A 57671-nucleotide genomic window follows, 5' to 3' on the forward strand; every position below is an offset into this window, starting at 1 on the left:
CGGTCTGCCTTCCGGTTCCCGGGAGGCGGGGGCTCATTCCGGTCATCGGTACAGGAGATCTGACTTTTTATTCCCTGCTGACTATAGTTTCCCTGCAATCCGTCAATAGAGCAGGACCGCTCTTTGCAGTCTTGCCTGTCCTGGCAGGTCAGCTGCTGAATATGGTAATTATTGCGGCCCTGAAGAATAGAGCGGGCTTCAAAGGGTTTCCTGCTACCTTAATGCCGGGCTTGCTGTTCATTGCTGTACTTCTTCCGAACATTTAAACTTAATAAGCAGCACCCAGCCCCTGCGGCCATGCCGTGGGGGCTTTCTCTGTTCTTGCTGAAAGGCTCCCATTGTTATCCCGCGACTGACTCGAAATACAGTGAAATCCACAGCGCAGAATTGTATTGACGCCTGAGCAACTAACATGTTAATATTTTCCCGAGACAAACTAACATGTCAGTTAGGCTATATAGCATGTTAGCATGTTATTCATATATTCCTATTTCAGGAGGTTATTTTGTGGATGTGGCTAATGTTGTAATCGGTTTCATTATGGTCTTATCATTTTTTGGATTGGTGTGGTACTGCGTTAAGGGGTATAACCTCATGGTGGGCTTCTTCGTCATGTCGGTCCTGTGGACATCAATTGCCCTGATCGGCAATTCCATTCATCCAACCTCCGTTATGGAGGGTAAGACATTTATTGACGTCCTGACGAACGTCTTCCAGACGGGTCCGGAGAACTACGGTAAAGCGATTCTGGTTAATATCTTCTTCGGCGCCTTCTTCGGCAGAGTCTTGATTGACACAGGGATTGCTGCAACGCTGATCCGTAAGGTGGTAGAGCTTGGCGGAGACAAACCAAGAATTACGATGTCGCTCTTATGTATTGTTACTGCGGTAATCTTCACCTCTATGACGGGTATCGGTCCGGTAATCTCCATCGCCGTAATCGTCTTGCCGATCATGCTGTCACTGGGAATACCTTCACCGATTGCCTTGTTCTCCTTCATGGGCTCAATTATGGCGGGTATCTTCGGGAACATTGTTAACTTCAAGCAGTATCAGGCTATTTTTGCTACAGCCAATGAAAGTTATGCCAGCTACGACTACAATACATACTTCAAATTCGGCATGATTGCGATGGCTGTCTCCCTGATTGTTGTTCTGGTGGTATCTAACCTGTCCATGAACAAGAAGGTTTCCCGTGCCTGGGCAGCCACTCCGGATGCCGGAGCTACGGTTGATGCCCCTGCAATCTCCTGGATTTCCATCATTCTGCCGGTAATCGGTGTAGTGGTGTTCAAACTCCCGATTATCTTCGGATTTATCGTTGCCGGTCTGTTCGCTTTACTGACTTGCGGCAAGTTAAAGGGTGGATTTGCAAGCGTTTGCAGAATGCTGTCGAAGCAATTCGCAGACGGGGCTATCGATGTGGCGCCGATGATCGGATTCTTGCTCACACTGTCCATGTTCAATAATGCTGCAACCTATGCTTCTCCTTACTTCAAAACCTTGCTTGATGGTGCAATGCCTCAGACGGCGTTATTGCTCTGTATCGTATTCGCCATCCTGACACCGCTTGGCTTCTTCCGCGGCCCGATGAACCTGGTCGGTTCCGGATCGGCCATTCTGGCAGTAGTTGTGGCTACCGCAGCTTGGCCTGTACAGTTTCTGTATCCTTTGTTCGCCATCACTACAGTAGCTCCGCAGCATTTGGACGTTACCCAATCCTGGGTAGCCTGGGGCTTCGGATATACGAAGGTTCCGGCCAAGGAATATATGAAGATGTCCATTCCTACAGGCTGGATTATCGGGATTATTCTGTGCGCGATTGTATTCTTCATGTACGGAAATTTGGTGTAGCACCGCTTATGTCCAAATGAACCGGCTGCTGCGTCCCTGTCAGCCAGGAGCCGGTTATTAGCCTTCAGTACAATTTAATGAAGAGAAACGGAGAAATCATATGGGTAAAATGGTTAGAATGGGGATCGACGTCGGTGGAACACATACAAAAGCAGTTGCCATCGACAATGAAACACATGAAATTATCGGGAAATCGTCCGTCAAGACTACGCATGATCATGAGAGAGGTGTAGCCGCCGGTGTTGTGAAATGTTTTCAGAATTGTCTGAAAGAAAATAACATCAAGCCGGAAGATGTAGTCTTCGTTGCACACAGCACGACGCAGGCAACCAATGCGCTGATTGAAGGTGATATCGCACAGGTTGGCATCATTGGCATGGCTAAGGGCGGCCTTGAAGGCTGGCTGGCCAAACGTCAGACCAAACTGCAGAACATCGATCTGGGCAACAGCAAAGAGATCAAAATCTACAATAGCTTCATTAACATTAAGAAAATGTCCGAAGCCTCCGTGCTACAGGTCATCGATGATCTTAAGCGTCAGGGAGCACAGGTGATTGTGCCTTCCATGGCTTTTGGCGTAGATAATGGCAGACCTGAAGAGCTCGTCTATATAGAAGCTGAGAAAAAAGGCATTCCGACCACCATGGCATCCGATATCACCAAATTGTACGGGCTCACCCGCAGAACGAGAACAGCAGCAATCAATGCAAGCATTCTGCCCAAGATGCTGGACACCGCCAATTCAACTGAACAGTCCGTAAGGGAAGCCGGCGTCCATGTACCTCTGATGATCATGAGAGGCGACGGCGGGGTTATGGAAATCAGCGAAATGAAGAAACGTCCTGTGCTTACGATGTTATCGGGTCCGGCTGCCTCAGTCATGGGGTCTTTGATGTATCTGAGAGCCTCTAACGGTGTGTATTTCGAGGTGGGCGGAACCACAACCAATATTGGGGTTATCAAAAATGGCCGTCCGGCCATTGACTATTCAATCGTCGGCGGTCACCCTACCTATGTCAATTCACTGGATGTGCGCGTACTCGGTGTTGCTGGCGGCTCCATGATCCGGGCGAACAAAAGCGGAGTAGTGGATGTCGGGCCCAGATCGGCACATATCGGCGGCCTGGATTATTCGGTCTTTACCGATCCGGACAAGATTAAGGGCGCCAAGGTGGAATTTTTCTCGCCCAAACCGGGTGATCCGGCAGATTATGTAGCCATCCGTCTGGAGAACGGGGAGCGTGTGACGATCACGAATTCCTGTGCTGCGAACGTGCTGGGCCTTGTGAAGCCGGAGCATTTCTCCTACGGGAATGTGGAAGCCGCCAGACGGGCGATGCAGGCCTTAGCCGATTATTGCGGAACCACGGCCGAAGATATTGCGAAGCAGATTATGGAAAAAGCGTATGCGAAGATCGAACCGATCATTCTGTCGCTGGCCGAGAAATACAAACTGGAGAAAGACCAGATCTCCCTGGTGGGAGTTGGCGGGGGAGCCGCTTCGCTGATCGTCTATTTCTCAGAGAAAATGGGCCTGAAATACAGTATTCCTGAGAATGCTGAGGTGATCTCGTCCATTGGTGTTGCCCTGTCGATGGTTCGGGACGTTGTTGAGCGGATCATTCCGTCACCTTCCAAAGAAGTGATTGCCGCACTCAAAATGGAAGCAATGAACAAAGCGATTCAGAGTGGAGCCACTCCGGAAAGCATCGAGATCCATATCGATATTGATCCGCAGACGTCAAAGGTTACCGCGATTGCTACGGGTTCCACGGAGGTGAAGACGACCGAGCTGCTGAAGGAATGTGATGAAGCGGAGCTCCGCGAGCTGGCCGCGAAGGATATGCGTATTTCCATCGACCGGACACAACTGCTTGAGAAAACGAGGTATGTCAGCATTTTCGGCGAAAAGGTTGACAAGGCCGGTGAAGCGGGTGCAGTGCGCATCTTAGACACCAAAGGGTTCATTAAGGTGCAACGAGGCCGGGCGATGGCCCTCAAGACAACTGCCGGAGATTACCTGAATGCCGTCAAAAAGCTCTGGGAGGCTATGGCTGTCTACCAGACTGAACTGATTGCCCGGCCGGACTTCTATCTGTGTATCGGTGCCCGGGTGATGGACTTTACCGCCTCCGATTTCGAACAGCTGGAGCTGCTTATGGATATCGAAATTTCCACGTTTGAGCCGGATACGGAGGTTATCGTTGTCGCTGCCAATGTCAAGCAGAGCTAACGCTAATCTATTGAGGCCATTCATAGCGATATTAATGAAGGAATGAAGAATGGGGGCAGCATGCAGGTGCAGATGAAGCTGGGTGTAATGATGCGTGATTTGCTGCAGGTAGAGGATGAGGCTTGGGGGCTGTACGCTTTTTCCAGGGACATTCTGAACCGGCGCATTCTGCCTGAAAACAAGACAGAGATGATTGAGAGAGCTACAGCCTGCGGCAAAGCATACGCACAGCGCATCATCCTTGAATATGGAACCCGTGATGTCCGCGTGATCGCGGACAAATTGAAGCTAAAGCTAGAATTTCAAAGTGCGCTTATGACAGGGAAACGTGTGCTTTTTGCCTGCTATACCCCACCGTACACCATCGAAATTATGGAAGAGCCCGTGCGCAGGGCGGTGGAGCTGGTCCGGGAGGAGGAGCCGGGGCTAGTTGAACTTTTTCAGCAAGCTGGTATAATGAATACTATCCTTGGCCACGAAATTTTTCATTTTGTAGAAGACCAGTTTGCACATGAAATCTACACCCGGACTGAGAAGATTCTGCTATGGAACCTGCTTGGGTTCAAGAATTATTCTACAATACGCACCTTGAGTGAAGTGGGAGCCATGGCCTTTACACAGGAACTGAATAGACTCAGCTACGCGCCGTTTATTCTGGATGTTCTGTTGTATTACAGCTATGATGCTGCCAGTGCGGAGAAAATATATCGTGATGTACTAGGAGTGAGTTCAGGAAGGTGTAGGGAACCCGTTGAAGATTATTAATAACAGTAATTCACTAAATGATGTAACTTACAATAAAATAAGAGAAGACATCATGAATATGACGTTGGAGCCGGGAATGGATGTCAGTGTGCAGAAGCTCTCTGAACGCTATGGCGTAAGCCGGACACCGGTACGGGAAGCAGTAGTCCGCCTTCAACAGTCTGGACTGGTGGAAATATATCCTCAGCGCAAAACAGTAGTCTCCAAAATTGATCTGCAGCGGGTCCGCGAGGAATGGTTCATCCGCACATCGCTTGAATCTGCCGTGATTGATGAATTCATCCGCAAATGCAGTGAGCTTGTAGCAGATACGATGCAGGAACTGATTAACAAACAGAAGAAATATATGGATAAGAAATATTTCCGGGAATTTTATTTCAAGGACAATCGTTTTCACCAGCTGATCTTTCAGACGGCGGGCGAAGAGCTATCCTGGTTTACAATTGAAGAGGTTGCCTCGCATTATAACAGGATCCGTCTGCTGTACGGCAAGATGGAGGGCGTGCAGCCATCCGATATTGATAAACATGTGAAGATGGTAGCGGCCACCCGCAAGCGTGATGTGGAGGGAATGCGCAAGATTGTGATGGAGCATTCTAATACATTGCTGGACCGGGTACAGGTGATGTCCAAGCAATATCCGCAATTTTTCTGAAATATGGTAAGCATATGCTTAAGGCGTATCCTTGAAGCTGCTCCGTTTGGAGTATGACTTCCGGTATACGCCTTTTGTTGCGGTGCAATACCTACAGCTTCTTAAGCCGCCGGTAATACAGCCAGGTTCTTCCTGCGAACGAGCCGAAGAGAAGGATACAGAGGAACATAAGTGAAGTATTCCATGCCCGGGAAGCGGTGACTCCGTCTTGCAGCATGTCGTCAATAAATGCCGTCACATTCAGGCTGTAGAGCAGAATCATCGGAAGAAACAATGCTGTATAGCTGATGGCAATTTTACGGGCATGCTTCAAGCGGTGATACGGGTCACTGTAGATTTCCGGTTGTTCAGCACGCTTCAGCTCCTCCCGGCTCCAGAGGGTCCATTTCTGCAGAGAAGAGGATGAGCTATAGACCTTATCCCAGCCTGCCTGCCGGTGCAGCTCGAAATACTCTTCATCGCCAATGACCTGATAGTCGGCGTGATACTTCATGATACGTGGACTGCCTTGGCTGAAATGGAACAGGGTGCCTCCCGGGCCGACTTTATACAGATTCCATCCCAGCCGTTCCTTATCCTCCAGCCATTCCTCCAGCCGGTCAGGAGCGTACATCCAGCCTAACTTCAACCGCTTCATTGTAACGCCCGCCGGCCTCTGCGGCTCGTGAGTCTTCTTGAAGTCCTCATAATCCGAGATTAACACCTTGCTGGCCGCCCGGAGCTTAATAATAGAATAGATGGCAAGTACGAGCAGGATCACAGCCAAGGCTGCTGCGGCCCAGGTAACTGCCCACATAGGGCTTTGCTGTACCTGAAGTGGAGCATCCTGGGTCAAGGAGAAGCCTAGAGCAATCAGCGGAATCATTGCAATGAGCAGCATATAAAGAAGTATTCCCATAAAAATATATGAGATTTTGTGGTTTCGCCTCAAGACATCCTTGCGGGAAGGGTAGGCCTTAATCTGTGACGGCTGCTGATCATTCTCGTAGACGGTCCACTTGCCTTGCTGCAGGCGCTTGCTCCAGCCTTCAGCAGCAAGATAGGAAGACATGTAAGGCTGGGAGGATGGAGCATAACCGATCTGATAAGTAAGCTGAACCGGCTCAGACTGCCGGAACGTAAACTGTCGCAGCAGCAGATTCCACTCCGCCAGCATCCATCCCCGGCTAGCCATATCGGCCAGCCAGGCTTCTGATTTGGGCAGGTCGTAGCTCCAGAGGGGCCTAAAAACCCTTTTCATACAAATTCCTCCTCACTGGTAATGGCATTACGGTGAAGTTCCTTTAATCTGCTGATTTCTGCGCGCATTACTGCTTTCCCCAGATCTGATACCTCGTACACCGTTTTTCTCTCTTCATCGGCGAATACAACGATCAGTCCATCTTTGTTCATCTTCGTCAAAGTTCCATATACCGTACCGGAACCCAGTCTAAGCCGGCCCTCAGACAGCTCATCCACATGCTTGATGATTCCATATCCGTGGCGTGGGATGGTTAAGGACAACAGAATATAGAAGGCCGTCTCTGTCATCGGCACGTACTTTTTCAGCACTTTATCCATTGTGGACAACACGATCACCTGCTTCGCCAGTTCATTGTGCATAACTCATGGCCTTTAATATAATATGTCTTGCCGTGACTATGTCATAACGTGACTATATCACGATGCGACATAAGTTACAAGGCTAGCGGCAATTAATGTGCCGTCAGAGCCAGCGGTTGACATACAGGCTGCCAGATCTCAGGAACCAGCTGCGGCTCCGAACAATAGACCGTCTGCAAATACCGGCTGAGCGGTGATATTTGTCCTTCGACCAGCACTTCCTTGATTTCCGAAGGTTTGGTGGGTATCGCCGGCCCGGCTGTTGACATGAACTCAGCAATGGGCAGCAGCATCCCGCAGCTTTTGCGGTAGGACATCCGGTGCGGGAATCTGGGCGAGCTGCCAGAATCATATTTGGACAGCTTGATCCGATCAAACTGTCCGGCGAGCAGCTCGCAGGCGTCGAATTTCAGGATGGCAAAAACTTCGCCGGGCTCTCTGCGGGAGTACATCGCCGCCATGGCCAGGCAATCCCGCCAGGTCGGCCACAAGAAGACATGGCGGTCAAGGCAGAGACGTAATTCCTCAGGGGTTGTGTCCGGGTCCATTGCTTCAGGTGTGATGCGCAGATGGGAATTCAGGATAACCGGCTGCCCGGCGTATTGTACCTGGAGGGCTGTAGTCCGGCGTACTCCGGCTGCATGCGCTGGACATAATACGGATGAGGCGTACAATGCGTCAAGTGTAGCCATTGCGGGCAAATTCTTGGCGCGGGTGAAGTGGTATAACGAAGTGCGGAGCGGGCTTTTGGTAATGGCAGCAATCAGTGAATGTTTCATAGTGTTATTTTATCCTTTGCGGGAAATGAATATTTTTTTATTTTAGAAAGGAAATGCTGAAAGGGAAAGGATGAGAAAGATGAAAGTTGAAGCACTCGAACAGAGCAGAGTGGAGGCGTTAGCTTCAGGGCAACGAGACGCCCGCCACACCAGCGATGGTGAAGCAGATGATCAGTGGAGCCGACTATATCGAAGGCGGTTTACAGATACTGTACCATAACGGAAAAGCTGTGGAAATTGTAAAAAAGACCGCATGGAACCCACGCAGCCACGGTCTTGAAATATATAAGGGTTTATGAAATTAGGCTTCCCGATTTATTGGAAGGACAACAATAGTTTTGAATGTTTCTCTTGCCGTTACAGTAAGATGACCTCCATATCTTTCAGTGATCTGCCGGATATTGAGCAGGCCTACTCCATGTAGCTCATTATTCTTCTTTATTCTCCTTTTGTTGTTCGGCGTGTATGAATTTTCGGAATAAATGGTTAGCATTTGATACTGTGTGAAGATTCGAATTAATATAAACCGTTCTGCTGGTGTAGGAAGAAGTTGAGCCGCTTCGACTGCATTATCCAAGATATTACCGATTACTATGCACAGGTCAAAAGGATCTATCTTGTCCAGATTCTCTATACTTATATGATGCGTTATTCGTATATTTCTCTCATTAGAAATATTTATTGCATTATTTAGCAAAGAATCAATGACCAGGTTACCTGAAGCTATCGCGAAATAAGAATTCCTCATCGCTTGCATAGTTTGGCTAATATGGCCAAGTGCCTTTTCCCTTTCCCCTGCTTGAATGCAGGCACGGATATATATAAAGTGCTTATTCGTATCATGGATAATTTGTTTAGTCATTTGAAATGAGTTTGAGACTTTCTGATAGCTGGCATTTTGATAATCAGTCTGTTTATGTAATCTTTGCAGCTCATCTTTCATCTGGAAGTTTTCAATTAATTCATCAAATAAATAGATAATAGTAACATTGATTAATAGGACAGCAATTGCTGAATAAATATACATGTTATTTTCTTGTGCATAGAAGAAAAGCGTATTTAAAATAAAAAGACTAACGATATTGATGATGATCAGTACAAGATAGTACCAGGTGTTCAGCTTGTAGTCCCTTTGTCTTTTAAATAATTTGATAAATACAATGAACAAGAAAAAAATAAGTGAGGATAGCAATAAAATGAGTAACCGTGTTTGTTCTTTGCTTAAGTCTACAGCATCGGATGTGAGATGAAATTGCAAAATGAGTCCATATGACAATGTTTCCGCTATGAAACCCAGAATGACGTATACAATTGAAAAAATCAATTTCGATTCTACCCGGGCAGGGTAGCACTTAGAGATGATAAATGCACTACACATTGATAATAAACCTGTTATGACCACAGGAAAAAAAGAGATTGAAGATGAATAAATGATAATTCCGCTCAGCAGATAATGGAAAGTAATTTGCAGTTTATTTTGTTGAGAAGAACCGAGCAAAGCAAAAAAATAGCGATTTAGTAGAACAAGCTGTATGAGAGTCGTTCCTAGAAAAAATAGCAGGGTTATTTTCATGGAATATATTTTCCTGCCATATATTGTGTATAGGAATCTTTGATTTGCTTACTGTGAGCTCTGCTTATAGGTAATTCCTGATCGTTGCTCAGCACAACGGAATGAACAGTAAACTTTCGGATATAATCCATATTTACAATAATTGATCTATAAATGCGCAGGAAGGGCGCGCCTAATTTCACGGAATAGGATGATATAGTTCCTGTAACAGAAAAATTTCCATCTGTAGTGATAATATTCAACTTATTCTGTGCCAAAGAATGCTTTACTTTCAAAATAGATATAACTTCTGACAATGGTATAATATTCTCTCCTTGCTCCTCTTTCAAAATGATTGAATATTTTACGGCAGAATTTAGATGGTCATAGAGCCGTCTCATTTTTGATTCAAAAGTACTATACACCAGTGGTTTTAGTAAATACTGGAATGTAAATACTTCAAAGCTTTCCATGACATATTCCGGGTAGCTGCTTAAAAATAGGATGGCGACTTCTTTATTAGGGAAGGAACGGATTTGTTTTGCCGTTTCCAGGCCGTTTATACCTGACATTTCAATGTCAAGAAAGAGAAAATGTAAATGAGGAGGCTTTTTGCTTTGATAATGTTCCAGCAGTTCTTCTCCTGAAGAAAAATAAGTTAAACTGAATTTACAATTAAAATCCCTCTCAAAATGTGTGAAAAACTGACTTAATTCTTCGTAAACTTCGCTTTCATCGTCACATATTCCACCGTACAGCATTAGTTCTTCTCTCCCATTCATTCCATATATTTAAAGTATAGCAAATTTGGCCTATAGATCAACACAAGGCTAGTTCTAAAAATTAATACATAAAAATGCATTTCGCATAGAATTTAATGCGGTTCGCATATAAGGTGTTCCTTTGAAGGAATAATTATCCTATATTATTTACAAGGGGATGGAAAAAAATGATAGAGATGTTATTAAATATTGCGGGTGAGAGGATGGTCCATCATAAAGTAATCATGCAGAAGGAGCTGGCGATAATCCGTTACGGATTACAGGCCATGATCGAATCCATGCTTATTTTCAGTACGATGATAATTTTATCTGTTATTTTGGGGAGTTTTGTAGAAGCTCTAGCCTGGGTAGGGACGGTCTTCTTAATAAGAAGTATGAGGGGCGGAAGACATGCGGGAACATTTTTACAATGCTATTTCATATCTGTAGGTACCTTTTTATTATGTATGCTAGCCATACATTTCTTTCAACATCAACTTATTCTATACAGGATCATTTGGGGAGCCGCGTTACTGCTGATACTCTGGTCTCTAATATCTTCAATTCCAAGGTCAAAACAGAAGAAAATACAACTAATAGGTACTTTAATTAATAGTCTTCTGATTTTCGCATATGGCTTATTAATTTTCCTGCAAAATACTAATCCATTCTTGTTGGCAAGCCTGCTGGGCTTAACGGTTTCGCAATTATCCGGTTTTGTGGAGATCAAAGCCTGCTGCAAACAGCAAGTGGCAAATGAGCCAGGCTAATGCGTAAGATTCCGGGACGATTAATGAAAATAAAGTACATATTGTTTATGTTTGTGAAATTAATAACGTTGTATAGATAACTATACAAAAATATATTATGGGAGGTTGTAACATGGATGTGTCTCGTCCGGTTTATAGTTCTGAAGAACAGCAAAGCGAGGTTCCCGGAATTCATAGTTTGCTAGAGGACAAGGAGGGGAATATATGAATACTTCAGGAGATTCTATGATACCCTCTAAGCTTCAAGGCAATGTTCTCATTACCGGCGTCACAGGTTTTATTGGGAGACACGTGTTATACGAGTTTCTGAAAGTGGCTATGGAAACTTCATGGAGAAATAAAATATATATTCTATTACGGGGAAAAAAGGGTCTCTCGGCAGCCGCAAGAGTTGAGCATTTATTGACTCATGAGTATCTTCCCGAGTATCTCAAAAAGTATGGCTACCAGGAATTAGCGGAAAATATCACCGCCATTGATGGCAATTTAGAAGATTCTGATCTTGGGCAGCAGTTGTATTCGCTAATCCCCAGAGACGAGCAGTTGTTCGTTATACATAATGCAGGATCTGTTAATCTTTTTAATACTGCTGCGGCTGAACAAGAGGTCCATCATACTAATTGGCTGGGAACAATAAATCTAATTCATGCCATAGAACAGTTTAACAGTAAATTGGTGTATATGAGCACTGCATTTTCGTGTGGCATTGTGGATGGAGTAATCGGAGATAACTTCACTTTTTATCAAGATAATAGTTACAGAAATCATTATGAGAAATGCAAAAATCTGACCGAAAAATTCATTCAGAGCTATTGCACCGAAAAAAATATCAAGTATCAGATTTTGAGGCCAAGCGTGGTCTGCGGAAGACTTATTGATGCACCGCTGTATTACATCTCCAAGTTTGATGTGTTTTACGGCTGGACAAAGTTCTTTTGGAATTTACAAAATCAGGGTAGCACAGAAAGTGTAAGAATTCACATTTCCCCCGACTCAAAGGTCAACATAGTGCCTGTGGATTTTGTAGCCAAATCAGTTCTGGCATTTTTTCAGCAGGATATCCCTTACGTTAATATTGTTTATCCAGAATCTATTAATAACCGCTATTTGCATAGCTCATTGCTGCGCTCTTTACACTTTAATCACTATGAGTTCATTGACGAGGCCCCGACTAACCTGAACAAGAGTGAGAAGCTATATTACAGGTCTATTAACAAGGTGTACACTCCTTACTTAAATCAGTGCAGTAATGAATATGACAGCCAACTAATAGGCAGTATTATGGGCAGTAAGTTTATGCCGAAAATTGATTTGCATTCATTGGCTGATTTTTCAATTTGTAATCATTTTGATGAAGAACTAGTCAACTAAAATAATGTGAGAACCCGCGTTACCAAAATCAAGCAATCTTAGGGAGAGAACCTGATCATGAATTTAGCCCAAATGAAAAGAATTCCTTGGAAAGTAATCAGTGTATTGGCTGTTGCTTTTGTCGTGCTGAGAGTGAATACGTTATGCTGGTGGATTGCACATGAGCCAGAAATGCCGGAGGAGATTAAAGAAAAATATTACAATTAGTCAATTATAAAAATCTGGGAGTGGAGATCGGATAATGATAAACGGGACAAAAAACAAATTAGCATTTGTGGCAGTTATTTTTGGTTTTTTCATGGCATTACTGGATACGACGATCATTAACATCACCCTTCCCGAGATGATGAGTTACTACAATACTACGCTGAAAAACATAACTTGGGTAATCAACGGGTATAATTTGGCATTTGCTGTTTTTATCATTACAGCTTCAAGATTGGCCGACCAGTTTGGCCGTAAGAGGATATTTGGGATCGGTATCTTTTTCTTTACACTGATGTCATTTCTATGTGCTATCTCATCATCCTCTGAGATGCTTATCTTGTTTCGCGTGCTTCAAGGCTTATTCGGCGGAATTATTCTGCCGGTATCCATACCGCTTGCACTGGACTTGGCTCCGGAAGACAAGCAGGGGAAGGTGCTGGGCATTTGGTCCGTAGTATCGGGGCTGGCAGCAGCCAGCGGACCGACGCTTGGAGGATTCTTATCCGATCAGTTCAACTGGCAGTCGATATTCTTGATCAACGTACCAATCGGCATTGTCGCTCTCTTCTTAGTGATCTTTTGCATCAAAGAATCCTATGATCCTACTGCGGGCAAACAACTCGACTTTCTGGGGATGTCTGCATTGTCCGTCTCGCTGTTCTCTATCACCTATGCGCTTATTCAGGCCAACGACGAAGGTTGGACATCTCCGCTTATCTTGAGCTTGTTTTTAGCCTTTTTGATCTTTATGGCTTTATTTGTCTGGGTTGAGCTTACAACAAAGAAGCCAATGATCCCCCTGTCACTCCTCAGGAATGTCACCTTTAACGCCGCCTCCTTAACGCTGCTTATATTAGGCGCGGGCATCATGACAATATCGCTGCTTATTTCTTTTTTCATGACTCGGTTGATGGGGCTCAGCGAGCTTGAGGCTGGTGTGACTCTATCTGTTATGCCGTTGGCCTCGGCCCTCTTCTCGGTAATTACCAGTCTGCTGCTCAAAAGGGTAGGGGAACGCTGGCTTATCATTGCCGGCATGGCTTGCATCGCACTGTCGATGTTCCTTATGAATGACCTGACTGCAGGGTCTGACCGGCTTGATGTAATATACAGACTGGCTATCGCAGGTGCGGGTATGGGGTTTGCGCTGGCGCCTACAATGAATTCGGCCATCGGCAATGTCCCTAAAGATAAGGTTGGTATTACGTCGGGAATTATGAATATGACGCGCTCTATCGGGGCAGTGCTTGGTGTAGCTATCATTGTCACTATTTTGAATACGACGACTGGTAGTGAAATTGCGGCTGCAAAGTCCGATATTATCGACATTATCCATTCGGATAAAGTCTTCAGCGCCGCCGCTCAAGAGGAATTGATTAGTGCTGTGAATGAGATCGAGGTATCCAGCAGTAGCGAAGTTCCCCAGATGGAGAGCGTTATCGGCTTGATGCAGGAGAGAGGGGCCAAATTGCTGGCTGGTGTGGCTCCGGACAAATTGGAGATGACCAAAGCCGTTCTTCAGGCTCAGCAAGACGAGGTGAAGAAACTGTGGCCTGAGCGAATTCAGCCTGAGCTATATTCCGGATTGGTCTCTTCGTTCAGTGATACATTCAAATACGGCAGTGCCTGTCTGCTGCTGGGCATCTTATTTTCCTTCTTCATAGGAACGGGGCAAAGGCAGGAACAGGGGACCGAAATAGCAATGGACAATACAGAAATGTGATAAAAGGTGGGAGAAGCCAATGAACAGTATCTTTGAGATGATAAGGCAGTCAGCGTCAAGATGGCCGGATAAAGAGATATTGATAGAACTTCCTATGGACGAAACAGGGGAACGTGGAATTACTTATTCCGGATTGATTACGCGAGCCGAAGGCGTTGCTGCGCTTCTTCGCAAGCAGGGATGCCAGCCGAAGAGCAGAGTACTTCTCCTATTCAACTCGAACATTGAATTTACGGTTGCATTTCTTGGCTGCATTTTCGGAGGAGTTATAGCGGTTCCCATGTATTTGACCAAAGGCGCGTCGTTTGTGGAGGAACTCAAGGCTTTCTCCGCGGATTGTCTGACAAACCTTCTGTTGACCACATCCGAGATGCAGCCCATGCTCCAGGCGCGCTTGCCGGGTTATAGCATATATACGACTGACGGTCTGTCAGAAGAGGCTGAGTACATACCAGCCGATCTATCCCCTCTCTCCGAGGCATTCATTCTGTATACATCCGGTTCTACTGGCAGGCCTAAGGGAGTCGTTCATACACATCAAAGCTTCAGCAGTCATGTGATGTCCGTTCAGGACCGTCTCCGGCTGCAGGATACAGACAGTTCAGTGTGTGTCAGCCCGTTGCAGCATATTATGGGGATGCTGAATGTATTCATTTCATTAACTTTTGGTCTTCAGGTTGTTTTTCTGCCCATGCTCCGAGTCTTACAATCGCCTCTTGAATGGGTAACGGAGCTATCCCGGCGCAGAGCGACCATATTTCTTGGTCCTGATTTTGTATACAAATTGGCGGCTGGCGCTTATACGCAGGAACAGGCGGAAGGATTAGATTTGAGCCATCTACGAATTTCTCTCAGCGGCTCGGAGCGGGTTCTTCCCTCCACAGTGGATAGCTTCACCCGCATTTTCAGCAGGCATGGCTTTGCGGCTACTAGTCTGATCATAGGATACGGAATGACCGAGGCGGGCATTATCTCAATCAGCGCATTGAATGAACAGCCGATTGGGCTTGAATCACTTCCAGGTATATATAGTTGTGGTCAGGTCGTTGCAGGGTATCATGCCGTAATTGTGGACAGCAGCAGCGGGCGGGAGTGTGGATCGGGCGAGACCGGCGAGGTATGGGTGAAGGGACCCGGACTGGCGGATAGATACTGGAACAATTCTGATCAAACAAAGCTGGATTTCGGTTTGTATTTGCCCGAAGGAGAGGGGCCATTCTTCAGGACAGGGGACTTGGCCTGCAAGATCGACGGCAATCTCTTTCTGACCGGAAGACTGAAGGAAATAATAATCATCAAAGGGCAGAATTTCTACCCGGATGATATTGAGGCGGGGGTTCGCCGCCAGGCAACGGCAATAGGGCAGTGTGCGGCTTTTTCGGTTGATGCTAGTGAGGGTGAACGCCTGATTGTAATAGTGGAAACCGCACTACAGGACAAGGGGGAGTTATCCCGGCTGTCCGAACGGACAGTCGCGGATATTCAAGTACGCAACGGAATTCGGATTGCGGAGCTGCTCTATGTATCTCCTCAATCGCTTCCGCTTACCCGCACCGGCAAGCTCCAAAGAAGTCAATGCAGAGTGCTCTATGTTGAAAAAAAACTAAACCCTGTATACATCTATGAGCATCTGACCGACATGACGGGGGAGAGTAAATCCCGCTCCCCATTTACAACCGGTTTGACGAATGAGCTAACAGTGAATGAGCTCCGGAATACTGTACTTGCTGATTTGACTGCAGCTTTCAAGAGGTTACTTCCCGGTGAGACTGAATCGATCGACATCGGAATGCCGATCCATCTGCTCGGTACCGATTCCATTACAGCCATTGAGTTACATCACCTGGTCGAGGAGAAATATGGGGTACAGCTTCCGATCACCTATTATCTGGAGGGCAATACTATAGAGACTATTGCCGGCAGAATAATCGAAGAGAGCAGGGCATCTGCCGTTATGGAGGCAAGCCCGACGATAGAAGAACTGGATCAGGACACGATGGACATGGAGACGGTTTACAACCGTCTGGACAGTTATTCAGAGGAAGAGCTTAACCGGATTCTTGATGCCTTGCAGCGGTAATCTATGGCACATTAAGGAGGAAGAAATGGAACAGACCCTCGAAAGAACACAGAAACTCCAGCTTGCTGAAGCTATATTGAGAGATAAACTGGGTCTAACCGGAGACTCTATTCCTGTCTCCAAAGGGCAGGAAGGATTGTTTTTACAATATCGCCTCTCTCCAGACTCTTGTGCGTACCACTTAAACTTTTGTTCACTGATTGATAATCAGATCCGGATCGACCTTTTGCGGGAATCTTTCCGCATTTTGCGGGACAAGCACCCTATCTTACGCACCGGATATCGAGAGAATACCGGAGGCCCCTACAAAGTTGTCCAGCAGGTGATGAACGGGGAAGAATTCTGGATGGTGCATGAGGTATTTGATCTGGAGGAAGAAACGATTGACCAACTGGTTCACGAGCGATCCAAACATCCCTTTGATTTGGAGAACGGCAAAGTAATGAGAGTTGATTTTTTTGAAAAGGCGGAGGGACAGGGCAGGCTGCTGGTATCCATACACCACATAGCGATGGATTATTGGAGCCAGGGTGTTTTGTTGAACGAGCTCGGGTTGATCTTTACAAGTCTGGTTGAGCATGGAAAGGCAGCTCCAGGCACTTCCGGCGTGTTGTACAGTGAGTTTGCCAAATGGCAAGGGAGATTGCTAGCATCCAAGGAAGGCCGCCATTCCTTGGATTACTGGAAAGAAACATTGAACGGTTTACTGCCCTGCATGGATCTTCCAACGGACTATCCAAGAGGAGATCATACAGATTACAGAGGCCAATCCTGCTCCTTCGAGCTGAGTCCAAAGATGGTAGATGGAATCAGAAGACTAGCGGGGGCGCATGAAGCTACAGTTTATGTAATTATGCTTGCTTTCTATTACATGCTTCTCCAGAAATATTCGGGGCAAAAGGATATCATCATCGGATCGCCGACAACCGGCAGAAGCAGTGCCAGGTTCAAAGATACGATAGGGTATTTAGTCAATATGCTTCCGCTCCGGATTGACGCTGACAGCAGCCTCTCTTTTCCGGAATTGGTTGCTTATGTGAAGCAAGTTTCTATGGAGGGTCTGACCCATGGAGATATTCCCTTCTTTAATATTGTCCGGGAGCTGCAGGGTCAACGTAACGGCAACCGGACGCCTGTCTTCCAGGTTTCCTTGACGTACGAGAAGCCGACATCCTCGAACCGGTCGGGGCGCTTTCTTTATGCGGAAGAGAGACCGAGTATTCAATTAGGGAGTCTAGTCCTGCATCCCGTTCCTGTGCCAGTACAAGCTTCCCAGTATGAGCTTTCCCTGTACCTGGAGGAAGTCGAAGGCTCGCTGTCAGGGCAGTTTCACTACCAGTCTGCATTGTTCAAGGAAGAGACCGTTCAGCGCATGGCTCTTCATTATGTTCAGCTCATCTCGGAGGTGCTGGATAAACCGGAACTGGAGATAGGTGCCTATCCCATAATTACTAAGGAAGAACGGGAGAAAATCCTGAACGTCTGGAACTATCCTGCCGCGAAGTCTACGGAAGAAGAAACATTGCATAGCCGGATTCACAAGATGGCGGAGCAATTTCCGGCAAGAACAGCGGTAGTGTGCGGGCAGGAGGAGATTACCTACAGTGAGTTAAATCTGAAATCTTCCATTCTGGCTGCTTGTTTACAGGCGAAGGGTGTCGGACCCGAAGTGAAGGTGCCCTTGATGGTGCAGCCCTCGCTCGATATGATCGTGGCCATTCTGGCTGTTCTTAAAGCAGGAGGGACTTACGTCCCCATTCATCATCAAGCCCCTCCGGAACGGATTGCCGAGATCATACAGGATATTCAACCTGTTGTTATGATCACCGAGCGGGGGTTAGCTACCCATATTCTAGCTGGCGAGACGGACATATTGTATGCAGATGGAGATTGGAATGTGCCGGAACCGGCGGAGATGCCAGAGTCTAACCATGATGTAACTGCTGATAACACTGCTTATATTATTTATACGTCCGGCTCGACCGGAAAGCCGAAGGGCGTTATGGTCAGCCACCGGAATGCCGTCCGCTTGTTTACTTCAACCCAACAGAGGTACAACTTTGACGAACGGGATACTTGGACACTCTTCCATTCATTCAGCTTTGACTTCTCGGTTTGGGAAATTTTCGGGGCTTTATTGTACGGAGGCAAGCTTGTTGTTGTTCCTTACTACGTCACCAGAGAGCCCCATGCTTTTTACAGACTGTTGAGCTCGGAAGGCGTTACGGTGCTGAATCAGACCCCGTCTGCATTCAAGCAGCTGATGAATGTGGACCAGAGCCTGCATCAAGAATTTCCATTGGCATTGAGGTATGTCATTTTTGGAGGAGAAGCGCTTGATCTCCAGAGTCTGAGACCTTGGTTTGAGCGTCATGGGGACAAAGAACCAGCATTGGTCAACATGTACGGAATTACCGAAACCACAGTCCATGTTACGTACAGACCCGTCGTTATGGCTGATACCGAATTCGCCACCGGAAGTTATATAGGAGAACCAATTCCCGATTTGCAGATTTATCTGCTTGATGATTATCGGAATTTGGTTCCGCCTGGTGTTCACGGGGAAATCTATGTCGGAGGCGCAGGGGTATCCAAGGGATACTTCAATCGCCCTGAACTGACCGCGGAGAGATTTATTAATGATTTCATAGGCGGGATATCTGGCAATCGCCTGTATCGTTCAGGTGATATGGGAAGATATCTGCCGAACGGAGATATCGAATATTTGGGAAGACAGGACTCACAGGTCAAAATTAGAGGCTTCCGGATTGAACTCGGGGAAATCCGGTCCAGAATCCTCGCTTTTAACGGAATCAAGGATGCTGTAATTCTGGTAGACGGCAGCCGCGATGAAGACAAAAAAATTGTGGCTTATGTGATTTGGCAGGGTCAAGAGCTATTGGATTCCGGGACGCTTCGGAAGTTTCTGAAGGGCAAATTGCCAGATTATATGATTCCATCCGCTTTTCTAGCTGTTGAAGAGATTCCACTGAACGCAAATGGAAAAATAGACCGCACGGCCCTTCCACCCGTTGTCTACGGGATCTTGGAGTCAAACAGTACTGCTGTCCCTGAGACCGAGCTGCAACGGAAGCTTGCCTGCTTGTGGGAAGAAGTTCTGTCATTGGATCAGGTGGGAATAGACCAGGCGTTTTTTGATATGGGCGGGAATTCTATTCTTGTAGTGGAATTGCATAATCGCATTAAAGATCAATTATGTGCAGATATCAGCATAGCAGACCTCTTCCAATATTCTACCGTAGCGGAGCAGGCTGGGCATATCGAGAGCATGCAGTCAAGGCACAAGGATGACCAGACGTTGCACTCGACTGCTGGCATAATTGACAAACAGCAGTTAAGAAAACATGCGATGAATCGGAGAACCAAACCGTAGAGGGGAGTGTTACTAACTTTGGATAAGGATACGAGCTACGATATTGCGATTATAGGAATGTCCTGCCGGGTACCCGATGCGGGGAATTTGGATGAATTCTGGGACAACCTGAAGCAAGGCAGAGAAAGCATACAGTTCTTCTCCACCGAGGAAATGGCCCGGGAGGGGGAAGTATCATTTACTAAAAGCAACTATGTAAATGCTGGCGGAATTCTGGAGGAGATTGAGGAATTCGACAACACCTTTTTTGACATGTCCTCATCGGAGGCCGACATTTCAGACCCTCAGCACCTTATATTCCTGGAAGCTGTCTGGAATGCCCTTGAGGACTCCGGGAATATCCCGGGGAGGTATCCGGGGATCATCGGGATGTTCGGGAGCTCCAGCACTAATACATACTTGTACCGCAACCTGCTGCCGAATCGCGATCTTATGGATACGCTGGGTATTCACCCGTTGCTGATTGGGAACGAAAAGGACTTTCTTTCCACTCGGGTATCATACAAGCTGGGCTTAACGGGCCCCAGCATGACTGTTCAGACTGCATGCTCAAGTTCTTTGGTTGCTGTGCATATGGCAATTCAAAGCTTGCTGAATGGAGAATGTACTATGGCGGCGGCTGGCGGCGTTACGGTCAGATCGTCACAACGGGTAGGGTATGAGTTCAGCGAAGGCGGAATTTTGTCACCCGATGGGATATGCCGGGCATTTGATGAAAATGCGAACGGCACGGTAACTGGAAACGGAGTCGGGGTTGTGATTCTGAAGCGCTATGAGGATGCAGTCCGAGAAGGGGATTCTATCTATGCCGTTATCAAATCCAGCGCGGTGAGAAACGATGGATTACATAAAGTCGGGTTTACAGCTCCGGGAGTTGAGGGCCAAATCCAGACGATCCGGGATGCGATTAATTTATCCGGTGTCCGTCCAGAGGATATCAGCTATGTGGAAGCTCATGGAACTGGCACACGGCTTGGAGACCCGGTGGAACTGTCTGCTCTTTGTCAGGTGTATGCAGAATATACTGATCGAAAAGCCTTTTGCGCTTTGGGGTCCGTCAAATCTTCAATAGGACACCTGGACGTGGCTGCAGGCGTTGTCGGCTTAATTAAAGTGGCTATGATGCTGCGTAACAGGAAAATGGTGCCGACCGTAAATTTTTTATCCCCTAATCTGGAATTAAACCTGGAGAAAAGCCCGTTCTATATTAACACGGAGTGTGAGGAATGGGAGAGCGAGGGAAACCGGTTTGCGGGCGTCAGTTCCTTCGGACTCGGGGGGACTAACTGCCATATCATTCTGGAGGAGTATGTGCCGGAGCGTATGAAGGGAAAGGAGCGGCCGCTGTATCTGGTGCCGTTGTCGGCCAAAACAGAAACCTCATTGATCAGCTACACGGACAAACTGCTAAACCAGCTGAAAAAAAACGGCTATCCATTGGCTGATGTTGCGTATACACTTGCCACTGGACGAAAGCTCTTTAAATACCGCCGGGCAATTGTCTGCGGAAATTTGGAGGAGCTGAAGACTAAGCTCGGCTCTACTACGGAGATAAAGAAGTCCCCATCCCGGACACATCCTTTGACGTTGCTTGTTTCCGATATGGAAGCTGGGATGTTGGACAAGCTGTATTCTCAACTATCTGCTTGCGGAGGTTCCTTTGCCAGCAGCCAGTTGGCCAGCTCGGAAATTCTGAGCAGGCATGGGCTGACTTGCAGCGACTTGCTGGATTGCGCCGCTGGAAGGATCTGCACGGAGCGGCCAGCCTGGCTAACCAAACAGGCTGCCGGGAGAACGGCCTCTTATATCTGCAACCTGTCGCTTCTCTCTGGAATTATTACCGAGTTTGGATTGATGCCGAATACTTACGCTTACACAGGCGATGGACACTATGCGATCAAGGTACTACTTGGCCAGATCAGAGTGGAGGATGTGCTGGACATCCTGCTGGAGGACCCGGCATCATCCGGACGCGGCACAGACGCTGATATTAAATCCACAGCTGAGTTATATGACGGCAACCGTAGAGCTGGACATCTCTTCCATATCGGCTGTATGGAGTTAAATAAGGAAGCCGCAGATCAGGTGCATCAGATCGCCGGAATCCAGGAGGATGTGTCGGAGTATTCGCTGTTCCAAAGCATCATGGAGACGGTTGGAGCGTTATGGTGCAGCGGTATAGCTATAGATTGGGAGAAGTATTATGAAGGACTTGAGGCTAAAAGAGTGTCCCTAGCCACATACAGCTTCGAACGGACGCGTCACTGGATCGAAGCCAAGCCACAAACCGAGCCTCAAACCGAGCCTGGTATCACAGTATCTAATGAGGCAGGCGGCAGATCGCCGGAGGAGGTCACCTCCAGACTTGTGGAAATTTGGCGCCGGCATCTCCCTGTGGAACAAATAAATATGGATACTGACTTTTTTATGGCCGGTGGGGATTCATTCCGGGCTATTCAGATTCAATCTCAAATAAGTCAGGAATTCGGAGTTCAGCTGTCATTGTCCAGATTCATAGCAGAGCCTACTCTTGGAACTCAGGTCCAACAATTGCTGTCCAAGCTTGGAGGAGAGGAAGTTCACCATGCGAGAACCGATGAGCCGGATGAGCGTGTGGTGAGGCTTAGAAGTGGTGATGATGCCCAGTCTCCGGTCTTTCTGATCCATCCTGCGGGAGGAACGGTGATGGTGTACAAGGCGCTGGTTCAGGAATTAAACTGCAACCGTAATATATTCGCGATCCAGGTGGGGATGCCCGCAGAGCGGGCGGGTGAGAAGAAGGAATGCATTGAGGAGACAGCGGCCGAATATATTAAGTTAATTAAGCGCCTATACCCTCAGGGGCCGTATCTTCTAGGGGGGCACTCTTACGGAGGGAATGTTGCCTTTGAAATGTCGCTTCAATTGCAGCGGACCGGGGATTTGGTAGCGGAGCTGCTGTTGTTCGACAGCCATCCGCCTAAAGCTTATTTTAATAACAAGGTCATGACCGATGAGAAATTCCTCGAGGCATTCCCTATTATTGCTTCCTTGTACTTTCCAAACGATAACATTCGAGAGGATGCGGGGGCTCCGTCTGTTCGCGTAATCACGCAGCCCCGGGAGGATATTGCGGGTATTGTCGGCTATTTGAAGAAATATTCAACTCAGTTGAGCCTGCTGCCCGATGAGGAGATCATGCATTTCTTCCAGGTATGGGTCAGTAACCACAACGCATTGAGAACTCATAATCCGCTGGAAATGTATAACGGGCGGCTGCATTTCTTCCAGGCACAGCAGCCTCAGCCCAGAGAAATACTTGAGATATTGAACATTAATTTACAACACGGAATGGATCTGGCCGAATGGGGAAGACTGTCTGCAGATTTCTGCGTATACCCCATTCCCGGCACGCATTATTCAATGCTGAACGAGCCTAATGTCCGAATCATGGCAAGAAGTTTAGAGGGGATTGTGTAAGAGTATATTGTTTGCAAAGGTGGCTTAGCGATGAACAAGCTTGCACTTCTGTTTCCAGGGCAAGGTTCACAGTACATTGGGATGGGAAAAGAATGGATCGGCACTTGCCGGGAAGCTGCTACAGTCTATGAAGAAGCCAGTGACTGGTCTGGAGTAGACGTGAAAAAATTATGCACGGAAGAAACGGCTGCACTGGACGGCAGCCGCAACACCCAGCTTGCAGTACTGGCGAACAGTGTTGCCATGTTCAAAGTCTACGAGGAGAGGGTAGGGATTCAACCGGCCATTTCTGCCGGACACAGTCTGGGAGAGTATTCCGCTTTGACCTGCGCGGGTGCACTCGAATTCTCTGATGCAGTCAGGCTGATTGCCAGACGAGGGCAATTTATGGAGGAAGCCTGCGCAGAGGTGGAGGGAGGAATGGCTGCCGTCACAGGCGTTAGTCCTCTTATGGTTGAAGAGTTATGCGCCTTGGTTTCCGAGCCCGGTCAATTCGTTCAACCGTCTAACTACAATACCGATCAGCAAACTGTAATCTCGGGGCATAAGAAGAAGCTGGAGGAGGCTTTAGACGTTCTGGACAGACGTGGAATCCACTATAAGCGGCTCCCGGTAAGCTTGCCCGCTCACAGCCGGATATTGCTGCCAGCCAGAGACCGACTGGCGGAAGAGATGCGCTCTCTTACTATCCGCATGCCCAAGTGGGAGGTTGTTTCCAACCTCAAGGCGAGTCCTTATTGCTCGGTGGAAGAAATCAGACATTCCTTACCTGATCAGATTGTATCCCCAGTTTTATGGTCCAGCACCATGCGGTTCCTGCAAAGCAGCGGAATTACGGTTGCCGTTGAAATTGGGCCAAAGACGGTTCTGCGTAATTTGCTTCGTCAATCGGCACCCGGTATCAGAAGCTTAGCTTTCGATGTAGCGGAGGATCGCAAGCTGCTGCTCCAATATATGAGCAGTGAATTGTACCGGCAGAACGATGCTCATTTTATTTCACTTTGTATGGGGATCGCTGTATCTGTGAGGAACAGAAATTACAATCAGGAGGAATATGAAGAAGGTGTGATAATACCATATAGAGAAATGAGTAAGATGAAAAGGACGTATGAAGCACGCGGTTATTCACCGGACGTTGCGGACAGAGATAAGGTCTTGGAATATCTGGTCCAGATTCTTGAGACGAAGAAGTATCCCCACGAGCAAATCCGGCGGAGGATTGGGACCTTGACCGCAGAAAGGAGAATGTAATGAACCAGCTGATTAGTGACACCGCTATTTTATGGCTGCTCCCGATCATATTTATGATTCATGATTTTGAAGAGATCATTCCTACTCCCGGATGGGTTCAGAGAAACAAGGAGCAGATATACAATAAGATTCCCGGCTTCGCCAAATCCAGAGTGGAAAAAATGTCCTCCCTTACGGGGTCTCAATTCTCAGCGGCGGTGGGAGTGCTGTTTGTCCTATTTTCGGCCGCAGCATTCCTAGCTTATGAGTATCATTTTTATCTTCTTTACATGGTGCTGAGCCTTGGATTGTTCCTGCACTCCTTCTTTCACATAGGGGTATCGCTGTTTTTGAGGAGATGGACGCCGGGCGTTGCAACAAGCGTGCTTCTACTTCTTCCATACGGTGTTCTAAGTATTGATTACTTCATTCGCAATGATCTGTTTGTGTTCCCGGATATTTTGTATTTCAGCCTGATTGTAATCCTCTTATTTATGCCATTTCTTCAATTTCTTCATTTCATTGGAAGAAAGCTGGCGAGATCATAACATCAATAGCCTGCCCGCAGCGTTTCTCGACAACTCAAGTTCATTCGCTTGCCTGCTAGTGCTTCTGCAAGTCCAGTTTCTCGCTTAGCGGAAGCTTATTCGCCGGGCTAGACGTACAGCCGTTCCTTCCTAATTAGAGAATCTCTAATCCGGGAGGAACGGCTGTTTAGTCTGCGTACATTGAACATGCAGAATGAATGTGTAAACTATATTGCTTCCTATTTATTGCTTTTTGGCAGGAGATGAACAGTCTTTGTAGAATTTTTGGTCAACACACTCTATTCCTACGAACTGGCCTTGCAGATCATGAGTAAGAAGGGACGGATTTATGAAAACACTGGTGATTGTGGATGATGAGCCGTCGGTGGTGAACGGGCTGCGGACCTATGTGGACTGGGCGGCACAGGGGATTGAGCTGGTTGGAACCGCAGACGACGGGGACACAGGACTGGCGCTAATCCGGGAGCTGAAGCCGGATATCGTGCTGACGGATGTCCAGATGCCGTCAATGGACGGCATCCGCATGGCAGCTGAGGTCCGGGCGCTGCTGCCGGAGGCCAAGATCGTCTTCATCAGCGGCCACAATGATGCCGGATACCTTAAGTCCGCGCTGCAGATGCATGCGGCGGATTATATTTTTAAGCCGGTCAGCCGCAAGGAGCTGTCTGTGGTGATGGGCAAGGTGACTGCAGCGCTGGATGCGGAGAGGCAGGAGCGCAAGCGGATCAAGGAGATGCAGGTGAAGCTGACGCAGAGCATGCCGCTGCTGCGCGAGAAGTTCCTGCTGTCCGTTATCAGCGATGGTGTTCATACCGCGCATATTCAGGACAAGCTGGAATTTCTGGGCTTGCAGCAGCTCGCGGCGGACAGCTACATCCTCATGGTCATTCTGCTCGATGATGTGCCGCAGGTGCTGGACACCCGCAGCGAGCAGGACAGACAGCTGCTGTCCTATACGGTGCTGAATATCATCCAGGAGCTGATTGACAAGCAGATGCGCGGCGTGACCTTCGAGAAGGAGCCGGGAGAGTACGTCGGGATTCTGCTGGCCGGACAATTGCAGCCGCAGGAGTTCAGCGAATCTCCCGAGAATGACCTGCTGGTGCTGGCAGAATCAATCCGCAGCAATCTGCGGCAATGGCTGAAGCTTAGTGTAACCATCGGTGTCGGCGAGGGGGTTGAGCACTTGCCGGAGATCCCGTCCTCTTACAAACAGGCGAGGGATGCAGCTGACCAGAAGTGGTATCTGGGCAAAAACCGTATTCTGACTATGGACAATATCGTGTCCGGAGAGCGCGGCGAGAATCTGCGTTACCGGTACGAGCCGGAGTGGGGGGAGCGGGTGTGGTCTGCCCTGAAATCCGGAGACCGCGGACGTCTGCAGACGGAGATTGGTGACATCTTCAGTCTGCTCGGGCAGAACCGGGGACAAGGGGCGCGGTATGCGCAGAATGTCAGTCTGCATCTGATTCTGCAGTCCGGCCAGGTGCTGCTGGAGCTTGGCGGAATGACGGAGGAATGGGAAAAACGCGAGACGGCTGCCTGGAAACAGGTTGCGCGCCAGGAGACGATGCAGGATCTGCTGGGATATACAGAAGCCTATTTGCTTGAGGTCTGTGATTTCGTAGGGATGAAGCGCAGCGGTAAGACAAGCGAAGTGATAGAACGGGTCCGTCAGCTGATTGGAGAACGGTATCCGGAGAATCTGGCAGTGGCGGATATTGCGGCAGGCGTCTATCTCAGTCCGACCTATGTCCGGCTGCTGTTCAAGCAGGAAACGGGGGAAACGCTGTTCGAATATCTGACCAAGGTCAGAATCGAGCAGGCGAAGAAGCTGCTTAGAGACCCGCAGAACAAATTCTACGAAATCTGTTATGCCGTCGGCTACAGCGATCCCAGCCATTTCAGCAAGCTGTTCAAGAAAATCACCGGAATTACCCCCAGCGCCTACAGGGAGCAGAGTCTATGAGCAGGGGTAATCCTATGAGGATCAGGCCGTACAGGAATGTAAGCATGCCATATAAGGAGGCTGTGCAGTGAAAAAGGGCTGGAGCTATTTGACCGGACTGGGCCAGGGCATTCTTGCGGCGAGAAAGTGGCTGATTGCCTATGTGATACTCATTCTGCTGCCGGTATCAGTCATGCTGGCTTCCTTCTATCAGCGGTCCAGTGACATCCTGGAGCAAGAAGTCACCCGTACGATGCAGCTGACCCTTAAGCAGGCAGGGATGAATCTGACCTATAAGCTGGATCATATCCGTGACAGCAGCAATTCAGTTTTCATGAACCAGGTGCTCTACAGTAATCTGCAGCAGAAGGACAGCATCACCGATGAGCTTAACCAGCTTAAGGAGCTGCGCAATTTAGCCGAAACCGCCCAGGAGAATGAGGATATTTTCCGGCTGCGGTTTTTTGTTGATCCTTCCCGGATGTACGGAGGGGACCGGGTGAATCTGTATCCGCTATCTGATATAGAGCATTATCCGTGGTACAGGCAGGTGCTGGAGGCCGGGGGCGGTATGGTCTGGACCGGGGTGTATGAGGAGAGTTATATCGATTTCGGTGACAAAAAGATTTTCTCTGTCGCAAGGATGCTGCGCAATCCCAAGGCATATGAAGAGACCATCGGCATACTGGTGATGGATATATCCCAGGATCTGATTGCAGAAGTTATGTCAGAGCTTCATTTCTCGGACAGCTACGCCCCTTATCTTCTGGATAGTGAGGGCCGGCTGATCTACAGCACCGGAGAGAACGGTTCGCAGGAAGTCAGCATGCTGCCGGAAGAACTGCTGGATACGATTAAGCAATCGGAGGAGGGAATCGTTAAGCGGACCCTTGGGCGTGAAGAGGTTAATGTGGTCTATACCACGATCGGGACTTCAGGGTGGAAAATGATCTCCCAAGTCTCTGAATCAGAGATTTCGCATAGGGCAACAGCAATGAACCAGTTCACCAGCATTGCCACGCTGGCGGGGATCACGGTCATGTTCCTCGTACTCGTGTTTGTGCTGCTGATGTTTCTCGTGCAGAACATGCAGCGCAGAGTGCAGATGATACTGCGGATGATCCGCAAGGAGGGCATCGGCTGGCTGGAGGACAGAAGGACGATGCCAGGCGGGGATTTCCGGCTGCTGGAACGCAGTGTGGACCACCTGATTCACAAGGTCAACCTCCTGATGGAGGAATCCTATCAGGCGAAGATGCAGGAGCGGGAGGCGCAGCTGAGAACCCTGCAGGCCCAGATTAATCCGCATTTTCTCTATAATGCACTGGATATGATCAACTGGTCGGCAATTTCGCATGATGCGGAGGATACCAGCCAGATGATTGAGGCGCTGGCCCGCTATTTCCGGCTCAGCCTGAATCAGGGCCGCGACAATGTCAGCCTTGCCGATGAATTGAATCTGGCCAAGGTGTTCATGGAGATTCAGCAGAACCGCTTTCCGTCCACCTTCACCTTCAGCGTCCAAGTAGAGCCGGGACTTGAACAGTATATGATTCCCAAGCTTACCCTCCAGCCGCTGGTGGAGAATGCGCTGCTGCATGGTATCCGCAAAACCTACAATAAGCAGGGGAATATCGCCATAACAGCCCGCCGGGAGCAGGAAGATATTGTTCTGGCAGTGTCCGATGACGGGATCGGCATGAGTCCGGAGCAGGCCAGACGGCTGCTGCTGGAGCCTTCCTCCGAGCTGCGCAGTGACGGGATGCCGGGCTCCTTCGGCCTCTATAATGTCAACGAGCGGATAAGATATTTTGCCGGCAACCGGTATGGCTTGTCCATTGAAACGGAACCCGGTCAAGGAACAGTGATCAACATCAGAATTAAAGCGGTTCCATTCGAATAAGCAGATTGCCCGATATACAGTCGCGTAAGACCAGAAATAATCAGATTACCACCTACAACCGCCCCCCGGTTTCCCAGTATAATCAACTCACAAACAGATGGGGGTGAATGAAATTGGGTGGGAGTGTCACGGATTTGAACCGGAAGAGCAAACTTCAGGCAACCAGAATCAGGTCCGCCAGCAAGTGGAGGCTCGCCTGGAGAAACAGGGATTATTATGTGCTGCTGATACCCGGTCTGCTGTTTCTGCTGCTCTTCAAATATACACCGCTGTACGGGGTGCTGATCGCCTTTCAGGATTTCAACATTTTCGAGGGCATCAGAGGCAGTGAATGGGTAGGGCTGGAGCAATTCCATAAGCTTATCCAATCGGACGAATTCGGAAGGGTATTCATGAATACGCTGCTTATCAGTGTCTACAAAATTGTCCTGCTGTTCCCGGTGCCAATCTTCATTGCGCTGGTGCTGAACGAGGTCAGGCTGATGTTCTTCAAACGGACGATCCAGACGATTATTTATCTCCCGCATTTTCTGTCCTGGGTGATTATTTCCGGGTTGTTCGTCACCATACTCTCCACCTCGGGCGGACTGGTCAATACTATCATTCAATGGTTCGGCGGAGAACCGGTGAGCTTTTTTGTCAGCAATGATTATTTCCGCAGTGTGGTTGTCTTTACGGCCGGCTGGAAGGAATCAGGGTGGAACGCGATCGTCTTCATTGCCGCTATTGCCGGAATCGATCAGGAGCAATACGAGGCGGCTGCCATTGACGGGGCGGGGCGAATCCGCAGAATGCTGCATATCTCACTGCCGGGTATTCTGCCGACTGTGGTGCTGATGTTCATTCTCCGGCTGGGCTCGGTGCTTGATGCGGGAACGGAGCAGATTCTGACCATGTACAATCCGGTAGTCTATGAGACAGCAGATGTGATCGGCACCTTCGTCTATCGCATCGGGCTGGGTAAAATGGATTACAGCTTCAGCACCGCGGTTGGCCTGTTCAACTCGGTGGTAGGCTTCATCCTCATCGTTTCGGGAAATTATATCAGCCGGAAGCTGCTGAACCGCGGAATCTGGTAGGCGGGAAAGGAGACAGTATAATCCATGACCAAACGAACCAAAGGCGACAGGCTGCTCGATATTTTTGTCTACCTGTTCCTGATTACGCTCGGAGTGATGATGCTGCTGCCGCTGGTTAACGTATTATCGAAATCGGTCAGTGAAGAATGGGCGATTACTTCGGGGAAAGTAGGCATTCTGCCGGTAGGCTTCCAGCTCGACACCTTGCGGGAGGTTATCTCTTCCTCAATGTTCATCCGGGCGTTCAGCGTATCCGTAGGCGTCACGGTAGTGGGGACCCTGATCTCCATCTTAATGACAGCACTGACGGCCTATCCGTTATCCAAACGGAATCTGCCGGGCATCTCCTTCTTCATGGTGCTGTTCATCTTCACGATGCTGTTCAGCGGCGGGCTTATTCCCAATTATCTGCTAATGCGCCAGCTGCATCTGATCAATAATCTGTGGGTGCTTATCCTGCCCGGAATGATCAGTGTGTTCAACATGCTGGTAATCAAAAGCTACTACGAGAGTCTTCCCGAAGCCCTGGAGGAGTCCGCGCGGATCGACGGGGCCAAGACGTACACGATTCTATTCCGGATTATTCTGCCGCTCAGTATGCCGGTGATTGCCACGATCGCGCTTTTCTATGCCGTCGGGTACTGGAATGATTACTTCGGGCCAATGATCTACATCAACGATACCGCGCTTAAGACCCTGCAGCTCTATTTGCAGGATGTGGTGATGGATGCCAGTGCCGCCAATGCCGTCAATAAAAGTGTGGATGACCTGATGAACATGTCACCGGAAGGCATACGTGCGGCAACGGTGGTCGCTTCGACGGTCCCGATTCTGTTCGTATACCCGTTCCTGCAGAAGTATTTCATCAAAGGCGTGCTGATTGGCTCGGTTAAAGGCTGAGGCAAGTTTGGTACGAAGTAAGACTGGAAGCTTAAGCTCACAAAACTTATAGGGGGTTATGTTAATGAAACAGACGAAGTGGCTGTCACTCCTGCTGAGTACCGGGCTGCTGCTCGCTGCAACTGCCTGTGGTTCTTCTAACAACACGAATAGTAACGGGGGGAACGCTTCAACAGCAGCACCAGCTTCTGCAGAAGCAACTTCCGCACCGGCAACGTCAGAGAATGCTGCCAAGCCGGAGTTGAAATCGCTTAATCTGTGGTCGAAGGATGATTACAATACGTATCCGCTGGCCAAGGTGATCGAAGAGCGGACCGGCTATAAGGTGAAGTATGAGATGCTTCCCGCCGACAAGGCGATGGATAAGCTCAATCTGCTGATCTCCTCTGCCGAGCCGTATGATGTCATTACCATTTCCGGTGAAAAAGCCGTGTATACCGATTATGCCAAAATGGGCGCACTGGTGGATCTGACCCCGCTCATCGAGGAGTTCGGCGATAATATCAAAGCTTCCATCTCCCAGGCGTCCTTCGATGCAATGAAAATTGACGGCAAAATCTATGGTATTCCCAACAGCTCCTCACAATTTGCCGGTGCCGATCTGATGATCCGCCAGGACTGGCTCGATAAGCTGGGGCTGAAGACGCCGACTACGCTGGATGAATTCACGGAAGTGCTGAAGGCATTCAAGGAGAAGGACCCAGGCGGAACAGGGAACAGCGGCGCTCCGATGTCAATTGACGGTGCACTGGCAACGACGGCGAATATTACAGGTGCCTTCGGAATAGGCACAAGCTGGAATACAGTGGACGGCAAGCTGGTTCCTGCCCCGCTGCATCCGGGCTTCAAGGAATATTTGACGTACATGTCCGGTCTGTATAAGCAGGGTCTGCTCGATAAGGAATTTGCCGTGAACAAGGATGCTACTCTGAAGGAGAAATTCACCAGCGGCAAGATCGGGGTTATTCAGCTGCCTTGGTATGATATTCCCGGAATTGCTGATGCCTTGACCAAGAACTTTCCTGATGCCAAATATGCTTATCTTCCTGCCCTCAAAGGCAAAGACGGTCAAATGGGCCTCGGCATGAGCGGCGGGTTCGACCGTATTACCTTCATTCCGAAATCTGCGAAGCATCCTGAAGATGCGATGAAATGGATCAACGCCAAGCTGGAAAAAGAAACCTTCAAGCTGATTGCCATCGGTGAAGAAGGCAAACATCATACCTATAAAGACGGTGTATACAGTCCGATCCTGCCGCTGTTCACGGACGAACGCGGCAACGCCAGCAATTATCTGACTGGTATAGACGAGAAGCTGTACCCGATCTATTGGCAGGCCCGGGTGCAGAAGGATGCGCGTCTGTTTGCAGGCTTCTCTTATCTGAACAATGAGCTTCCGGCGGAAGCGAGAATTGCTGATCCGCTGGCGCTGGCTCCATCCCTGCCGGAATATTCGAAGAACAATGCTTCGCTGAATCAGATGATTAATGATTTCGCTGTCAAAGTCATTGTCGGTGAAGAGTCCCCGGATGCCGTGGCTGATTTCGCCGAGAAATATAATGCTGCTGGCGGAGAAGCCAGCACCAAAGAGGTGAATGACTGGTATGCTACAGTGAAGAAATAGTGTCATAGAAAACTTTTTAGGAGGCAAAAGAATGAACAGCTACAGGATGCGGAGCAGTGAGATTCCGCTGCAGGATTCCTGGGATGTCATCGTTGCAGGCGGCGGGCCGGCGGGTTGTACGGCGGCCGCTGCCGCAGCCCGGGAAGGGGCAAAGACGCTGCTAATCGAAGCAACAGGCAGCCTGGGCGGAATGGGCACATCGGGACTTGTGCCTGCCTGGTGCCCGTTCTCGGATATGAAGACGATCATCTACCGGGGACTGGCGATGAAGGTGTTTGAAGCCTTGAAGGCGCAGATGCCTCATGTAAGCAAAGAGGCGATGGACTGGGTTCCGATCGAGCCCGAGAAGCTCAAGGTCATCTATGATGAGCTGGTATCCGGAGCAGGGGCCGCGGTGCTGTTCAATACGCAGCTGGGTTCCGTGGAGGCGGATGAGGAAGGTAATGTGCTGGCGCTGATCACTGCCAGCAAGAATGGACTGCAGGCGCTGAAGGCTAAGGTCTATATCGACTGCACGGGCGATGCCGATGTAGCAGCCTGGGCGGGAGCAGAATATCTCAAGGGAGATACGGCAACCGGTGAGCTGATGCCTGCCACGCACTGTTTTACCTTGGGCAATGTCGATGAATATGCTTATCTGAACGGTCCGCTACTGCATAACAATAACAAAACCAGCCCAATCTTCGATATTCTGGGCTCCGGCAAATTCCCCTTAATTCCGGACTCGCATATCTGTAATAATGTCATTGCTCCCCGGACGGTGGGCTTCAATGCGGGACATCTATGGGATGTCGATAATACGGATGCCTTCTCCGTATCTGCCGCATTGATGCAGGGAAGGAAGCTGGCTTCCGTCTATAGGGATGCCCTGGCAGAATACATGCCTGCTGCGTTCGGCAGCTCTTATGTAGCCAACACCGGCTCGCTGATGGGTGTGCGGGAGACGCGGAGAATTACGGGAGATTATGTGCTGAGTGTGGATGATTATATCAACCGCCGCAGCTTCGCGGATGAAATCTGCCGCAACAGCTATTTCATTGATATCCATGGGACTGAGAGGGAAGAGAAGCAGGCGGGAGGCAAGCCGGAGGTCATTAAACGTTACGGTCCGGGAGAATCGCACGGCATTCCATACCGCTGCCTGACGCCGCGTTCACTGAAGAATGTGCTGGTCGCGGGACGTTCGATCTCCTGTGTCCGTGAGGTGCAGGGGAGTGTCCGGGTGATGCCGGTCTGTCTGGCGATGGGCGAAGCGGCCGGGATTGCCGCAGCACTCGCCACAGAGCTACCCGATTATGACGTGCATGCGGTGGATGTATCCGTGCTGCGCAGACGCCTGAAGGAAGAGGGGGCTTATCTTCCCGATAATCCCGTAGCCGGCACAGTATTTGGTGATCCGGGTGCGGCGGCAGGAGAAGAGGAAGAACCGGTGAGGTATCACTGAGAGACGAAGCATAATGATGCTTAGCTTATAGTTATTTCCAATTAGGCAATCCCCCGGTCAGCGGGGAATTGCCTGTCTTGTTGTACAGGAATCGTACACCATGAGTAGGGGCTTAAGAGAACGATAGGGCAAATGTATGCGAAAAACCGAATACAATGTGCCGATGACAGGATAGACGAGCTGAATGAGGCTGCATCCCTCTGATCTGATCTCAGCAGATGCAGCCCCAAATTAGTTGCTGTCAAAAAATACTGATAATCTTGTTATTTTACCGTGGCTCCGTCAACTTTACGCTTGAGCAGGATGGCATTAATCTCACCCCCGGCAAGAATAATAATCGAGCTGATATACAGCCAGATGAGCAGGATCATTACGCCACCGAGGCTGCCGTAGGTTTTGGTGAAATCACTGAATTGATTGACGTACACAGAGAAGAGGACCGATGTAGCGATCCAGCCGAAAGTGGAGAAAAGCGCACCTGGCACTACCTCCCGCAGAGCCAGCCTGCGGCTTGGGGCGATCCAGTAGAGCAGTGTGAACACAATGAACATGACCAGCAGCGGCACGGCGTATTGCAGCAGGTCCCATAGCTTCTGTAAACCGTAGGGCAGATCCGTCAACAGGAAGACCTGTGTCTTGAGCCAGGTTCCGAGGACCAGCAGCAGAATGCTGAGCAGCACGACAAAACCGATAGTCAGGGTAGCGAGGAAGGCGATCCCTCTTATTTTCCAGAAGGCCCGGCTCTCATCAATGTCGTAAGCGCGGTTGAGCCCTTTAATGACAGCGTTAACCCCTTTGGAAGCCGCCCATAGCGTTGCAAGCATCCCGAAGGATAATAGCGCCTGACTGCGTCCCTCCGATACATCCTGCAGAATCTCTTCTATAATAGAGACGGCTTCGGCAGGCATCACCTGTTCCAGCTGCTGGATTTTGTCCTCCAGGGAAATATTCGCGTACCCGATCAGGGTCATAATGAAGATCAGAAAGGGAAACAGCGACAGAATCAAATAATAGGTCAGCTGTGCGCTGATCCCCTGGACGTCGTCGGCTTTGATTTTTTGCAGCAGCTGTTTGATGAATGTGAATGTGCCGCCGGAACCGGAAATGCTTCTGCTCATAGGGACCTCCTTTGTGAAATATACCCATATATATGTGCCCCGCGTCAAATTATCCGTAGGTAGAGCAAGCTTGTTCTAATTTTAACACATTCATTCAATATCCCAATCATTTAGCAGCAGGATAGCGGCTCCGGTGGCTACGGCCTCTTCTCTAAGAAGTCCTTGAGTGAAGAACGGACTGTTCACGGGAGAGGGATAAGTGTTCTTCCTGGCGACCTCGACGGAGGTGTCGAACACAAGCGGATGTGCCCTGACGAGCGGGCCGCCCAGAACGACACACTCCGGATGAAGGGTATTCATCAGATTAGCCAGCCCAATCCCCAAGTACGCAGACGATTCCGTGAACTGCTCGGTAACCAGCTTGTCCCCCTGCACGAGAGCTTCGGACAAAGCGGCAAAGGTGATCCGTTCCGGAGAGAGCTCCGTCAGTAAGCTGCTGCGCCCAATCTTTAACTGTGTGCGTACCCGCTCTTCCAGTGCCGGAACAGACACGAATGCTTCGAGGGCACCATAGTTTCCTTTGCCGTGCAGTCTGGGCCCGTTGGTCTGGATAATCATCTGACCCAGTGCGCCCTCTGCGCCTGAGGCTCCCCGAACGATATGGCCGCCGGAGAGCATCGCGAAGCGGATGGTTGTTCCGGCATGCACATACAGGATGTGTTGGTAATGGTTAGCCTTCAGAGCCCAATGCTCACCGATGAGGGCACAGTTTGCACCATTGTCAAGCTTGACCGGTATTGCGAGCCGCTCCTCCAGCATTTCGCAGATGGGGACGTTTGACCAGGAGTCGGCTGGGAAATGCTCCGGCTCCAGAATGATCCCTCGTTCCGGGTTCAATGGACCGACAGCACCGATTCCCATGCCCAGAACGCTGCCGGGCGATATCCCGTGCCCCGAGAGAAGTATCCGGGCGCTGTCTGCAACATGATCCGCGAGAAGTGAAGGTGTCATGCTATCGTCCATTTCCCAGCTGGTCATAGAGAGCCTGTTGAAATGCATGTCATACAGGCCAAGCGAAGAATGAATGCGGGAAATCTCCAGCCCGAACAGATACCGGTATGCCGGGTTACACTGGAACAGGATGGGCTTTCTTCCGCCTTTGGAGGTTCCCAGCCCGGAGGCAATAATTAGCCCCTGGGATGACATCTCATCAAGCAGACGTGTCATACTGCTGCTGGTCAGGGCAAACGCATTCAATAAATCCGCTTTGGAGGCAGTTCCTAGATAGGATATCCGGTCATAGACGCGTTTTTTTATAGAAGCATTAGGATGGGGCATCATCAGCTGCTTATCTCCATTTCCAAGTTAATTAGTGGGAATACATAAAGTATAACGAGCTATTGAGATCATTGCCAGTTAAATTCATATCCTGCTATTTTAATAGGAATACCGAAGATAATTCCAAAATGGATTTTTTTATTTTCAGACCAGGCGCATTCATGCTCTGATTATGGGATATTAACGGAGTATTTACAAATAAATAGAGGACTTTAATCCAAAATGAAATTAATTATGTTAAAATACAAAAGACATCTCTCGGGAGAGCAGAAAGAGTATATAAGGGTGAACTGGGATGAAGCAAAGGGTAAGCAGAAAGATGAAGCTACTTTGGAGTATTTTTTTTGTGTTTTTCAAAATTGGACCCTCCACCTTTGGAGGCGGGTATGCAATGATTGCGACCATTGAAGAAGAGATTGTACGAAAAAAGGGTTGGATGAACGAAGAGGAAATGGGTGACATGATATCCGTATCCGGTTCTGCTCCTGGAGGGGTGGCCGTGAATAGCGCAGCGTTTATCGGCTATCGTCTTGGTGGAGTAACGGGAGCTGTGGCCGCTGTCATTGCAATAACACTGCCTACCTTCCTGATCGTTTTTATTCTCAGCGGACTCAGGCTTATATTTAAAGACAATGTCAAGGTAGAAGCCGCATTAAAAGGCATTCATGCCGCAGTCGTTGCCTTGATCATAGTCGCAGCCGGAAAGATGTGGAAGGCTTCTGTTCTCGACGCGGTGACGCTTGTACTTGCGGCTGTCTCACTGGCGTTACTATTGTTCACACAGATACATCCTTTTTATCTGATTCTGGGCGGGCTGACAGCGGGAGTCCTTGTCGTTCTGTATAAGAAGAAACGGGGGATGAGCGTGGTTACGGAAAAGGCGAGAACGGAAGAACGCCGGGACCTGCAGTTTCCGGAATACTATATTTGAAGGGTGATTATCGGATGCTGTGGGAGCTGTTGCTGATTTTTATTAGAGTGGGATTAGTTTCATTTGGCGGCGGTTATGCGGTTATTACACTGATTCAGCGGGAGGTATCCGACAAAGGATGGATGGACAGCGGCGCTTTTCAGGAAATTGTTGCTTTGGCCGGAATGGCTCCGGGGTCCATCGCGACCAATACCGCAACCCTGATCGGATACTCCCAAGCGGGGATGGGGGGAGCGATAGCGGCAACGGCTGGCATTATTCTGCCGTCGCTTATTATCGTCATTTGCATCGCTGTCTTCTTTTTGAAGCTGCAGAGCAATGAATGGGTCAGAGCTTCATTTTACGGACTGCGGCCGATCGTGACCGGCTTAATTCTGTATGCGGCAGTTCATTTCGGATTTAGCGGACAAAGCGGGTCCTGGTTAACCTGGACCATGGCCGGCTCGCTGCTGATTTGTGCCGGATGCCTCATTCTTGTTGCCAAATATAAGGTGCATCCGTTTGCGGTGATCCTCCTGTCGGCGGTAGCTGGAATTGTTATTTTTTAGGTAAATACAGGTTGACGCCAACAAAAAAAAGCGCGTTCACTCGCCAGCGGCAGCCCAAAGCCACCGCCCGCTTCGCAGCCGCTGTGGGGAGCTGGGTGAACATCCGGTGAAGAAATAAGCGGTCTGCATTCTTGCCATCTTCATAGACTGGCAGCATCTGGAGAAGCTAACGGACCGGGTGGCGCTTATATCCCAAAAAAGCAACGTTTCGCCGGGCTAACGGACTCCGTTCACTAAGCTGAATGAGCCAGATTAGAAGGATAAGCGCTGTAGGGTCCGTAGTGGCTGAGAGAATACATATATCAGCAAATAGTACTTATCTTAGCGGCTCACCATAGCAGATATGCCAGTGCAGATGCTTCGAATCCTGGTATTTACCAAGGTTCGTGTTCACCCGGCATGCCCCATATTCTTCGGTTACCTGGGCAGCAACCTGCTTAATCACTCCCATAAGCTCAAGCAGCAGTTCGTTATCTCCCTCGTTAAGGGTTAATAGAGAGGAGATATGCCGCTTAGGGATAGCCACAATGTGGACAGGATAAAAGGGTCTGGTGTGATGGTAGGCTAGAATATTGTCCGTTTCGATTACCTTCCGTACTTCTATTTTGCCGCTCAATACTTCTTCACAGTAGAAATCTTCAGTCATGTACATCCTCCTTAGCAATGGGTATTCTCTTGTATTTTAATGGAAAACTTCTAATATAGTAAGAAAGAGTACTAAGCTGTTGGTGAGAGCCCGGTGGTTAAGGGATATTACATGGAGCCAAAAGGAGAATGTACATGAAGCTGCTGCTGGAGGATTACGAGGTCATCAGGCACTGGATCTCCCGCAATGCCCGTCCGCTGGACCTGGCGAGGTGGAGATTTCACTTTGAAAATGGCGGATTACCGCCCGTGCTGGAAGCTTTGTCGGCGTATCAGAATAAGGATGGCGGCTTCGGCCATGCCCTGGAGGCGGATGCGTGGAATCCGAATTCCACCCCGATCCAAACGGCGACCGCTGTAGAGAGATTGCTGGAACTGGGATTCGAAGATGGCCGACATCCGCTGGTGCAGGGTATTCTGAGGTACCTGGACAGCGGTGCGGACATGGAAGACCGGACCTGGAGGAATGTGGTAGCCTCTAACAATGATTACCCGCATGCTCCTTGGTGGCACACGGATTCGAACAGTACCGCACGCAGTATCTATAATCCGACAGCCATATTGTCCGGGTTCATCCTGAAGTATGCTGACAGGGACAGTGCACTGTATGAACGGGGTATGGGCATCGCCCGTGAATTGACTGATTTATTCCTGCAAGATCCCGCACTTGAGATGCATCCGCTGAGATGCGTTGCCACGCTGCTGGATTGTATAGCCTGGGCAGAGCTGCAGGAGCATTTCCCCTACGTTTCCTTGAAGGAAGCGGTCAAGGTGCAGAGCACTCAGCTCATTAGCCGCGATGAGGGGCAATGGAACGGGTACAGCTGCAGACCGTCCTTTTTCCTCAAGTCGCCGCAAAGTCCGGGTTATGCAGAGCTTGCCGGGCTGATGCACCAGGAGCTGGATCATCTGCTGGAGACCCGGAATTCAGAAGGTGTCTGGAACCTGACCTGGACCTGGGCTGGTTATGAGCGGGAGTTTGCCATCAGCGAGAACTGGTGGAAGGCACATATTGTTATTGAGAATATGCTGCTGCTGCGGGAGTTTGGACGGATAGCAGAGCTTTAGCATAAATTAATATTGCCTGATAAATGCCCGCACAATCAAGCCCAAGCTATCCTATCAGATGCTTGGGCTTTGGTATGTGCAGCATTGCCTATAATCAGGAACCGCTGCCGGCCGTGTGGAACTCCTGCTGATAAATGGTCTGGACGGTCTTCAGAATAGTGCTGCTGTGCTCTGTGAATTTAAGCGGGGTCACCTGATTCTTGATCAGGAACACACCGGGCTTGCGGCTGTGCTCGCCGAGTGCGGCCTGATATAACAAGCCTGCTCCATGAGTGGGTTCCGGGAAGAACATGCGGATAACCGGTCTCAGCCAAAAAGGAATTCCGGATTTCTTGCCCCCGCGAATCGTATTGTTGCCGCCGGGATCGGCACTGCGGATTAGGATGCCTTCCGCCGCAAGCGCCGGGGCGATCTCACTGGTCCACAAGGACAGGGCGAGCTTGGTGTCCGCATAAGGCCCGGTTAGCTTCTGGAACTTGACAGGATGCTCCAGGGCGGCCGGATCGAATTTGCGCTTCATCATAAAAGCGTTGGAAGAGGTATTAATCACTGTGCGCAGTGTGCCGTTCAGGATCAGCGGCTTCAGCTCCATCGTGAGGATATACGGAACAACCGTCTGCAGCTCATAGTGCAGCTCACGTCCCTGCTTGGAGAAGCTTAACTCCGGGAAGCTGCCGCCGGCATTATTGAACAGCAGATCAATCTTCGTTTCATGGCTTGTAATATCCTGCAAGGCACGCTTCAACTGGGCGAAATCAGAGAGGTCCGCCTTGTACGTCCGCAGCTGTCTGCTGCTGAGCGCCTCACGTATAAGGAAATCGTCCTCTGGAAAAGCTGAACGGATGAGTGCGATAATCTCCCAGCCTTCGCCCAGCATTCGGCGGGTCAAGGCGAGTCCGATTCCATTATTCGCGCCGGTGATCAGCGCAGTGCGTTGTGGTTGTTGTATAGTCATAATAAGGGCTCCTTTGGAAATGTAATGGTGAATGGTGCCCATTGTATAACTTGGAGCCGACTCCAAGTCAAGGCCGGAAATTAACGATTGACTTGGAGCTGACTCCAAGTTATACAATAGAATGAACTGAAGACCATACAATTCAAATGAGGTGGGCCTATGAGTCTGACAGATGCTATTATCATTCATGGATATTCTATCAAAGAAACAGCGGAGCGGACCGGGATCCCGGAAGATACCATCCGGTATTACGAGAAGATCGGACTGCTGCCCCGGGCGCAGCGCAAGGGAAACAGCCACCGCATCTACAGTGATCAGGATCTGGAGATGATGAAGCTGATCAGTTGCCTCAAGAAGACGGGAATGTCGCTGGACGACATGCGGCCATATCTCAACCTGTCTCTTGATTCAGACCTGTCCGAATATCCGGAGCTGCATGAGATGATCCTGAATCATAAACAGAAGATCCTGGAGCAGATCGCTTCGCTGCAGCAGATTGTGGATTTTATTGACACTAAGATTGAGCATGGCAATCTTGGACCGCAGAAATGTGAGCTGACCGGCGATACCCGCAAAATGCCTGAACGCCGCAAACGCTGACCCAATTCCCGCACAGCCTCATTCCAAATCACTTTGGAGTGGGGCTTTTTGCTAATATAATAATTGAGCCCGAATGTATCTGTTTCACATGATAACTTATCCCATTTCTCGCTGAAGCACCGGAGGAACAGCATGGGCAAAAGTTTGACTGCATCGGAGGTGGGAAATAGTTGGATTTTCTACACTTGCTCATGACCGGAAGAGCCCTTCCCAGACAACAGTTGGATAACCGGCACTTAATATGCGGCAAATCGTTCAGCGTAGAGGGGGTGCGGCCCCTGTGACCGCATTTTATGTAACTACTATTTATGCTAACTATTATTAACATCAGGATTAGCGAAGTTTGGTCATTGCCGGATCCCAGATTCTTCCTTAGAATGAAAAGAATTAGAGCAGGAGGTATTCATCATGTCACAGATCATCTATTCACCGTCAAAATATATTCAGGGCAGCGGGGAGATTATGAGGCTGGGGGTGTATTGCCTGCAGATGGGGGCGAGAGGAGCCTATGCCATTGTAGATCCCTATATTCTCTCCTTGTACGGGCAAGAGATCAGCAAGGGCTTCGCGTCGGAGCAGATTCCGCTGCTGCTGCGTGAATTCAAGGGCGAGTGCAGTCTTACACAGGTGGACCAGATTGTGGAAGAGCTGGGTAGCGGCGGTGCGGATGTCATTGTGGGCATTGGCGGGGGCAAGACACTGGATACGGCAAAAGCCGTCAGTCATTTCGCCGGGCTCCCGGTGATGCTTGTGCCGACCGTAGCGTCAACAGACGCGCCTTGCAGCGCCCTGTCGGTCCTCTACAGCGAATCGGGCGAATTCGACCGGTATCTGCCGCTGCGCCGCAATCCGGATATCGTGGTCGCAGATGTGGCGATTATCGCCAAAGCCCCTGTAAGATTGCTTGCAGCGGGCATGGGGGATGCCTTGTCGACGTATTACGAAGCAAGAGCCTGCAGCAGATCCGGAGCAGTTACCAGCACCGGAGGTACAAGCACTCTGGCGGCCCTGGCTTTGGCCCGTACATGTCTGGATACGCTGCTCGCCGACGGTGCGCAGGCGCTGCAGGATGCCGCTGACGGACGCGTCACTGCCGCAGTTGAACATATTGTCGAAGCCAATATATATCTCAGCGGCATCGGCTTTGAGAGCGGCGGACTGGCAGCGGCCCATGCCATTCATAACGGCCTGACGCTGCTTAAGGAATGCCGGACCGTGCTTCACGGGGAGAAAGTGGCGTTCACCACACTGGTACAGCTGATCCTTGAAGGAGCAGCGGAAGCCGAGATCAGCGGGGCGGTGGATTTCTGCCGGGGGGCAGGTCTGCCTATAACGCTGGCTCAGCTGGGGTTAGCGGATGTTGCACAGGACCGGCTGCTCTATGCCGCCGAGGCCAGCTGCAGTGAGGGCAGTCCAATGGCCAATATGCCTTTTGCGGTGACACCGCAGCAGGTGCTGGCTGCGATTCTTGAAGCCAACCGCCGCGGAGCACAGGTTTCTTAAAGGATGTTTAGTGGGGTTATTTTTGGTCTTGTTAATTATTGCGTAAGTTCAGCGTACATATTTATCCTCCGTGAGCCAAACAATGAGAACAATGGTTGAATCACGAAGGAGGTGTTTCAGTTTGGAGAAAAGCAATCATAGAGTAAAGCACATCATTCTCTATCCTTTGGCCGCCGTAGTTGTTCTGATAACCACGCTGATTTCTTCAGCGCCTCAGCCGGTATCTGCCGCACAGCTGGCTGTTGGGCACTCTGCCCGTAACATTGAAGCTGCAGTTTCCGCGCTCCGTCCGGTAACCGGTGCGAATGCAGGCAGCAGCGGAAACAGCGGTTCAGTTAACCAGCAAGTGGAGAATAAGAAGTTGCCTAACCGTGTGGCCATCATTGTCGATGATTTCGGCAACAACATGCGGGGCACGGAGGAGATGTTCAAGCTGCCGGTCAAGATTACCGTTGCAGTGATGCCATTCCTGCCCTCCAGCGAGCAGGATGCACGCCGTGCGCATGAGCTTGGCTTCGATGTATTGGTTCACCTGCCGATGGAGCCGCGTCAGGGCAAGCCGGAATGGCTTGGACCGGGTGCGGTGCTCACCCGGATGAGTGATGCAGAAGTCCGCCAGCGGGTGGAGGCAGCGCTTGATAATGTTCCTTATGCAATTGGCATTAACAACCATATGGGCTCCAAGGTGACCGGTGACGAGCGGGTGATGGGGATTGTGCTCGCGGTCTGCAAGGAGCGCGGCCTTTTCTTCGTAGATAGCCATACCAATTATCGCTCAGTTGCCGGTAAAATGGCCCGGGAGCTGGGACTCCCGCCAGTGGAGAACCACATTTTCCTGGACGACGTGCATTCTGCCGGCCATGTGGTTAAGCAGATGAAGCTGGTCCAGGAGCGGGCCATGAGCCAGAGATACTGCGTGACTATTGGCCATGTCGGCATTCAAGGCAAAGAAACCGCAGCGGGCATCCGCAGCGGCATTGCCGGAATGAAGGACAGTGTTGAGTTTATAGGAATCTCCGAGCTTGTCCGGGAAGAATGGAAATGGAATTCGCAGGTCACACTTCCATAAGGTACGCCGCAATTCCGTTGGCAACCGCCTCGGCAATCTCTTCCTGCCCTTTCGGGCTGCACAGCTTCTCGCGGTCCGCCGGACTGCTTACAAATCCCGCCTCGACGATAACCGTTGTGGCGGTTATTTTGTTGAGCAGGTAGAAGGGTTTGCCTTGTCTGGGATCATTCTTCATTCCATACAGCCCGTTCAGCTGATCCTGAATCATTCTGGCCAGCAGGAAGCTGCGTCCTTCCTGGCGGTACAACACAAGCGGACCATGCTTGGAGGGTGACTTTGCCCAATTGATATGAATGCTGACCACGACATTCGCAGGCAGCGTTTCGGCCAGTTCCTTGCGCTGGGCCAGATCACGCAGGTGCCGGGATTTGCTGCGCAGCCAGAGATTCTCATCGCTCGGCGCATAATCGCCGGTCCGGTTCAGTATGGCATCGAAGCCGTCACTGCGCAGCAGGAGAAACAGCCGGCGTGAGATCGCCAGGGTAATATCCTTCTCCAGGATGGTGCCGTGTGAGGTTCCGCCGTCAATCCCTCCGTGTCCGGCATCAATCAGAATGATCCGCTGGTCATGACCGAGCATATGCTGGCGGTCTGACGTGTTGTCGGTTAAGTGGTCTACCCCCGGTGTGGCGGCCTGGAGAGTCCCTGCATTTCCCGCTGTAAGCAGAAGCAGCACTCCAACTGATGCCAGTATCCTCCGCAGTCTTGGCCCGGGGCGGAAATGACTCCTTGATTGGCTTGCCTGTCCTGCAGTATGTTCTTGTGAAAGTTCCGAAATTCTCAAGTGAATAACCTCCCTGCCGGAATCATCATTGGTATCTTAGGTGTGGAATCTCTGTTAGATTGTGCCTTAACAGCCAAACCTATACGAAGCTCAGCAGTCCGGTTTAGAGAGCAGGGATTTGGAGCACACTATAACCATGGAGAAAAGGGCAGGGCAGCAGGCGGCGACCCGCCAGCTGCCTGCATGGGAGGGATAGTAATGGCAACCAGCGGAGATGATCTGGTGAAATACATTACGGAGAAAGTAGTCATATATATGGAGGACCCGCGCGCCGTACATGCAAGGCGGAAGGCAGAGAAGCAGCCCTGGGCCGAGAAATGGTTCGGCACGCTGCCGCTCGCCTGGTCCGTCTGGCGAAGCAAATGGAGCCGCAAGGATCCGGAGTAGCCAGCCAAGCAGCATCGCAGCTCACCCGAATTCCGAAACAGCCTTCCCTTAAAGCCGCTTGACACGGCTGACTGGAAGGCTGTTTGGCATGTACAGCTGTACATAGGATCATCGCTGATTAATGCGGCGCCGCGCCGAGCGTCGTTCCCCCTGACAGCGGCAGCGGAGGCTTGTGGAAGGTTCCGTACTTCTGGAGGGCTGTGAGCGGAAGGTACCGCTTCGCCCCTGGACCGGCAGCGGCGTATATAACTGCCGGTTCAGCACCCGCATTACTTCCCGCAGAGGCCGGAAGCCAGCTCTGGCAGCCTGTAATCATGAACGGAGCACCCAAGGCATCGTTGCGTCCTGTCGACTGGAAGGCAAGGCTGCCGCGGCTTGTCAGCAGAGTCTTTAAGCTGACTTCGCTGATGCTCTTCAGCTCAGGAGCAGTAAGCCACAGTAAGTCTGCATATGGGTCATCCTGCCCGCCGCTGAGCAGAGCGGGCAGAGGAGTGCGGACTTGTTGTCCAGACCCGGTGTAGACCACCAGGGCTTTGGCATCAAGCTGACTGTCCAGAATACGGTTCGCCTGGCTAAGGCTCCAAGGCAGTACCTGCAGTACTGAGGCATTGAGATACAGCGTCTTGTCCGCAAGCGTGAGCTTCCAGACCGGCAGCAGCGGAGCGTACAGCGCCGATAGTTCTATTTTACCGGAATAAGAGGAGGTAATCAGTCCTTCCTGCACCAGATACTGGCGCAGATCACTCATACTATAAGGGAGGCCATAGGTACCGGCCCCGTATTCACTTAGCAGATATTTGCCCCCATCCGCAGCAGAAATAATGAGGTATCCGATCCGCTGCTCCCCGTTCATCACATTGACCAGCCAGCTGCGTGTCCCCGGGCCCAGAGGGTAAACCTCAGTTCCGGCATTCTTCCATTCCGTAAACGGAGCATCCGTCGACAATTGGCTAATTGTGAGACGGGTGAAATCCTGCAAGGTTCCAGATGCGGGCGATTGTGTCATAACAAGTCCGGGCAGCATCTCCTGAAGGACGGCTTGTGTGACAGTGGCCCGGCTGCTGCCTATTGACGCGAGCGCCGGAGGCGGGGAGGCGCTGGCAGCGAACAGTGTCAGCCCGAGAGTCAGACAGAGGAGCAGGCGGGTACGCCGCCCGAGCGGCCCCTTCTGCTTCGCTTTGATTTTCATGTTATCGTTCACCTTTCCTGTTCCAAAGGTTAATCGCAAGAATTACCGGGTCCGGCAAGCCGGAGCCCGGCAGGTTCTGCTCCATACTTTTAATTGTAGGGGACATGCCCTGAAAAGGCTGTTGCTTACTGTCGCGGCAGCCTGCGGGAATTCCGCTGTTTTTTTGTTTGCTTTTAGCGAGCCGGGTCGCATTCTATGTGCTGCGCAGGTGAAACAGCCCGTACGTTACGGCAGAAACTGCAATCTGCGGCTCATACTGCCAGGTGGTCTCTTTGCGGCGGCGGTTGTATTGCTCCTCTATACCAAGGCGTTTCTCCTCATCCTGCTCCTTCAGCAGCTCCTCGTAATAGATGTCCACGATGCTCAGCTCCAGCCGCAGGCGTTCGCGGGCTTCCTCGGCCCAGGTATAATCAAGCAGAGCCAGCTTCGAGGTCAGATATCCCTCCAGCCTGTCGGCTCCGGCGCTCACGGACAGCTCGGAAGGCTGGATGTGGATATTCTCCGGCAGCCTTGGCGTAAGCTCCCGCGAAGCCAGCCGGGCCTCGAAGTCCGGAACAATCAGCCCGGAGGTCAGTGACACCGCGATGAAATGCATCTCTTCACGCTTAAGATCACAGGTCATCTCCACCTTGTAGCAGACGGCAAGCCAAGGCTCGTAGGCGGCTGAGAACAGCGTGGTCCGCTGCCGGAGTCCCGGATCCTCGAACAGCTGCAGACATTTGCCCTCATCCCGTGCCGCTGACCAGATCTGCCGCAGGCGTTTGCTGCCGTAGGTCACATCCTCGCGGCGGATCATGCCCGGCCCGATGCGCGGCAGCTGCGGGACGATGCCGAAGTACCTGGCGAGGATGCTGTCCTCCGGATCAGCGGAGACCCCGGGCGGCACCACACCTCCGGGTGCAGCAGTCATTGCAGCGCCAGGCTCCGCGCCTGCCTCTGCATCCGCCGCACCGTTGCCGCCCGGCAGAGGTCCTGGCGCCGGGCGGACCGCCCCGCCGCGCAGCCGTGCCGCTGGCGCAGCGGCCTGCGCGGCCAGTTCATCGTACTTCTGCGGATCGAAGACGAAGCTGAAGGACAGGGTCTCGGGATCTACGCCGGTGCGCTCCACGAATCCCCAGTAATAAGGGCGATCCGTCAGCATCCGGTCCGCGCGCGGCGAGAGCTTCACCGTCACATGCAGCGGAGAGGATTCTAGAATCGTGCACTCTGTTGCTTCCAGATAATCCATGACCTGTTTGCGTACTTCCACAGGGGTGAGCATTAAGGAGCCACCTCGCTTTCGTCCAGATTGGCATGGGTCAGCTCGCTGATCGTATCGCCGATCTGATCCAGCTCGCTGCGCAGCTCCTCGTCGCTGCGGGCTTCGAGAACGATTTTATATAAGCTTTTCTCAAGCGATTCCTTCTTCTCGAAACGTTCCAGGATGACATCCAGCCCGCCGATAACCATTTCGAACATATTGATTTTTTCATGCAGCAGGTGAAGAATATGCTCCTCGATCGTACCTTCGGTAGAAAGATTGTAGATGACTACATCGTTCTCCTGGCCAAGCCGGTGTACCCGGCCGATCCGCTGCTCTACCCGCATCGGGTTCCAGGGGAGGTCGAAGTTGATCATATGGTGGCAGAACTGCAGATTGATCCCTTCGCCGCCTGCTTCCGTAGCAATCATTACCTGGGCGCGCCCGCGGAAGAGGTCCATCATCCAGTCCTTTTTGCCACGGTTCATCCCGCCGGAGTAAGTGACACACTGCAGTCCATGCTCACGGAAATATTGCAGCAGATATTCCTGGGTCGCCCGGTATTCGGTGAAGACGATGACCTTCTCGTTCATTTGGCGGATCAGCTCCATCGTCTTCTCCGCTTTGGTATTCGTCTTAACGGTACGGATGGTCTGGAGCAGACTCATCATGCGCTCACGTTTCGGTGAATCCGCCGGAAGCTTCTTGATCAGATTCACAAGCGTGACGAACACGGCATCCCGGCTGCTGCATACCTCGCGCTGGAGCGTAACCAAAGAGAGCATACTGCTGAGATTGCCGCCCGCTTCCTGATATTGGTCTTTGACAAAGGCGGTGACGCCGTCATATAATTCTTTCTCCTCTGAAGAAAGGGTGAGCGGGATGTTGCGCACTTTGCGCTTCGTGAAGTTCACCGGACCTTCGCCGCGGCGGTTGCGGATCATCACCTTGGAGAGCTCGCCCCTCAGCTGGACTTCGTTCTTGGGCTGGCGTTTATCGACTACGAAATTGGTGGCAAAATCCCCCTGGTTCCCGAGCTGTCCCGGCTTCAGTAATGTGATCAGATTGAACAGCTCGCCGAGGTCATTCTGCACGGGAGTGGCGGTGAGCAGCAGGCAGTACTTCTTGCGCAGCTGTTGCACGAACAGATAGTTCGTTGATTTCTTATTCTTCAACTTATGGGCCTCGTCGATAATCAGCATGTCGAATTCCTGGCTCAGCAGCATCTCCTTGTGCGGATCACGCTTGGCCGTATCCATGGAGGCGACAACAATGTCATTGCCCCAGGAGTAGGCTTTCTTCTGTGCCACGGCTGAAATACCGAATTTGCTGTTCAGCTCGCGCACCCACTGCAGGACAAGAGACGCAGGGACAAGGATCAGAACTTTACTTACGAGCCCGCGCACCAGATATTCCTTGAGGATCAGTCCCGCTTCTATCGTCTTGCCTAGCCCCACTTCGTCTGCCAGAATGGCCCGGCCTGACATTTCAAACAGCACCTTATGGGCGGTATCCAGCTGGTGGGGAAGCGGGGACAACCCGGACAGATGCTTCAGACACTGGAGCTCATCGAAGCTCGTGATTAGTCCCGATTGTTCACCTTGTACGGCCAGCCGGGATAATCTCCAGTCTCCCCAAGGTCCGCCTTTGTCGAGCTTAGACTCCAGGTCCTGCAGCCAGTTACGCTCAAAGGACAGAGGAACAGGCAGCAGCGGGGCAGGCGTACTGCCCCCTTGCGGCAAGGAATTGCGGAATAATTGCGTCATGTTGCAGCCTCCTCCGGCGCGGTTTCATATCGAAATGCGTAGCAGTAGTATGCGCGTAAAAGAGAGATTTCATAACCTGCTATCCTCCGGCTGCTGCCGTTAAGTATCCGCTTTGGGCCTTGCGATGGTACTGCTGCTGGTGGTGCGGTCAGCTCTGCGGAGCCTGGATATCCGTGACGGAATCTGTCTTCCGGCCCCGGAAGCTTATCAATTTGGAACCTGTAAAAAAGCGAGAAAGAGGGAGAAAATCCACTATCTTTTACCGTTTTTCCGAAATTCCCGCCATGTGCCGCTTTTTTGGAAAAAGAACTCTGATACAATATGTGGTATAGTTGAAAAGCTGATGTATACAATATATTGTTACAAAAGCTTGAAAATTTGATTAATCGCGGTTTTTTGCGGTTATTTGTTATTGACAAGAGGAACTTCCGCTGTACATGCAGGCTGCGGATACCTGCCGCCGGAAGTTCTTGTTGTGGGTTACAAAAAATCTAAGCCCACACCAAGGAACGGAAGTATTACCTATCAATCATCCGGGAGGTTTTTCTATTGAGTACAGTGGAACGCAAGCAGCGTCTTGAGGGGCTGAGTGAGAAAATATTTTTGGACCGTTATGCCTGGAAGGACGCGGACAGCAACAATGCCAAGGTAGGCGATGTAGTGCTCGTCCTGACGAAGGATGATCCGAAATTTCCAACCAAGGAGGTTGGCGAGATTGTTGAGCGCACAGGCCGGATTGTTACGGTGAAGACCCGCAGCGGTGAGCTCGTGCAATCGGATGTGGAGAAGCTGACACTGAATATTGAGAAGACCCCGGAGGAAATGTGGGACCGTCTTGCGGCAGCGATGGCTTCCGTAGAGCAGACTCCCGAGCTTCAGGAAGAGTGGACAGGCAAGTTCCGTTCTATCCTTGATGACTGGAAGCTGGTACCCGGCGGACGGATTGCTGCTGGTGCAGGGGCAAGCGAGGAGCTTACGCTGTTCAACTGTTATGTCGTTCCTTCGCCCAAAGACAGCCGCGGCGGAATCATGCAGACGCTCTCCGAAATGACCGAGATCATGGCCCGCGGCGGTGGCGTAGGAATTAACCTGTCTTCGTTGCGTCCGCGCCGCGCCATTGTCAGAGGCGTGAACGGATCATCCAGCGGCTCAGTGTCCTGGGGCGGCCTCTTCAGCTATACGACCGGACTGATTGAGCAAGGCGGAAGCCGCCGTGGCGCGTTGATGCTGATGATCAATGACTGGCATCCGGATGTGGTGGACTTTATTACCGTGAAGCAGACGATGGGTCAGGTAACGAATGCCAACCTGTCGGTATGCGTAAGCAATGCCTTCATGAAAGCCGTCAAGGAAGATTTGGACTGGGAGCTGGTCTTCCCGGATACCACCGATCCGGATTACGATACAATCTGGGACGGCGATCTAGATAAATGGAAAGCAGACGGCCGCCGCGTTATTCCTTACCGTACCGTAAGAGCGCGCGATGTGTGGCATACGATTATCGAATCGGCCTGGAAGTCGGCTGAGCCGGGCGTAGTGTTCATGGAATATTACAACCAGATGTCCAACAGCTGGTATTTCAACCCGATCATCTGCACCAATCCATGCGGTGAGCAGGGTCTGCCGGGCTGGGGCGTGTGCAATCTGTCGGCCGTCAACCTCTCCAAGTTCTACGATGCGGAGAATCACGACGTGGACTGGGCAGATCTGGCGACAACGACCCGTTATTCCGTGCGTTTCTTGGACAATGTCATCGACAAGACACCGTATCATTTCCCGGAAAATGAAGCCAACCAGAAGCTCGAACGCCGCGTAGGACTCGGCACAATGGGATTGGCTGAGCTAATGATCAAGCTGAATATCCGTTACGGCAGCCCGGAATCCCTGGAGTTCCTGGACAAGCTCTACGGCTTCATGGCCCGCGAAGCTTATCTGGCCTCTGCTGAGATCGCTGGCGAGAAGGGATCTTTCCAGGCTTTTGACACCGATAAATATCTGCAGAGCGGCTTCATGCGTAATATCACCGAGGTCTATCCGGAAGTCGGCGAATCCATCCGTAAGCACGGCATGCGCAACGTTACAGTGATTACCCAGGCACCTACAGGTAGTACTGGAACCATGGTCGGCACTTCGACAGGTATCGAGCCTTATTTCGCATTCAAATATTACCGCCAGAGCCGTCTGGGCTATGACGAGCAGTTCGTGCCGATTGCTCAGGAATGGCTGGAAGCCCATCCGGGTGAAGAGCTGCCTGAATACTTTGTCACTTCGATGGATCTGTCCGCTAAGGATCATATCCGTGCACAGGCTGCAATTCAGCGCTGGGTGGATAGCTCGATCTCCAAGACGGCGAACTGCCCGTCCGACTTCACCGTGGAAGAAACCGCCGAGCTGTACGAAATGGCCTTCGACCTGGGCTGCAAAGGCGTAACGATCTACCGCGACGGCAGCCGTGACGTACAGGTGCTGGAAACGACGAAGAAGGAAGAAAAGAAAGACGCTCCGGCGGCAGTTGAGACGAAGGAAGCGGAGCCCGTGGAAGCTGAAGCTGCTCCGGCTCCAGTCACAGTTGCAGCAGCACCTGCACCACAGCCTGCGGCTAATGTAGTGGACAAACAATACAAGAAACGCCCGCAGGTTCTGCGCGGCGCTACCTATAAGATCAACACGCCATTCGGTATGGCGTATATCACCATCAATGATCTCGACCGCACGCCGGCCGAAATCTTCCTGAACGTCGGCAAAGCCGGCTCCGACGTGTTCGCCATGGCGGAAGCACTAGGCCGTGTCTGCTCGCTGTTCTTGCGTTACGGTGATCACGGTGAGAAGGTCGAGCTGCTGATCAAGCATCTCAAAGGCATCGGCGGCTCCGGCGCCATCGGCTTCGGTGCGAACCGCGTCGAGTCCATTGCTGACGCCGTAGCCAAGGCATTGGAAACCCATGTGCTGAACAACGCCCATGACGATCATGTGCCCGCTCCAATCGCAGCTACACTGGAGCTTGATTTCAACGAAGCGCTGAACGCCGAGCTGAAATCAAGTGTTCCGGCTACGGCTACTGATGATGGACATGGCGGTCATGGAGCACATAGCCATGCTACGGCTTCGCGGGATCTCTGCCCTTCCTGCGGAAGCGCATCGCTGATTAATATTGAGGGATGTAAGACTTGCGGGAATTGCGGGTATAGCCGGTGCGGTTGAGTAGATTATTGGCATGATGATAAGAAAGACTGTGAAATTCCATAATTAAATGGAATTGTACCATAATTCGTTGGATAAGAATTTCATAATTACTGCATTATCTTGGAAAAGAATAAGAATGCGCAGGGGAGGCATGTCCGCAGGGCGGAGGTGGCCTCCCTTCTCTGTATAAAGCTGCCGCAGAAATCTGCCCTTAATGTGGGCTTACCCGCCTTATCCGGATGTGCCAATCCGTCTATAATCAGGTTGTAAGCGAATACATAAGGGATATAAAGGGGGAACTACCAATGATGAAGCGTATGCAAATAACATCTCTGAGGTTACCGATGATCTGGAACACTTCGAGGTGCTCAGCCTGTCTACACCGGACCTGCGCAATATGGTACTGTTTCCCGAGTTGATCGGCGGCAAGTATGTCCGGCTGGAGCGTCCCTTCACGGTATACAGCCGCGGCGGCCGGGACCGCTTCGATGCCTGGATCTCCGAGTCGCCGGACCTGAAGCATTGGGGCAACTCCAGCCTACTGCTCGCCGTCGAGCAGGTGCCGTTTGCCAATGACAAGATTGGCCCGTCCGCACCTCCGGTCCGGACGGATAAGGGCTGGCTGACCACCTTCCATGCGGTGGATGTGGGGTTGGGAGGACACCTGGAAGAAGCGCTATACCGCCGGAATTATGCTGCTGGATCTGGAGGATCCCCGCAAGGTGATCGGCATGAGCAGGGGAGCCGCTGCTGGCACCGGAGACAGACTATGAGATTGGCGGGGGCTTCCGCAATCATGTGATTTTCCCAGGTGGGATGATTCTGGAGGATGACGGCGAGGTCAAGATCTATTACGGCTCTGCGGATACGGTGGAATGTCTGGCAACGGCCCATGTGGACGATCTGCTCCGGCTCTGTCTGGAGCCGGAGCATAGATAAGATTGGAAGCAGGCTGAGGGCGGAAATGCGGAGTAACAGTGGGGTCATGTGCCATGATTGAGCGGCTTGCGCGGAGATTGATTGTGCATAAAATGCAACAATAAAGCTCAGTAGTAGCGACCAACGCAGAAATCCTGCACAAGGTGCAACAAAACCGGGGCCGTATTTTAAAAAGGAAACTTTGCTGATGCAGAAAAGGTTAGTATTACTCTGCCACTTCCGAAGCTGAACAGGAATATGGTCGATTTTATGAAAAAAGTAATAGAGCATCACTGGTGAAATCATGATTCACTGATGACCTGGTGTTTGCTAAAAAATATGAAAGAGGTGTTTAATGATGTTGAAAAGGTTCAAATTATTAAGTGCATTATTAATTTTTTGTATGGCCAACCTGTTACCAGTCTTTCCTTTGACAGCAAGCGCGGCGGGTACAATTGTAAGCTATCCATTACCGTCGATCTATACCACGACCAGTCAATATACGGTAACAGCAGACTCTACGAATATACCGGTAACCGACACTTCGGAAGTATTTGTAAACTATAATTATTGTAATTTCTCTTTTTCAGGTACGACTACAATCACAATAACAGCAAGCGAGACAATCAATACCTATAATATTTCTCCCAAAGCTTTGGGAATCACAGCAACAAAGAGCGGAAACACACTCACATTTACAATTTCATCACCAACCTATCTTATAGTTAAAATCAATAACCTGAAAGATCTGGTCATTGCGGCAGATGCTCTTGAAACTAATGTTCCGGCTTCATCCGGTACAGGTATATACAATGTTAAAACCGGGTACGGTGCCGACAGTACCGGTGCCACTTTGGCTACAACTGCAATACAGAACGCCATCAATGCGGCTAACGCAGCAGGTGGCGGTATCGTATACGTTCCAGCCGGAGTGTACAAGAGCGGAAACCTTGTTCTAAAAAGCAATGTTTCGGTTTATCTGGAGGGTGGTTCTGTTATAAGGGGTTCAGGAAATCCAAGCGATTACACTACCCATTTCCATAAGAATTCTCTGAATAAGGATGGAACATGGTTTATTTATACCGAAACCAATGCAAACAATATTAAGATATACGGCAGAGGGACTATTGACGGCAATGGCCATTATATGAGAAATACAAACAATTATTTGAACAATATTCTTGTACCCTTGCAGTGCAGCAACTTCACGGTTGACGGCATAACCATAAGAGATAGCGGCGGCTGGGCTACAATCGTTACCAGATCTAATAACGTAACCTTCCAGAATACCAAGCACTTCAACAACAATGAACTTGATTATGAAAATGATGCTATAGATATTCAAGAGAGCCAGAATGTACTCATTAAGCACACTGTAGCAGTATCGGAGGATGACACCTACTCATTTAAGACCTGGGATGTAGCCACTACGGATATCGCTGCTAACTGGCCGGGAACTCCTGAAAACCAGTCTAATGTAGTTGTGGATGATGCTTTGGCTTGGAGCAGATGCGGAGCATTCAAGGTCGGAGATGGAGTAAAACAGCTTCAGGATGGCATCGTTGTTAAGAACTCTTATGTATACCGGTGCTGGCGCGCTTTGGCGGTAGGTCATCTTTATGGGACTCCAGCAGCACAAAACATCATATTTGACAATATAGATGTAGAAGGCTTCTGGCCAAGATCCGGTGTTCACTCCAGATGGTTTGATCTTTCTGCAAAAACCGGTCCGATCAAAAATGTGGTCTATAATAATATCAATTTACGCGCTTTAGGTGAAGTTTCAATCATGAAGGGTTGGAGTGACACATCTACTGTCTCCGGAGTTACATTAAACAATGTTCGCGTTGGTGGAGTTGCGGTAAATAATTTGGCGGATTTGAAAATAACAGATACTAACAGCTATGCTGCAGCTCCAAAATTCAACACATTGAAATTTGAAGCGGAAGGTTATAACCTTAGTTCAGGTGTTATATCCTATGAGGAAAGCACGGATGGCGGGCTGGATGTTGGCGGAGGGAGTAATGGCGACTATATCGCATTTGAAAATGTAGACTTTGGCAGTACAGCTAAAACAAGTATTGATTTGAAGGTTGCATCCGCTAACTCCGGCGGAAGGATAGAATTCCACTTGGACAGTCCTACAGGCACTATGCTGGGTTATTGGACGGCAGAAACCACAGGCGGATGGCAGACATGGTCCCTCAAGAATATCTCGCTTAATGCCGGGACAGCTGTAGGAACTCATTCTGTATATGTTACTTTTGTTAAATCAGATTCCACCACAGTTGCCAATTTAACCTGGTTCCAGTTCAAATAAAAGTTTTTTCTACGAATGACCAAATAATACAAAAAAACAGCAAGTCTCTAAGTGAAGTGAAATAGGGACTTGCTGTTTGAGGTTTCAATTCATTCTTAAAGCTATGAATTGGAGCTGGGATTCGTCCGCCACGATTAACGAAGTTCGCGCAGTTGAATCCGGGTACTACTATAACTGTTGCATATCCGAGCAGGCATCGGATTCTGCCAAATGTTTTAAATTGGAGCTATATTAAAAATTCCCGGTGAGGTAATTCTCTCATCCGGGAAATTTGTGCGTGAAGCAGTACTAATTAATTCTTAAATTATTTCCTGATTTTGCTGATTTTTTTGGCGGTTACATGGGCTGGGTAAGAATCATCGCTTGCGGTATAGGTTATTTCAATCGGTCTTTCTCATAGACAAATACAACCTAAAATATTACAATAAAACTATTCAGTAGTATTATGAAATAGGTTGTGATATCCGTGGAATTAGACACAAATAATCATTCAGTATTCTCTCTTCATTATCATCTTGTGCTAGTCGTGAAGTACCGCAGAAAAGTAATAGACGATGACATTTCGAATCGGTTACAAGAGATATTTGAGTCTATTCAGCCTAATTACAATATCACCCTGCAGGAATGGAAGCATGACAAGGATCATGTTCACATTCTAATGAAAGCTCACCCCAATAGCGATATTTCTAAATTTCTGAACGCTTATAAGAGTGCATCCTCCCGTCTAATTAAGAAAGAATTTCCTGTAATTCGTCAACAGCTGTGGAAGGAATATTTCTGGTCCAGAAGTTATTGTCTACTGACGACTGGCGGTGCGCCGATTGAAGTCATCCGGAAGTACATCGAATCTCAAGGTCAGAAATGAGGTGGCAGGTGTTAAAGGCTTCTAAGTATCGAATCCATCCCACCTCTGAGCAAGAGCAGTACTTCACTAAAGTATTCGGCGCTGTTCGCTTCATCTACAATCGAATGCTTGCAGACAAGATTGAACATTACAAGCAAACGGAAACGATGCTCCAAACGACACCTGCGCCCTACAAAAAGGATTTTGCCTGGCTGAAAGAAGTGGATAGTCTAGCCTTAGCCAATGCCCAGCTTCACTTAGAGAAGGCGTATCAGAATTTCTTCCGTGAACCGAACGCGGGATTTCCAAAATTCAAGAGCAAGAAGAGGAATAGCCATAGCTTCACAACCAATAACCAGAAGGGAACCATTGCCATTACAGAGGGAAGGATCAAAATTCCCAAACTAAAAACGAAAATCAAAATCAAGCTGCACCGTCCATTCGAGGGACGTATTCAATCATGCACCATTTCCAAAACACCCACGGGAAAATATTACGCTTCCGTATTGGTGGAAACGGATATCATCCCATTGCCCCCACTCGAGACGAAGATCGGTGTGGATCTGGGGTTGAAAGACTTTGCGATTCCTTCACATGGCGAAATCATACCGAATCCGAAGTACTTGCGGAAGTCTGAACAACGATTAGCCAAGCTGCAAAAGGACTTGTCACGAAAGAAGAAAGGGAGCCGTAACCGGTATAAAGCAAGGCTGAAGGTCGCCAGACTGCATGAAAAAATAGCGAATCAACGGAAAGACTTTTTGCACAAAACGTCCACCCAAATGATAAACGAAAACCAAGTGATCGTGATGGAGGACTTGCGTGTAAAGAACATGATGCAGAATCATAAGTTAGCCAAAGCCATATCCGAAGTGTCTTGGAGCCTGTTCAGAGACATGCTGACCTACAAAGCGAAATGGTACGGCAGAGAATTAATCATTGCCCCCAAACACTTTGCAAGCAGTCAATTGTGTTCCTGCTGTGGCTACAAAAATGCAGAAGTAAAGAACCTAGCCGTACGGGAGTGGTCCTGTCCTGCCTGTCATACGGAGCATGACAGAGACCGGAATGCGGCACTGAATCTTCTACAACTAGCCATGTAAATGGCCCTTAGCGGGTTAGGAACTAGCCTATAAGCTTGGGTAAACTTGGAGCAGTAGCTCTATTGACCAAGAAGCACCCACCTCTTAGGTGGTGTGTAGTTCACTATAGGACATTAATGTAATTTGGGCTGTGCTGGTAAAGCATTCTGTTCTACAGGTGAAGGTATAGAGATCCTATCTTTGATATACTTGGGTTATACTGGAGGGAGAAAGTTATGGGAATAGGCTATATCGAAGGGGGAGACGGAGATGACGGAGCTTTTTATTAAGCAGAAGGTGTTCAGTCTAAGAGAGAAGTTTACGGTGAAGAATCAGCAGGAGCAGGATGTCTATTATGTAGA

Annotated in this window: 45 protein-coding genes and 2 pseudogenes (2 of these 47 cut by a window edge); 33 read left to right on the top strand and 14 right to left on the bottom strand. The window is 49.9% G+C overall.

The genetic code is table 11. The features are described from left to right. The 5 genes from R50912_RS12055 to R50912_RS12075 all read left to right on the top strand — a co-directional run. Nucleotides 1–266, top strand: partial view of a hypothetical protein gene (locus R50912_RS12055; protein ID WP_042235077.1) — the 3' end only. It extends 385 nt beyond the left edge of the window; the window shows 266 of its 651 coding nt (coding positions 386–651); the start codon falls outside the window, past its left edge; its stop codon occupies nt 264–266. 241 nt (nt 267–507) lie between these two features. Next, nucleotides 508–1854 (top strand): citrate transporter, encoded by a 1347-nt coding sequence (locus R50912_RS12060; RefSeq protein ID WP_081956470.1) that lies wholly within the window; start codon nt 508–510, stop codon nt 1852–1854. Between the two features lie 100 nt (nt 1855–1954). Further along, complete coding sequence (locus R50912_RS12065; protein ID WP_042235080.1) at nt 1955–4087, top strand: hydantoinase/oxoprolinase family protein; 2133 nt, start codon at nt 1955–1957, stop codon at nt 4085–4087. A 60-nt stretch (nt 4088–4147) separates the two neighbouring features. Continuing rightward, a complete protein-coding gene (locus R50912_RS12070) occupies nt 4148–4852 on the top strand; it encodes a hypothetical protein (RefSeq protein WP_052416831.1) in 705 nt (234 codons plus the stop codon). Next, on the top strand, nt 4839–5507 hold the full coding sequence (locus R50912_RS12075) for a GntR family transcriptional regulator (RefSeq protein ID WP_269322099.1): 669 nt from the start codon (nt 4839–4841) through the stop codon (nt 5505–5507). Before R50912_RS12070 ends, R50912_RS12075 begins: the two co-directional genes overlap by 14 nt. Nucleotides 5508–5598: 91 nt before the next feature. Here R50912_RS12075 and R50912_RS12080 read toward each other — a convergent pair whose 3' ends face one another. The 5 genes from R50912_RS12080 to R50912_RS12100 form a co-directional block, all read right to left on the bottom strand. Continuing rightward, nucleotides 5599–6747 (bottom strand): DUF2812 domain-containing protein, encoded by a 1149-nt coding sequence (locus R50912_RS12080; protein ID WP_042235084.1) that lies wholly within the window; start codon nt 6745–6747, stop codon nt 5599–5601. Beyond that, the gene (locus tag R50912_RS12085) at nt 6744–7109 is read right to left on the bottom strand and encodes a PadR family transcriptional regulator (protein ID WP_231575337.1); all 366 of its coding nucleotides are present in this window, start codon (nt 7107–7109) and stop codon (nt 6744–6746) included. Before R50912_RS12085 ends, R50912_RS12080 begins: the two co-directional genes overlap by 4 nt. Before the next feature lie 92 nt (nt 7110–7201). Further along, a complete protein-coding gene (locus R50912_RS12090; protein ID WP_042235087.1) occupies nt 7202–7888 on the bottom strand; it encodes a DUF7002 family protein in 687 nt (228 codons plus the stop codon). Nucleotides 7889–8189: 301 nt separating this feature from the next. After that, nucleotides 8190–9461: a sensor histidine kinase gene (locus tag R50912_RS12095; protein ID WP_042235088.1), complete on the bottom strand. Its 1272-nt coding sequence runs from the start codon at nt 9459–9461 to the stop codon at nt 8190–8192. After that, nucleotides 9458–10201, bottom strand: coding sequence for a LytR/AlgR family response regulator transcription factor (locus R50912_RS12100; RefSeq protein ID WP_052416241.1), 744 nt, complete (start codon nt 10199–10201; stop codon nt 9458–9460). The genes R50912_RS12095 and R50912_RS12100 overlap by 4 nt, the downstream gene beginning before the upstream one ends. A gap of 188 nt (nt 10202–10389) precedes the next feature. Between R50912_RS12100 and R50912_RS12105 the strand changes: the two genes are divergently transcribed. The 15 genes from R50912_RS12105 (at nt 10390) to R50912_RS12170 (ending at nt 33881) form a co-directional block, all read left to right on the top strand. After that, nucleotides 10390–10971, top strand: coding sequence for an accessory gene regulator B family protein (locus R50912_RS12105; protein ID WP_042235091.1), 582 nt, complete (start codon nt 10390–10392; stop codon nt 10969–10971). 204 nt (nt 10972–11175) lie between these two features. After that, the gene (locus R50912_RS12110; protein ID WP_042235093.1) at nt 11176–12342 is read left to right on the top strand and encodes an SDR family oxidoreductase; all 1167 of its coding nucleotides are present in this window, start codon (nt 11176–11178) and stop codon (nt 12340–12342) included. Nucleotides 12343–12399: 57 nt separating this feature from the next. Continuing rightward, nucleotides 12400–12549 (top strand): cyclic lactone autoinducer peptide, encoded by a 150-nt coding sequence (locus R50912_RS34150; protein WP_081956472.1) that lies wholly within the window; start codon nt 12400–12402, stop codon nt 12547–12549. Between the two features lie 34 nt (nt 12550–12583). Further along, nucleotides 12584–14272, top strand: a complete 1689-nt coding sequence (locus R50912_RS12115; RefSeq protein ID WP_042235094.1) for a DHA2 family efflux MFS transporter permease subunit — start codon at nt 12584–12586, stop codon at nt 14270–14272. A gap of 37 nt (nt 14273–14309) precedes the next feature. Continuing rightward, a complete protein-coding gene (locus R50912_RS12120; protein ID WP_269322109.1) occupies nt 14310–16352 on the top strand; it encodes a non-ribosomal peptide synthetase in 2043 nt (680 codons plus the stop codon). Between the two features lie 25 nt (nt 16353–16377). Further along, nucleotides 16378–19746, top strand: coding sequence for a non-ribosomal peptide synthetase (locus R50912_RS12125; protein WP_197073076.1), 3369 nt, complete (start codon nt 16378–16380; stop codon nt 19744–19746). 18 nt (nt 19747–19764) lie between these two features. Beyond that, complete coding sequence (locus R50912_RS33255; protein ID WP_052416245.1) at nt 19765–23205, top strand: type I polyketide synthase; 3441 nt, start codon at nt 19765–19767, stop codon at nt 23203–23205. Nucleotides 23206–23235: 30 nt separating this feature from the next. Further along, complete coding sequence (locus R50912_RS12135; RefSeq protein ID WP_042235098.1) at nt 23236–24456, top strand: ACP S-malonyltransferase; 1221 nt, start codon at nt 23236–23238, stop codon at nt 24454–24456. After that, nucleotides 24456–24983 (top strand): HXXEE domain-containing protein, encoded by a 528-nt coding sequence (locus tag R50912_RS12140; RefSeq protein ID WP_042235100.1) that lies wholly within the window; start codon nt 24456–24458, stop codon nt 24981–24983. The genes R50912_RS12135 and R50912_RS12140 overlap by 1 nt, the downstream gene beginning before the upstream one ends. Before the next feature lie 328 nt (nt 24984–25311). Next, nucleotides 25312–26952 (top strand): response regulator transcription factor, encoded by a 1641-nt coding sequence (locus R50912_RS12145; protein WP_042235102.1) that lies wholly within the window; start codon nt 25312–25314, stop codon nt 26950–26952. Nucleotides 26953–27019: 67 nt separating this feature from the next. Continuing rightward, complete coding sequence (locus tag R50912_RS12150) at nt 27020–28834, top strand: sensor histidine kinase (protein ID WP_042235103.1); 1815 nt, start codon at nt 27020–27022, stop codon at nt 28832–28834. Between the two features lie 107 nt (nt 28835–28941). Beyond that, entirely contained in the window at nt 28942–29913 is a 972-nt protein-coding gene (locus R50912_RS12155; protein WP_042235105.1) for an ABC transporter permease, read from the top strand. A 24-nt stretch (nt 29914–29937) separates the two neighbouring features. Further along, nucleotides 29938–30813, top strand: coding sequence for a carbohydrate ABC transporter permease (locus R50912_RS12160; RefSeq protein WP_042235107.1), 876 nt, complete (start codon nt 29938–29940; stop codon nt 30811–30813). A gap of 64 nt (nt 30814–30877) precedes the next feature. After that, on the top strand, nt 30878–32437 hold the full coding sequence (locus R50912_RS12165; RefSeq protein ID WP_052416247.1) for an extracellular solute-binding protein: 1560 nt from the start codon (nt 30878–30880) through the stop codon (nt 32435–32437). Between the two features lie 31 nt (nt 32438–32468). Continuing rightward, complete coding sequence (locus R50912_RS12170; protein ID WP_081956474.1) at nt 32469–33881, top strand: FAD-dependent oxidoreductase; 1413 nt, start codon at nt 32469–32471, stop codon at nt 33879–33881. Between the two features lie 263 nt (nt 33882–34144). Here the strand turns inward: R50912_RS12170 and R50912_RS12175 are convergent, their stop codons facing one another. After that, a complete protein-coding gene (locus R50912_RS12175; protein WP_042235109.1) occupies nt 34145–34999 on the bottom strand; it encodes a YihY/virulence factor BrkB family protein in 855 nt (284 codons plus the stop codon). A gap of 90 nt (nt 35000–35089) precedes the next feature. Further along, complete coding sequence (locus R50912_RS12180; protein WP_042235111.1) at nt 35090–36280, bottom strand: ROK family protein; 1191 nt, start codon at nt 36278–36280, stop codon at nt 35090–35092. Between the two features lie 292 nt (nt 36281–36572). On the opposite strand from R50912_RS12180, the gene R50912_RS12185 reads away from it, so the two are divergent. Both R50912_RS12185 and R50912_RS12190 read left to right on the top strand, forming a co-directional pair. Then, nucleotides 36573–37208 carry a chromate transporter gene (locus R50912_RS12185; RefSeq protein ID WP_042235113.1) on the top strand — a complete coding sequence of 212 codons (636 nt, stop codon included), beginning with the start codon at nt 36573–36575 and terminating at the stop codon, nt 37206–37208. A gap of 14 nt (nt 37209–37222) precedes the next feature. Further along, complete coding sequence (locus R50912_RS12190; RefSeq protein ID WP_042235115.1) at nt 37223–37756, top strand: chromate transporter; 534 nt, start codon at nt 37223–37225, stop codon at nt 37754–37756. A gap of 316 nt (nt 37757–38072) precedes the next feature. On the opposite strand, the gene R50912_RS12195 is transcribed toward R50912_RS12190, so the two are convergent. Next, nucleotides 38073–38402: an HIT family protein gene (locus tag R50912_RS12195; protein ID WP_042235117.1), complete on the bottom strand. Its 330-nt coding sequence runs from the start codon at nt 38400–38402 to the stop codon at nt 38073–38075. Nucleotides 38403–38536: 134 nt separating this feature from the next. Between R50912_RS12195 and R50912_RS12200 the strand changes: the two genes are divergently transcribed. Then, on the top strand, nt 38537–39469 hold the full coding sequence (locus R50912_RS12200) for a hypothetical protein (protein WP_052416249.1): 933 nt from the start codon (nt 38537–38539) through the stop codon (nt 39467–39469). Nucleotides 39470–39563: 94 nt separating this feature from the next. Here the strand turns inward: R50912_RS12200 and R50912_RS12205 are convergent, their stop codons facing one another. Further along, the gene (locus R50912_RS12205; RefSeq protein WP_042235119.1) at nt 39564–40424 is read right to left on the bottom strand and encodes an SDR family NAD(P)-dependent oxidoreductase; all 861 of its coding nucleotides are present in this window, start codon (nt 40422–40424) and stop codon (nt 39564–39566) included. A 159-nt stretch (nt 40425–40583) separates the two neighbouring features. Between R50912_RS12205 and R50912_RS12210 the strand changes: the two genes are divergently transcribed. The 3 genes from R50912_RS12210 to R50912_RS12220 all read left to right on the top strand — a co-directional run bounded on the left by R50912_RS12210 (nt 40584) and on the right by R50912_RS12220 (nt 43596). Next, on the top strand, nt 40584–41024 hold the full coding sequence (locus R50912_RS12210) for a MerR family transcriptional regulator (RefSeq protein WP_042235121.1): 441 nt from the start codon (nt 40584–40586) through the stop codon (nt 41022–41024). 408 nt (nt 41025–41432) lie between these two features. Then, complete coding sequence (locus R50912_RS12215; protein WP_042235122.1) at nt 41433–42527, top strand: glycerol dehydrogenase; 1095 nt, start codon at nt 41433–41435, stop codon at nt 42525–42527. A 121-nt stretch (nt 42528–42648) separates the two neighbouring features. Further along, nucleotides 42649–43596, top strand: coding sequence for a divergent polysaccharide deacetylase family protein (locus tag R50912_RS12220; protein WP_231637834.1), 948 nt, complete (start codon nt 42649–42651; stop codon nt 43594–43596). Here R50912_RS12220 and R50912_RS12225 read toward each other — a convergent pair. Then, entirely contained in the window at nt 43583–44380 is a 798-nt protein-coding gene (locus R50912_RS12225; RefSeq protein ID WP_231637835.1) for an N-acetylmuramoyl-L-alanine amidase family protein, read from the bottom strand. The two genes, R50912_RS12220 and R50912_RS12225, sit on opposite strands and share 14 nt — an antisense overlap. A gap of 198 nt (nt 44381–44578) precedes the next feature. Here R50912_RS12225 and R50912_RS12230 point away from each other — a divergent pair, with 198 nt between their 5' ends. Beyond that, complete coding sequence (locus tag R50912_RS12230) at nt 44579–44767, top strand: YqzE family protein (RefSeq protein WP_039308983.1); 189 nt, start codon at nt 44579–44581, stop codon at nt 44765–44767. 118 nt (nt 44768–44885) lie between these two features. Here R50912_RS12230 and R50912_RS12235 read toward each other — a convergent pair whose 3' ends face one another. From R50912_RS12235 to R50912_RS12245, 3 genes are all read right to left on the bottom strand, one after another. After that, nucleotides 44886–45956: a hypothetical protein gene (locus R50912_RS12235; RefSeq protein ID WP_052416254.1), complete on the bottom strand. Its 1071-nt coding sequence runs from the start codon at nt 45954–45956 to the stop codon at nt 44886–44888. Nucleotides 45957–46149: 193 nt separating this feature from the next. After that, entirely contained in the window at nt 46150–47217 is a 1068-nt protein-coding gene (locus R50912_RS12240; RefSeq protein WP_042235126.1) for a YqhG family protein, read from the bottom strand. Then, nucleotides 47217–48962 carry a DEAD/DEAH box helicase gene (locus R50912_RS12245; protein WP_042235128.1) on the bottom strand — a complete coding sequence of 582 codons (1746 nt, stop codon included), beginning with the start codon at nt 48960–48962 and terminating at the stop codon, nt 47217–47219. Before R50912_RS12245 ends, R50912_RS12240 begins: the two co-directional genes overlap by 1 nt. Nucleotides 48963–49511: 549 nt before the next feature. Here R50912_RS12245 and R50912_RS12250 point away from each other — a divergent pair. The 3 genes and pseudogenes from R50912_RS12250 (at nt 49512) to R50912_RS12260 (ending at nt 55383) form a co-directional block, all read left to right on the top strand. Beyond that, nucleotides 49512–52163: an adenosylcobalamin-dependent ribonucleoside-diphosphate reductase gene (locus R50912_RS12250; protein WP_042235129.1), complete on the top strand. Its 2652-nt coding sequence runs from the start codon at nt 49512–49514 to the stop codon at nt 52161–52163. 319 nt (nt 52164–52482) lie between these two features. Further along, nucleotides 52483–53084 (top strand): annotated as a pseudogene (locus tag R50912_RS12255) (glycoside hydrolase family 130 protein); the annotation flags it as partial. Nucleotides 53085–53418: 334 nt separating this feature from the next. Continuing rightward, complete coding sequence (locus R50912_RS12260; RefSeq protein WP_063840070.1) at nt 53419–55383, top strand: carbohydrate-binding protein; 1965 nt, start codon at nt 53419–53421, stop codon at nt 55381–55383. A gap of 91 nt (nt 55384–55474) precedes the next feature. Here the strand turns inward: R50912_RS12260 and R50912_RS36445 are convergent. Further along, a pseudogene (locus R50912_RS36445) lies at nt 55475–55576 on the bottom strand (hypothetical protein); the annotation flags it as partial. A gap of 273 nt (nt 55577–55849) precedes the next feature. Here R50912_RS36445 and tnpA point away from each other — a divergent pair. From tnpA to R50912_RS12275, 3 genes are all read left to right on the top strand, one after another. Then, nucleotides 55850–56248, top strand: a complete 399-nt coding sequence (gene tnpA, locus R50912_RS12265; RefSeq protein ID WP_156123092.1) for an IS200/IS605 family transposase — start codon at nt 55850–55852, stop codon at nt 56246–56248. Between the two features lie 8 nt (nt 56249–56256). Beyond that, nucleotides 56257–57330, top strand: a complete 1074-nt coding sequence (gene tnpB / locus R50912_RS12270; RefSeq protein ID WP_042235130.1) for an IS200/IS605 family element RNA-guided endonuclease TnpB — start codon at nt 56257–56259, stop codon at nt 57328–57330. A 249-nt stretch (nt 57331–57579) separates the two neighbouring features. Continuing rightward, nucleotides 57580–57671 carry the 5' portion of an LURP-one-related/scramblase family protein gene (locus R50912_RS12275; RefSeq protein WP_042235131.1) on the top strand. The gene runs 397 nt beyond the window's last position, so 92 of the gene's 489 nt are visible here — the first part of the coding sequence; the start codon lies at nt 57580–57582; its stop codon lies off the right edge, out of view.

The organism is Paenibacillus sp. FSL R5-0912 (assembly GCF_000758605.1).
Lineage (GTDB): Bacteria > Bacillota > Bacilli > Paenibacillales > Paenibacillaceae > Paenibacillus_AQ.

Bases quoted from the DNA above. Each gene is read 5' to 3' on its own strand.
- R50912_RS12065 (WP_042235080.1), top strand. From the start codon at position 1,955: ATGGGTAAAATGGTTAGAATGGGGATCGACGTCGGTGGAACACATACA.
- R50912_RS12070 (WP_052416831.1), top strand. From the start codon at position 4,148: ATGCAGGTGCAGATGAAGCTGGGTGTAATGATGCGTGATTTGCTGCAG.
- R50912_RS12080 (WP_042235084.1), bottom strand. From the start codon at position 6,747: ATGAAAAGGGTTTTTAGGCCCCTCTGGAGCTACGACCTGCCCAAATCA.
- R50912_RS12085 (WP_231575337.1), bottom strand. From the start codon at position 7,109: ATGCACAATGAACTGGCGAAGCAGGTGATCGTGTTGTCCACAATGGAT.
- R50912_RS12090 (WP_042235087.1), bottom strand. From the start codon at position 7,888: ATGAAACATTCACTGATTGCTGCCATTACCAAAAGCCCGCTCCGCACT.
- R50912_RS12095 (WP_042235088.1), bottom strand. From the start codon at position 9,461: ATGAAAATAACCCTGCTATTTTTTCTAGGAACGACTCTCATACAGCTT.
- R50912_RS12100 (WP_052416241.1), bottom strand. From the start codon at position 10,201: ATGCTGTACGGTGGAATATGTGACGATGAAAGCGAAGTTTACGAAGAA.
- R50912_RS12105 (WP_042235091.1), top strand. From the start codon at position 10,390: ATGATAGAGATGTTATTAAATATTGCGGGTGAGAGGATGGTCCATCAT.
- R50912_RS12110 (WP_042235093.1), top strand. From the start codon at position 11,176: ATGAATACTTCAGGAGATTCTATGATACCCTCTAAGCTTCAAGGCAAT.
- R50912_RS34150 (WP_081956472.1), top strand. From the start codon at position 12,400: ATGAATTTAGCCCAAATGAAAAGAATTCCTTGGAAAGTAATCAGTGTA.
- R50912_RS12115 (WP_042235094.1), top strand. From the start codon at position 12,584: ATGATAAACGGGACAAAAAACAAATTAGCATTTGTGGCAGTTATTTTT.
- R50912_RS12120 (WP_269322109.1), top strand. From the start codon at position 14,310: ATGATAAGGCAGTCAGCGTCAAGATGGCCGGATAAAGAGATATTGATA.
- R50912_RS12125 (WP_197073076.1), top strand. From the start codon at position 16,378: ATGGAACAGACCCTCGAAAGAACACAGAAACTCCAGCTTGCTGAAGCT.
- R50912_RS12135 (WP_042235098.1), top strand. From the start codon at position 23,236: ATGAACAAGCTTGCACTTCTGTTTCCAGGGCAAGGTTCACAGTACATT.
- R50912_RS12140 (WP_042235100.1), top strand. From the start codon at position 24,456: ATGAACCAGCTGATTAGTGACACCGCTATTTTATGGCTGCTCCCGATC.
- R50912_RS12145 (WP_042235102.1), top strand. From the start codon at position 25,312: ATGAAAACACTGGTGATTGTGGATGATGAGCCGTCGGTGGTGAACGGG.
- R50912_RS12155 (WP_042235105.1), top strand. From the start codon at position 28,942: ATGAAATTGGGTGGGAGTGTCACGGATTTGAACCGGAAGAGCAAACTT.
- R50912_RS12160 (WP_042235107.1), top strand. From the start codon at position 29,938: ATGACCAAACGAACCAAAGGCGACAGGCTGCTCGATATTTTTGTCTAC.
- R50912_RS12165 (WP_052416247.1), top strand. From the start codon at position 30,878: ATGAAACAGACGAAGTGGCTGTCACTCCTGCTGAGTACCGGGCTGCTG.
- R50912_RS12170 (WP_081956474.1), top strand. From the start codon at position 32,469: ATGAACAGCTACAGGATGCGGAGCAGTGAGATTCCGCTGCAGGATTCC.
- R50912_RS12175 (WP_042235109.1), bottom strand. From the start codon at position 34,999: ATGAGCAGAAGCATTTCCGGTTCCGGCGGCACATTCACATTCATCAAA.
- R50912_RS12180 (WP_042235111.1), bottom strand. From the start codon at position 36,280: ATGATGCCCCATCCTAATGCTTCTATAAAAAAACGCGTCTATGACCGG.
- R50912_RS12185 (WP_042235113.1), top strand. From the start codon at position 36,573: ATGAAGCAAAGGGTAAGCAGAAAGATGAAGCTACTTTGGAGTATTTTT.
- R50912_RS12190 (WP_042235115.1), top strand. From the start codon at position 37,223: ATGCTGTGGGAGCTGTTGCTGATTTTTATTAGAGTGGGATTAGTTTCA.
- R50912_RS12195 (WP_042235117.1), bottom strand. From the start codon at position 38,402: ATGACTGAAGATTTCTACTGTGAAGAAGTATTGAGCGGCAAAATAGAA.
- R50912_RS12200 (WP_052416249.1), top strand. From the start codon at position 38,537: ATGAAGCTGCTGCTGGAGGATTACGAGGTCATCAGGCACTGGATCTCC.
- R50912_RS12205 (WP_042235119.1), bottom strand. From the start codon at position 40,424: ATGACTATACAACAACCACAACGCACTGCGCTGATCACCGGCGCGAAT.
- R50912_RS12210 (WP_042235121.1), top strand. From the start codon at position 40,584: ATGAGTCTGACAGATGCTATTATCATTCATGGATATTCTATCAAAGAA.
- R50912_RS12215 (WP_042235122.1), top strand. From the start codon at position 41,433: ATGTCACAGATCATCTATTCACCGTCAAAATATATTCAGGGCAGCGGG.
- R50912_RS12230 (WP_039308983.1), top strand. From the start codon at position 44,579: ATGGCAACCAGCGGAGATGATCTGGTGAAATACATTACGGAGAAAGTA.
- R50912_RS12235 (WP_052416254.1), bottom strand. From the start codon at position 45,956: ATGAAAATCAAAGCGAAGCAGAAGGGGCCGCTCGGGCGGCGTACCCGC.
- R50912_RS12240 (WP_042235126.1), bottom strand. From the start codon at position 47,217: ATGCTCACCCCTGTGGAAGTACGCAAACAGGTCATGGATTATCTGGAA.
- R50912_RS12245 (WP_042235128.1), bottom strand. From the start codon at position 48,962: ATGACGCAATTATTCCGCAATTCCTTGCCGCAAGGGGGCAGTACGCCT.
- R50912_RS12260 (WP_063840070.1), top strand. From the start codon at position 53,419: ATGATGTTGAAAAGGTTCAAATTATTAAGTGCATTATTAATTTTTTGT.